The following is a 57,671-nucleotide window of genomic DNA, read 5'->3' as shown; positions in this document are numbered from 1 at the left end:
ACAGTTCGGAGACCGCCGCCAGCGCTCTGCCGAACCGCCAACATCGTGTAGAGCAGGCCGACCGAGACGGAGCCAAACGCGGCAAATAGCATCCACCAACTGAACTGGATCCCAATCGCTCCTGTCTCGGTCACCGAGTCGCCTCAGAGTTCGCTCAGGCCGACAATGGAGTACCTGGCCATGGCGGCTCCGCTGTCGGTTCGCACAATAAGGCCGACGCGCTGCAGTTCGATCAACTCGGAGTCGACGTCCCGCGGGTCGCGATGCAGTCGACCGGCAATCTGCCCGAGGGTAAGGCCGTCTGCCAGAAGCAGTACGTGCAGCGTTGACGCGAATTCCCGTCGGCTATGCCTCAGACCGCGACCAAGTCGGACGACCTCGCTCTTCAGAACCCGCAGTTCGTCGGCGAGGTCGTCTTGATCGAGATCATTCCGGCTGTCGGTGAGATCACCGTCGATGAGATCGTCGAGGAGGCCGGGCGTCTCGTTGAAGTCATCAATCGACGGGAGTCCGTACCCGGGATAGACGTCGTCGACATCTTCGAGACGGATGGTTCGTGGAGTCATTGCACGTCCTTGGAATGGGATCGTCGGGTCGTTCACATGTACAGGTCGATGTGGTGCTCGAGGCGGGACTGAAACTGGGAGGCGATAAGCATTGTTCGAACCTTCATCCCGAGCGCACCGCCGAAATCGCGTGCGCGGACTGATGTCATGAGCAGTCCGTGTGCAAACTCGTCACGTAGGTCAACGATGTCTCGGATGTGACTGCGCCACCCTTCGGTAAAGATGCTGTGAAGGTCTGCCGCTAGGTCGCCTTCGAATCGGACGTAGCTCTCAGACAAGACACGGAGCATGAGGCCAAGGGTCCATTTATCGGGACCGCTGCCGGTGAATCTGTCCAGAGCGTCCGGTGAGTTGATTCCCAGGTTGAGATTCGAACTCCTGATCTGATCAAGCCACCGTGGGCCGAGGTGGGCGGCCAGGAATCGTGGGAGGAAGTATCGAAGGTCGTCCTCGATACTGGTGAGGAACGAGAGCGCGCGATTTAGATCTTTGCGGCTTTTGGCGATGCAGGCAGTCAGTGTTTCGCTCATCCGCTCGAGATCTGATCCGCTGGCGCGTGAGTAGATCTCACCGGCGAGATTGGAAAGCGCGGTCATCTGCCGGCGGTCCATCGAACCGATTTCTCTTCTGAGAAGCTCGGCGCGGGCAGAGTCCTGCTCCAACGACAGCAGTGTCTCCAATGCGCGCCCGAGTTCCCCTTCGACTCCATCGAGGGTCTCCTGCATCATCGCCTTTCCGAAGTCAGCGACGGGAAGGCTCCAAGGGTCGAAGTGGAGGCTCTTAGACACCACGCGAAGAGAGTTCACGATCTCGAGCAAGGAGTCGTAGTTGGGCGCGATGGCTTTCATAATCAGGTCGACGAATCCGGTGCCGCTGTAGATAGAGATGCCTTGCAGGTTCTCGGCCTGAGCGGTCCGTCGCAGTTCGCGGACTGTGTAGTCGAGTGGCGGTGTCTCAGGGAGTTGAGACTTGAGGAAGAGATAGAACTTGACTCCAACAGAAGGTTGGATTAGGTGGGCAAGGCCGCGCGAGAGCAGGAGTTCGACCACACCCTGATCGACCGGAGCCCCTGGTTTCAGGCGTTCGGCTTCGGCCGCGGCGCGGATGTGGTCGATCTGCGCTGATATCTCTGCCGCAGACGGTGCTCCGGTTGCGGTCAATCCGTAATGAACGTCGCTTGCCGTGAACTCCCGAATGGTTACCACCTGGATGGCTGACGCTTTGAGTCCACGGGCAAAACGTTGGCGACTCTGATTCGTCCCCCAGAACCGGAAGAGAACGTCGTACGGCCCGAAGAGCGCATGTGCAGTAGCGGAGGTGATGCCAAGCGACAGGGCTAGCCGCCGCAGGTCGTCGCTAAGTGTTCCGGTGGGATCTGCACGACGGCCAGTGATCAGGTAGAGGTAGCAACGTTCACCAAAATGCTCGTGGACCGCTGGATCCCACAGCATCCGAGTGGCCGAAACGCTCGAAGATGCCCAGTAGATTGGAGTTCTGGCGTCGTCATCCAACGCACGACTCCTTCGGTTTCGTTGACATCGAGCCCGAAAACAGGCGAAAGTCCGGCGATCTTGCCGCGAGATTCCTCAGGACCACGTTGACGCGATCGCTGGGAACCCGGGTCACAGGTGCCGCGCAACAGATTGTGGGCCACACGTCGCTGCCTCGACCGTTCACGATGACCTCTCAATCCGGAGCGACGGAGCACTGCCCCGCAGACAAACGTAGTTAAGCAGGGGCAGGCCCGCGACGCGATCAATCTGTCAGAAATTGTCCATACAGCGGGTGCGCGTTCGGGCAACGGCGACCCAACTCGACAAAGCCACCGGGTCAAGGCGCCCGCAGTCGCGGCGGGCGGCAAGTTCCGTCAAGACCTGCAGAATCGCCGCCTGTCCCAGCTTGCTCGCGAGAAGACGGGCGGTCGATTCAGAAACGAGCAGGGCCTGGGCCAGCACCTGAGCAGTGCACAACTCGAGTTGCTGACTCCTCCCCGTGGCTTCACCAAGAAGTCTCCGGTGCTCGTCATGATCCATGCCCCGAAGGCTGGTGCGCCCTGCGAGCAGGAGACTTGGCCGAGTTGTTGGTCAACCAGGAGTTACGAGTCACGTTCCTCGAAGTACCGGTCCATCTCGACCGCTGTAGAACCGCTTTGCCAGTTCGCTGCGAATGCCATCGCTTCTTGCAAGATGTCATCTCGCACCAACCGCTCGCTGACGAGCGAACGGATCTTGGAATCGTGTTCGGAGTCTTCCGACCAAAGGTTGGGACGGTCGACGAGAAGTAGGCCACGCGGGCACTCGATCACTGACACGAAGTCCTGTGATCTTTCGAGCGCTGGGCGATCTGTCAATCGTTCCAGGGTCTCGTCAGAAACGAACGTCACCGATCCAACGCCGCGAAGCCAACGAGGTGCCAGTCGAAGGCCTGCTCCGAAACAGTCGGGTTCTAGATCGTCCTCCCACGGCGTTGCACCCCTGTATCCGGCGAGTGCCTGAGGCGACACTTCGGCGTAGTGGACATGCGGATCGTTCGACGCTGTGCGCACCAAATCGATCAGGTGACCTGTGATATCAACCTGGTCGGCCGCGGACAGTTCGGCGACGAAAGTTACATCGAGGCCGAGACTGATCCAGTCGGGAGGATCGAGGAGCGCCCAACAATCCGCTTCATAAACGAATGGAAGATTCGGAGCAGCACCGCGCGCCTGACCCGACCAACTGAGGCTGCCATCAAGCCCGAGAGCCAACAGCTTGGCGATCTCGGCCTGCTGCGTGCCTTGGTTCCGGTCTGCCGTAACCACCTCATCCCGCGTTGGATCCCAGCGAGACAGGGTCATCTTCGGCACTGCGATTCCCGACGACTCGATCTGTTCGAGTGTCCGATCGCATGCATCGACCCACCCATCGACCAATTCTGGCGACGAGGGCTTTCGACCCGAAACGAGAATCCCACATCGCGCGACCGGAAAGTGTTCGTCGATGGTCTCCCACGGCGGCGGTAGCTGCTCATTCACGTTGCCATCATTCTCCATCGGAAGAGAGCAGGTTCTCACCGCCGAGGTCAAGACACGCACGCTTCATTCGGTGCGGAGATGCACGACGTGCGGTTGCTAGCCCACTGCCTCGACGTCAACATCCACGATCTGATCGGCCAGGCCTTCGCTAACTGCCCATCGGTCTCGGGTCGGTCGCGAGGACAAGGTCCCGAAGCTTGTTGTCCTTGAACGCTCTGCGGGCCGCATCGGCTATCAGCACCAAGGTATTGGCGCCGAAGGGCCCGGTCGGCTAACACCACCCATTGTTCTTGCCCGACGGCCTGATTTGGAATCGCGCTGACGCCAGGACTCTGGATTGAGACCAAGCGCCGTTCCTCGCTGCCCTCAGGATCCGCCGTCGGAACTCAACTGGTCGAGTATGTCGAGGTCACCCTCGCTGCTGACAACGACCAGCCATGCTCGATCCTGGTCAAGGAAGTAATGATGCTCAGGCACCTCAAGTAGCGCTTTGACGATCGCCCCGACGTTCTCGCTAGATAGCCGGACTCCGTAAGGCGACAGGCCGTCGCCCACATGGTCGACGCCAGCTCCTGCCGCCACCCGGCGACCGATTTCTCGCGCCGCCTCGTCGGCAAGTTCGACCTCATCGACGAAGTGGCTGTGGGAGTGCATCCCCCGCACCGAGGACCAGTCGACTTTCGAACCGAGGACTGGCAGGGATGTCCCTAGCCAGTCAAATACGTGGTCCATGTCGATGCGCTCCAAGTCGGCGAGCGGCGCCGTTCCATACACCTCCGTCTCCCAGAAGTTTTCAGACATCGTTAGCACCCGAAGTTTCCCTGAATCTTGGAGACAGTCTTCGAAGTCGCATTGAAAGTGAAGTGCGGTCCCTTCTCTTTACCGTTGAACACGTTGATGTGCGCACCACTTCTTTCGTCAAACTCCACTCGGAAACCGACCTTGCCATCGGCTGTCTGCATGCCGATCGGCCTGCCACGAGTATCTCCGAACCTGCCGAAGGTCGGCCGCTCCGCCCGGAAGCCACGCTCCTCGAGCCACGTCATTGCCTCCCGCATCGCTTGGTTGTAGTCATCGTCGTCGTTGTGGACCAACACTGGCTCAGCACCAGCGAAGTAAGTGTGCAGGTCCTCGATGGTGAGGTTGTATGCCGTGAGGTCCTGTTCGGTGACCAACGTCGCGATGACTCTGTTCTTAGCACCGTCGGGCCCGATCAGCACGTCGCCCGACTCCAAGTCGATCGCTTCGACCCATGTGTGGTCGCTCTCCACCCAGAACGGGTGATGATCAGTTGCATCAATAGCGGTGCCGTCAGCGAGTCGAACCCTGACCATGAGGTGTGGCCCCGAATGCCGGATCAAGTCGACTACCTTCCGCGGGCCGTTCTCGCCGGTCTCGGGCTCGACCGCAAATACGAAGTCACCGAGTTCGACGTCCTTGATCAACTTCTTGCTGCCATCTGCCATCAGAACCGGTGTATCCGCGGTGAACGAGTTGCTTGGGACGTCGCATGCCGACTTCGCGACACGACGGCTTCGAAGGATCCGCGCCAGGACTCCGCCGCTTCCCGCCAGCACCACCGAAACCCCCGCGGCGATGCAATCGCTTCGGTCTCCGGACTCGATGCAACCCCTGAATGGAGCGGTCGGGTCTAGGACCTTTCCCAGTGTCTTTAGGTTGTCTGGAATGCACTTCAGTGTGCACGTCGAGAGCCCGAGGCACTCCTTGCCTCCACCGTCGTTGATGCACGATTCTTCGGCCAGGATTGTGTCGAACTGGCCTAGCGCGTCCCAGTCCTCCGCCTTAAGCGCACGGATGTAGTCGTCGTAGAACTGCTCTTCGTCGAAGGCGCTGCCGAGAGTGGAGTTGATCTGGCGTTCGATTCCTGGCCCTAGCAGTTCGGCGAGCTCGAGACCGGTGGGCGGTGCAACCATGCTGTCGGCCCGCTTTGCAGCCTTCGTTTTCTTGATCTTGGTAAATCTGCCCTTGGCGTCGACCTTGGCTGTGCAGGTTCCTTCCCTAACGCAGGTCGGTGCGTGTCCGTCGGGGTCGAGCAGGTTGATGGGGTTGCCGTTGACGTAGGAGTAGGTGTTCATCGTCAACGGGTCCGTGCCCACACCCAGGTCGGTGCCCGAATCGGAGACTCGGTAGGAGTCCGGTGCCGTGAACGCACCGGTGGTCGGGCTGTAGGTGCGCGCCCCGAGCTGGTAGTTCCCGGTCGAGCCGTCACGGGTCTGGCCTCGGTACCAAGAGGCGTTACCTGTTGCTTCGGCGGCGCCACCGGTGTTGTGGCACACGCCGTTGGCGTCCCCACCTGAAGCTGCGTCTACAGGAGACCCGAACGGGTCGAACCTCGCTGAACAGGCCAGGTTGTAGCCGGTGGTGGTGACGGTGGTGATGTTTCCGTTGCCGTCGTGGTCGAGGTAGGCCTTGCCGGCACCGGTGGATCCGGACTGTTCGTAGGCCATCGGCGTCGACGATGCGTCGAACTGGTAGAGAACCTTGGGCCCGTTGAGGTCTCCGTTGACGGCATCGGTCTGGCCGACCATCTCGGTGCCGAGGCCGTCATAGACGCTTCGGGTCGTCCGGTTCGCACCTGCCTTCGATGAGCCAGTCACCTTGATGGCTCGTTGGCGGTCCATTCCGTCGTAGGTGTATTCAGTGGTTCGGCCATTGGTTCCGCAAGCAGCAGTGTTGTTGGCGATCTGCTTGTCGATGCGGTCGAACGCGTCATAGACGTAGGTGCTGCAACCGTCGTTGATCAACAGTCCGGCGCGGTTGTACTCGTAGCTGTAGTCGCTGGCGGTGCCGGGCGCGTCGACAGTGGCGATCGAGTTGTCCTGGTTGTAGGTGGTGTTGGTCGTCGTGGTCGTTCCCGACACGTTGACGGCAACGGACTTGCGGTTGCTGTTCTTGTCCCAGCCGTAGGTGGTCGCCTGCTGGGTGCCGCCGGTCGGGGCGTAGGTCCAACCGGTGACTTGCTGGCCCGGCGAGTAGGAGTAGTCGTTGGTGTAGTTCCCGTCGCTGCCCGTGACGGTCTGCTTGGTGATGTTGCGGTTGGAGTTGTACTGGTAGCGGTACTCCCCCATCACGGTGGCGTTGACAGTGGTCTTGGCGCCAGCGAGGGCGTCGTTGGGGTGCCAGGACCATTCGGCGATGTGTGCTCCGGTTTGGGCCGTCAGGATGCGACCGGCGTCGTCCCAGGTGTAGTCGGTGGCGGCGTCGAGGACGTCGGAGTTCACTCCACCTGGCAGACCGGCGTGGTTGTACCGGTAGGACGTGGTTGCGGTTGCGTCACTGGTGGCTCCGGATACTCCGGTCTTGTCGGTACGGACGGTGACGGCACCGGATCCGTTGTAGGCGTACGTGTTGGTGTTGCCCTTGCTGTCGAGACCTGCACCGGTTTCCGTGACCCGTCGGGTCATGCCGTCGAGGTAGTAGCCGGCTTCGATGGTGATCCCGCTGGTGGGGTCGATGATCTTGGCGGGTCCGCCGTGTTGGGAGTAGGTGGTGGTGATCGAGGTGGTCGGTCCTTCGAGGGGGTCGCGGTCGCGTCCGACTTGTGAGGTCGGTCGTCCGTTGGCTCCGTAGGTGAGTTTGACGACACCTGCGGTGAGGAAGTTGCTGTTGCCCGGGGCACAGTCGGTGTAGGTGGCCGATGAACAACGAGCTGTTTCTGTGGCGACCTTCATTCCGGCAGGGGAGTACGCGTAGCGGGCGGACCGGTAGCTCGTGTCGGTGATCGGGGTATGGGTGGCTGCGAGCAGGTTGTCGTAGGTGAACTCGTTGCGAACGGGGCGCTTGTTGTTGAGGACCGCCTCGGGCTGCCAGGTCTGGATCGCGTTTCCAACGAGGTCGTAGCCATATTTGGTGACAGCCGTGGTCTGACCGGTCCCGGTGCCGGGTCCAGGTGCGGTGATTTGGGCGATCAGGTTGTCGGTGGTCCAGGTCTGGAGGGTCACGTCGAGGGCGATGCTCGGGTTGCTGCGCTTGAGGAGGTTTCCTCCGGCGTCGTACTCGAAGTCGCTGATCTCGGTGACTGTGCCGGCCGGGCCGCTTCCGTCGGGGTCGTAGGCCTGTTCGGCTGTCTGCCGTACGAGGCCGTCCGCGGTATAGGCGGTCTGGGTAATGTTGTTGTTGGCGTCCTGGTTCCAGGTCTCGCGTCCCACACCGTCGTAGCGGGAGGTCGAGACCGTGACTCGACCGGTGGAGTTCGGGTCCGGTCCAGTGATCGTCGCCGTCAGCGCGTCGCCGGTGTAGGCGTACTCGAGGTAGCCGTTGTCGGTTCCGTTGGAGGTCGGGAGCCAGGCGCGTTGGAGGTTGCCGATCGGGTCATAGGTGGTGCGCGTGATGCAGACTCCGACCTGACTGCCATAGTTGGCGGGCAGGAGCGAGTAGTTGGCCCGATAGGTGGCTTGCGTGCCGGTCGCATTGTTGGCGGGTCCGGCAGCTTGGTCGACCACGCGGCCGGTGGCGCATTGTGAGGTCTGCTGGTTTGCCGATCCTCCGCCATCGTTGCCGGAGCCGATCGAGGTGGTGGCGCTGCCTGAGGCGTTGTCATAGCGGGGGTTGTAGGACGCCACGGGTAGGCCGTCGAGGTTGTAATCAACTCGTCGGGCGGTGTCGTTGTTCGGGGCGGTGAGCGACGCTGCGTTACCGAAGGCCTGCGGCGGAAGGGTCGCCACGATCTGTCCGTCGGCGTCGTAGACGCTGCGGCTTCGGGTGTTGGCCAGGCCGTTGGGGTCAGGCACGGCAAACTCGCCGGCATCGATCGTCGGGTCGGCCTGCAGGGTCTGTGCCCCTTCAACGGTATCGACGGGACGGTTCGCTGCGTCGTAGGAGATCGAGGTGATCATCGCGGCGCGGGTGCGATCTGCGCCGGAGGGTTCGTTGGTCACTGCGTCTGCGTCGAGGCGGACGTAACCTGCAGAGCCGTTGCCGCCTTGCCTGTTGGTAGGTCCGGCGCCACCGGTGCCGCCCGTGACGTCGAGGGCGGTCGTGGCAGCGAGGTCGATGTCGGGTGCTGCGAGCCAGATCCCGCCACCGGCACCTCCGCCACCGCCACCGGAGTTCGCGGCTCCGGCGCCACCGTCGGCTCCGGAAGCATCGATCTGCCCGCTGATGACGATCTTGTTGGCGGTGATCCGTACGAATCCGCCGCCGTTGCCGCCGGGGCCGGCGGTGCCGAGGAGGTTCTTACCTCCGCCGCCGCCTCCGCCGCCGGAGCCGCGAAGGTAGTCGGTGCCGACGGTGGCGAAGTCGGGGCTTCCCGTGGCCTTGCCGGGAAGACCGGGTCCGCTTCCGGCAGTTCCCGGTTGACCTCCGTCGGTCTTGTGACCACCGCCGCCACCGCCGGACGGGTCAAGGCCAAGGAGCCCACCGGCACCGCCCTTGCCGCCGTTGCCCGGGTTGGGGTTCGCCGCGTCGGAGCCGTTGCCGTTGTTGGCGCCCGTACCGGCGGCACCGCCTTGGTATCCCTTTCCGGCCATAGTGACGACGCAGGTCGAGCAGACGGTGACGGTGCCGGTCGCGTGCAGCATGAGGCCGTTCGCGACAGCGGAGGTCGCGTAGGCGCCGTTCTGCAGTGTGACGTTGCGGTATTGGGCGCCGTCGGGGATCTGGAAGGGGTTGCCTGCGCCGTGCGCGGTTCCGTCGGTGGAGTTTGCTGCTGTGGTGCCGTCGATGACCAGATGTCCGTCAGCTCCGGAACCGGTGTTGATCGATCCCGGTGCCCGAACCGCGGTGATGTTGCCGGCCGGGTCGTAGGACCATCGGGACGTGTACGACCTGGTCGCGGTGCGGGGCACGGTCTTGGTCAGCCGGCGTCCTTGAAGGTCGAACGTGCTGGTGGTCTCGTGGCCGTTCGCGTCGGTCATCGAGATGACGTTGCGGTCGGCGTCGTACTGGTAGGCGGTGACGAGCGCCTCGGGTTGACCGGAGCCGGCGCGGTATCGGGTCTCGGACTTGACGTTGCCTGCGGTGTCGTAGGCGAGGTGGGTGGAGTGGACTCCGCTGCTGGTGCAGGTGGTCGTGTTGTCTGGTTCAGAGGAGGAGAACTGCCGGGGCGGGCAGGTGTCGATGACACGGCCGTCTCGGTCGTAGTTCCATCGGGTCGCCAGTGTTGTGGCACCGGCGTGGTTGCGCGGGGTGTCGATGCGGAGTCTGCGGCCTGCGGCGTCGAAGTACAGCGTGGTGACTTGGCTGTTCGCGTCCGTGCCGGTGACTTGGCGGCTGATGCCGTCGTAGGTCGCGGTGGTGATGCAGATCTTGTGGCCGCTTTGTCCGCTGGTCCAATCAGCGGTCGTCGCCGTACCGGTGCAACTGGCTGGTGAATCGGCAGCAATGCCGCGGGTGACCTGGGCGGAGACCTGTCGGTTCAGGGCGTCGAACGTTGCCCGGGATGCGACGCCGCGCGCGTCGACGCTCTTGATGGGGTTCCCGAACGGGTCATAGGTGGTGCGGGCGGTGTTGCTTGGGGCGCGGTGTTGCGCGCCGCTCGCCCAGACGGGTCGACCGGCTGCGTCGTACCCGGTCATGCGGTCGAAGGCTGAGGTGTTGATGTCGTGTCCGCGTCCGGCGCGGACCCGGCGTGGCTGCCCAAGCCTGTCGCGTGTAGTGGTCGACAGGTTGCCTGTCGCGTCTCGGGATCCTTGCGGTCCCCACAGGGCGGTCTTGTAGGGCGAGATGTTGATGCCCGCGAGTGTTGGGGTGGTGGTCGACGTCGGGTTGGTGCCGTTGGCCAGTTGATGGTTCGCGGTGCCGCCCCAGACCTTGATGCGTCCGGCCTGGTCGGCGGTAGCGATGGTGGCCCATCCGCCTGCGATGGCGACTTGGCCGGTCAGGTCGGGGACCTGGGTCGGGGTCGTCATGGTGGCCGCGGTCGAGCCGCCGCCGGATTGGCCGACGTTGTTGAGTCCCCACACGCGGACCGTTCCATCGGCCATGAGTGCGGTCGCACCGTAGGCGGCGCCGACGACTTGCCGGACGGGTCCGGCGCTGGTTCCGGGGCCGAGGGTCGTGATCTTGACGGGGCTGGTGCGCTGGGTGGTGGTGCCGTCGCCCAGGTCGCTATACCCGTTGTTGCCGAAGGCCCAGACCGTGCCATCGCGACCGACCGCATAGGAGGATGCGAATCCGCCGGAAAGTTGACGGATGCCGGCGTTGTCGAGGGCAGCGGCCTGGGTAGGCGTCGTGCGGTTGCTGGTGTCGCCGAGTCCGAGCTGGCCGGCGTTGTTGGCACCCCAGGCCCAGGTCTTGCCGTCGGTGGTGACAGCGAGGGTGTGCGTGTAGCCCGCTGCCATGGTCGAGACTTTCTCGAGCACCTTGACCGGCGTGTAGACGGCGGCGGTGGTGCCGTTGCCGATTTGTCCGGCATTGTTCGTTCCCCATGCCCAAAGGCCGCCGTCAGCGTCGAGCGCGAGCCCGTGGCAGCCACCTGCGGCAACCGAGATGATGTTGTCCGGGAGTCCGCTCGCCGGGTAGGGGCGTGAGGTCCCCTGTCCCGCGGCCCAGACCTTTCCGCTGCCGGTGAGGTAGAGGGTGAACGCACAGCCGGAGAAGGCGCCCGTGGAGGACTGCGCGACCTGGACGACGTTAGTCATCGGGTCAGCACGGACGGCGGTGGAATGCGGTGTGGTCGTGCTGTCGCCGAGCTCACCGGAAGCGTTGGTTCCAGCGCCAGTGACGGTGCCGTCAGGGCTGATGGCGATCAACGCGGTGTTGGAGACGCTGATGGCGTCAGAGGTAATGGGGTTGGCGGAGACGGTGTCGGTGAACGCGTTCGAGGGTGGTGCATTGGCATCAGCCCAACCCGCGGTTAGTTCCTTGCCGTGGCTGGCGTTACGGTCCCAAGTACGAGCGATGTTCCCAGCTGCGTCGTAGGCATAGACGACCTTCTCCCCCGCGGGGTCGATGACGGCCTTGAGCCAGCCCCCGGCCGATACGGAGCCGGACAGGTCACACGCTTTACGGTCATCACCCGAACAGGTTGTGACAACTGGATAGTAGCGGTATTCGGTGCCCGGCTTCAGGTCGCCGGTCGAGGAGCCGGAGTTGGCTTTCGGACTGCGCATCAGGCTGCGCTGCCCGCGATTGTTGTACTCGTAGGTGGTGCACGTCGACGCATACGAACCCGAAGGTGTCGGAGCGAGCGTGCTTCCGGCGGGCAGGTTGCTGGTCGGTGACGTGCACACGCCCCTCGCGACGCCGGCAGCGGCGGGGGTATCGACCTCACACACCAATCCGGTGTTGCCTCTGGGCGCTGAGCCACAGACAGAGTCGCCAGCCGTCTTGTTGGTTGAAGCCAGAACACCGTCGGCGGGAATATCGCGCCGGATGCTGGTCAGGTACTCACCCCAAGCGTTGCTGTTGGCGGCGGCGTTGCCTCGCGGGGAGAGCTCCTGGACCTCGTCGACGACCGCGTAGAGGGTGTCGGCCTTGATCCGGGTCGCGCCGCGGGCAGCCGTGTGGTGTGCCTGGATGCGGGAAGGGGCAAGAGCGGTGTTGTAAATCGCGAGCTCGTCGAGGCTCGATGTCCCGGACGATGCGCCGAAGAACCCGATCGGGCTAGCACCAGCGAATGCGCCAGCGAGGGTGTTCGAGTAAACGGTTGTGGGCGCCTGTTGGCCGTCGATCCAGATCTCGATGCCGGCAGCGTTGCCGGATCCGGTGTAGCGGTACACGACGTGGTGCCACTCGTTGTCCGAGACCGATGTGGTCGAGTAGACGACTGCACCCTTGTTGGTGGCCGAGTCAGAGTACAGACCAACAAATGGCAGGCCGCCGTTGAGTCGTCCGACGGTGGCGTAGGCCGTGCCGCTCCCCCATTGCAGGGCGTACTCGAGTCCGGTGCTAGCCGTCTTCATCCAGGTCTCGACGGTGAAGTCGGAATCCGTGGCTGTCGTGCCTTGGGCGAAGCCGGTGAGTGGATAGACGGAGGCGCTCCAGGCCGAGGTGGATTCGCCGAGGGCCGTGTTTCCGTGGACGACCCCGGGCTGGCCGAGCGCTGCGGTCGAGCCGTAGACGCCGTTGTTGGTGCCGGTTTCGCTGGCCATGGCCGTGCCGGACGGCTCGTTGAGTCGCCAGTACGACAGGGGGGCGTCCTGCATGACCGACTGGCGGTAGGTGCCGCCGGCTGCCGTCGCCTTGACGACTCCGTTTCCGCGGACATGGTTGTTGAAGAACCGCTGGTTCTTGTTCGCGTCAAAGTATTGCTCGTGGCTGCCCCAGGTGGTGATGGCGGAGTTGGCGTCCGTCCAAGCCTGGCTGGCGTCGAGGAGGACGCGTTGGCGGAGTCGTTGACCGAAGTCGCCGTACAGATAGTCGACTGCTTGATCGTGTACGGGCGTACCTGAGACAGTCCCGGTCCCGACGGCGCCGGGAGTGAACGCAGCGCTGGAGGGCACAGCACGGCGAATGACCTGACACAGGTTGTGGTTCATTGCGAGGGTCGGTTGTGCACAGGACGCGACGCCTCCGGAGTCGCCCATGCCGTCCCACAGGTAGCCGGCTTGGGAGGAGTAGATGCCGAGGTTGTCGGTGCCACCCGTTGTTCCTTCAGCGATCTGTCCGACGCGGCCCCATCGGTCGATGTTGCTGTACCTGATGCGGTGGCACGACGTGCCGCAGGAGGTGAGCGTGTTGGGTGCTGCCATGTCGGCGGTTGCCAGGTAGATGCCGGCGTTCTGATCTCCGACGGGATCAGACCAGGTGTACTTCGTTGCCAGTCCGCTCGTAAGGCCGTCGCTGGCGTTCGCACGGCGATCCTTGACCATTTCGATGCGGTCGGGTCCCATGGGCGCCTCGACGTAGGAGAACGTGGTTTTCTCGCCGTTTGCGTTCGTCACGGAGCACAACTGACCTGCTGTTACCGGTCCGCCGACTGAGCAAGGGTTGTTTGCTGTCGCGTACGTGTAGGCCGCGGTGGGTACCGCGCGGTCGTCGCTCGAGAGCGGGTTGCCAGGCTCCCACACCTGCAAGAGCAGCGGGAGCGTCAGACTCGGGGAGACAATGTAGGACGTGACTCGTCCGGCGGTGTCGGTGACCTTGACGTGCCGATTGCTCCCCGCACCACCTGCGTTGTAGTTGATGGTGATCTTCGGGCAGGCCGCTCCGGAAGCGCAGGACGAGGACCGGATCTCGGTCGGTCCGTACTGGACGCCGGGCGTGTAGGTGAGTTGCTCGCCAGCCGGGTCGGTGACCCTAACGAGGTTCCCGAGCAGGTCGAAGTCGTAGCGCACACGGTCGGGGCGAACCAGGGACCAGCCGATCGACAGGAGCTTGTTCTCTTCAGTCGCAGCCGCACAACCGCTGGCGCCCGTGCCGATGTAGCGGAACAGGAACATGTTCGATCCCGGAGGACCGGTGTAGGCCTGATCGATGCAGAGTTTGCCGTAGATCAGCCCCTCCTCGATCGACGTGAGGGTGAACGGGAGCGTTGCGGGGTTCAACAGATCGAGGATCGGGCCGGCGTCGGGGCTGTTCAGGTCGATAGGCAAGCTCAGTCCGCCCACGGACGCTCCAAGGGACCGGAGCTTGAAGACATGCCTGGTGCCGTCACGATCGACGTACGGCATCGACAATGGTTGGAGGACGGTCTGCAGATTGGGCAGGCTCAGGCCGAAGAGTCCGAACCCTCCGGCTGTCTCGCCTGTGTCTCCGATATCGAACTGCCAACCGGCACCAATCGGACCTCCACCTGACATGTGGTCCTGAGAGTTGTAGACGCGACCGAGTCCCATGGCGAGGCGACCAGGCATCTGCACCGGATCCGTGTCGTACTGCTTGACGACGAGGTTGCCGTTGGCAACGTTCACACTCGCGGACCCGCCACCATCTAGATCGGTGGTGTCGAATGTCCACCAATCCTCCAGGCCGAGCCCCCCACCGCACACCGTGACTTGGGTGGAGACCTCTGCGGTCGCGCCGAGTAGCGACGAAGCGACTGCTGGGATATCGATGAGTTCGCAGCCTTTCTGCGAACCAGCGACACTGGCGATGAACTCGCCCACAGTTGTGCCGCCCGCCGGGATTCCGATGTTTGCGATCGTGGCCGTCAGATCCTGGACACCACCGCACAGCGCGGCCAAGCCGCCTTGGCATCCCGACACCTCAGCTGTGCCCCACTTGATCTGGGTCCCTGCTGCGAGCAGGGTGCTCTGCAGTGCAGAGGTGATCGATATCTGGTCGGAGGCAGTTATTGCTTGTCCGGGATTGGCTGCGGTCACCCTGACCCGGATCGAGTCCCCCACCCAAAGGGTGTCGTCTTCGCGTTCCTCGTCGGTCCCGAGTTCAGCTTCAATACCGAGGATCGGCACGTTCGTGTCGTAGGTCCAAGTCTCACTGAAATTGTCCCAGTCGTCCTGTCCCCCGAAGAGCACCATGTGTCCGTCATTGTCGGCCGCCATCGCCATCGCTGCTCGGCCCGATGGGGACGCGCTACCAACGGCTTGCGCCCAGTCGTTGCCCGTCCACGCCCACGTGTCATTGCGGAACAGCGAGGTCGGGGTGTAGTCGATGCCTCCGAACATGACGACAGCCCCAGGATTCGAGGAGTTGACTCCCAAAGAGGCGTCGTACGCCATCCCTTGACCTCCTCGAGCGGGCGGATTGTGCCCAGGAGCCTCATGTGTCCAAGTGGAAGCGCCGGACTGGAGAGTCCACGTGTCGGACAGCACCGCGCAGGTCGGGGAACAGGTTCCGGTGCCGCCACCGAACAGGATCATTTCGCCCGTCGATGCCGAGTAAGCCATGCCCGAGTCGTAGCGTCCCGGAGGCGCACCGGGGGCACTGCTTGCCTGAATCCTCGTCCATGCGTTGTTCTTCAACATCCACGTGTCGCTGTAGGCGCCGAGCGCGTTGACACCGCCGAAGACGATCATCCCGGCGCGAGAGTTGTCATAGGCCATCGTCGCCCCGGCACGGGCAATCGGCTTAGTGCCCGTGGGGCTCTGCAACGCCCAGGTTGTGCCATTCCACGTCCACACCTCGTCACTCACGTCGGCACCGGAGGAGGTCTGCCCACCGAACATCACAACGCGTTCAAGGACGGGATCCCAGGCCATGGCCGCCCGCGATCGCGCACTGGGGCTGGTCGTCGGGGTTGCCTTCGTCCAGTTGACCCCGTTCCACAGCCAGGTCTCATTGCTAAACGTCGTCGCGCCAGTTCGACCTCCAAAGAGCACGTATTGGTTGCGCTTGACGTCGTAGACCATCGACATGGATCGCCGCTTACTCGGACTGGTGGCCGGCAACGCATGGATCCAGTTCGGCGCCAAGTACTCGCCTGCCGGCGCAAGAGCGCCCTGCGAGAGGTCGATGGCGGCTGGCACCGGTGCGGATCGCACCGTCGACATTGCCGGCTTGGCGCGAGGAGCCGCTCCTTCACCCGACAACCCGTCCGAATCGTCCTCGGACTCCTCCGAAGTTCCTTCCGAGGGCCCATCTGCGGGCGGGCCGCTTTCATCGTCGCTCGGTACCGGGACGTCGGTGGGCGGATTGCCGGACGGGTCGGTTGACGGGCTCCCGGACGGGTCCTCGGATGGGTCGACCTCTTCGGGAGCTGGCTTCGGAGCGGGGACGGCGGTGGTCCCCTCGGCCACCGTCAGGGGCTCTGCGTTAACCAGGTCATCGGATTGCGACGTCTCGGCGTACGCGCAGACCTCGTCGCCTTTGCCTCCCGCGGCAGTGAGGTCCGGAAGTCCGCTGACGGGTGCCAACTTGTCCGCGCCGGAATCCTTGTCGCATTCCTTCTTGGGCTTGACAGCCGGCTTTTCGGGCGTCGTCTCCTTAGGAGGTTTCGGTTCGTCCAGCTCGACGCCCTTGGCTCCCTTTGGTCGGGTCATGGGGTCGAGCGGATCGACTGCAGTGTCGACGCGCTTCCCGGCGATGTCGAACGGAACGTAAGGGTCCTTGCGTTCGCTGGTCACGGCGACGACCGCGACCACCGAAGCGAGGAGGGCGAGGGCAATGAAGGCGGCGAGCGCCATGCCCCGTGACTTGGTCCGTCGACGCTTGCCGGCGTTGCGAAGTGACCCAGCGATACCAGAGAACATGCCCGCCTCCGAACCAAAGACCCGACTTTGTGTGGCGTGCGCCGAGATCGAGTCCGAACACCATGTCTCTAAATAACTAGATCTGTCTAGGGTCAATACTGGAAATGTCGACGCTGTTGACATTTCGCGTCTCGGTGCCAACGATGGCGTTACCCGGCCAGATCTCGAGGGAGTAGCCGTGAATCCACGTCAGCATCACCGGCATCTCGTAGCAGCGGGCCTCTTCGGATTCACCCTGCTTGTGCTCGCAGGCTGCTCAGGAGCAGATCCAGCTGACGTCGCGAAGGTGGCCGATCAATACACGGGATCGACCAACCCATTGGCGGTGCCCGTCACCGAGGACCAGGCGCGATGCCGCGCTGAGGCATATCTGGAATCAGACCTTTCAGACAGCGCACTCGACGACGTCCGCGCGGGCCGACAACCAGTCGCACGGACCAAAGAAGACGCGAAGGTGCTGACCGCACTGGCCGACGAGCTGGCCGCCTGCGTCTAAGGCAACTGGCGCCGGCGCCGCTGTCAGAAACGATCTAGCAGGATCCGAAGGAGCGAGCGATGGGCGACGCTGGGGAGCGGCATCGCCGTACGCATGCACGAACAATCGTCGTCGGGCGATCGGTTGCGTTCGCTCTCGTCGGTTCGTTTGCACTCACCGCCACTGCAATTGCGGCCAGTTCCGTGGCGCTTACCGGCGGAGGATCGGAGGCGTCAACACCACCTTCGGATCCACCGTCCGCATCGAGCCCTGCACCAGTCGAATTGCCCGCCGCAGTGCCCATTGAGGTTCTCCAGAGCGCGGTGAGCTTCCCGGTCGAGAGGCGTGCCTCTCGACACGTTGCTCGTATTCAGGACTCACCGGTGATCCCCGGTCCCGCACTCGCCGCCTACCAACGATCGGAGGCGATCATGGCGGAGGCCGACGCTGACTGCGACGTTGAGTGGACGACAGTCGCCGCGATCGGCGTTGTCGTCAGCAATCACGGTCGACGATGGCTGACCCGTCTCAATGGCGCTGGACAGGCGAGGCCGAGGATCATCGGTCCGGCGCTGGTCGACAGGGGCTCCCGGTTGGTCGCAGACAGCGACGGCGGCGTACTCGACGGCGACCTGATCAACGATCGAGTCGTGGGACCCATGCATCTGGCACCGACACTCTGGAGCATGGTTACCGTCGACGCCGACAATGACGGCGTCCGGAACGCCCAGGACATCGACGATGCCGCATTGGCAACAGCGATTCTTCTCTGCAGTTTTGGCACCAACCTCAAGGATCCGTCACAGCGCACCAACGCGATTGAGCGGCTCAACCCTCATCCGGGGTTCGTTGAACTTGTCGCCCAAGCCAACGCGGCCTACCAACGACACGCAGAGCTGAACGGCGCCTCGAACCATCCGAGCGCCGTGCCCATCAACGTCAACACCAATCCCGAGCGAACCGGACAGGCCACAACGCACCACCATTGGCAACCATTCTCCGACTCTTGGTTGATGAGCCCGTTCACCGCCGAGCCCACACCTGCACCAACCGACTTGCCCTCGCTACCTCCGCGACAATGCGATGAACCCACCGCCTCGACAAAGTCGGCCAGTCCCACCGACGCAGAGACAGGGCCTTCTGAGTCGGCGACTCCGAGCGCTGCCATGCCGACCGCGGCTGTGCCGGCAGAGACCCCGAGCCCGTCCATCGGCAGTCCATCGGGCAATACGACCGCAACTCCAACTGCGAGCCCTTGCAGTACCCCAGACTGACATCAGGAGAACTGACATCGCGTTCAACAACTGACTTGCGAGGTACAACTGACCAGATGGAACCCGAGACCACTGCGAATCTCATCGCACTGGGAGCACTCTGCCTCTCGGTCGCAACGACCATGAGGGGCGAGGTTGCCGCCCGGCGTAGCGCCAAGCGAACCGCCGAAGCCGACACCGCCGCCTCAAAGTCCGCTGCTGCAGCGGAGCGATCGGCTGCTGCCCTCGAGACGATGGCCAACCAGTGGGCCGAGTCCATGTCTCGCCAGGAGAAGCTTGATCAACGGCAATGGAGCCGGGGAGGCTCACGACCGGGGCCTGGGTACGAGACCCGAGGGAGCGGCCCCTGGGCTGGTCCGATGCCAAGCGGCGAACCGAGCCCACCCGTGGTGCACTGGACGGTCGACAAGACGAGCGGCCGCCGACACATTCTCAAGAACCTCGGCCGGGCCACGGCCTACAACGTTGAGCTGCATTCCGACAACGCCGTGAGGTTCGACGGCCCTGAGACACCGAAGACCATACGGATGGGCGAGGCCGTCGAGTTCCTCGCGATCGGGTCAATGCAGACCGGCACACCTGAGCTCGTGGTCTCGTGGCGAACCACCCCCGACGGCAAGCGGCAAGAGTGGCGGCGTCCCCTGCCGTAGTGTCTACGGCAGTGGACTCTGCCAAGTTCAGCCGTTTTGATAAATGCGGGCTGGGTGGTCTTACTACCTCCAATGACGCTCGAGTCCGCGCCTTATGCGATGGCGCCTGCAGGATGACCCGCTCCCGATCGCATCGCTCCGGTCTCCCAGGCTGGTCCCGCTGCGGCACCGCTGCACTGATCCGCAGCCGGGCAACCGCTGCGCTACAGGCGCAACTTCACGATCGAGGACCGCCGCGAGGTACTTCTGGTGGGCCCAGCCGGCATCACAAGCATGATCCCAACGGTGCGCCTGCTTCGATGACCCGCAGTGCCTTCAACGCCGATGAGAAGTCAGATGCTCGGGTACTCGTTCGCGTCGCTTCTTCGCCTTGCTAATGCTGCTCGCCACTAGGCCACCTCCACCCCGTCGGCAGCACCTTCGCTGACGCCACCGTTGGTCAGGCCAACCCCAGCCCTTACCTCACCGCTCGCGGACCAATGCAGATCGAGAGATTCCACCGCACCTCAAGGTGTGGCTGGGCATACGTCCGGGTTCTACAGTGCACAGGCCGAGCGCCGCGCAGCCCTCCCGGACTGGCTCCGTCTTCTACAGTCGACACCGAGTCCACTCCGTCTAGGCGCAAGCCACCGCTCAACCGGTTGACCAACGCGCCCGGCATCCCAACTAGCGGCGGAGTGCATCGGATGGTTGGATCCGGGCCGCCTTCAATGCCGCCGGGATACCGCCAAGAACCCCCACCAACACTCCACATCCAAGTGCGACGATCCCAAGTCGGGGATCAAACACAGGCTGCCAGCCCCTTACAACGGTCACACCGATGATGGCTGCGCAGCCTACGAACAGTCCGCTGACGCCTCCGAGAACTCCTACCGTGGCCGCCTCGGATGTGGAGAGGATGAGGATCTGCCGCCTCCCTGCGCCGAGCGCCCGTCGTAGCCCAATCTCGCCGATGCGCTCCACGACCGACAGCATGAGTGCATTCGCGACTCCTAGAATCGACATTAGGGCCGTTAGCGCTGACAGAGCGAGCAACGCGCTCCTCACACTGTCCTCAATGTCCTCGCGGAGAGCAACGGGATCTGGCGGGATCTCCACCTCTAACGACTCGGGGGCCTGAGGAAGGAGAACCAGTCTGGCTTGGTCACCTACCTGTCGGGCGGCACCGGCCTGGGTGCGAACGAAGATCTGTGCTGCAGAGATTTCACCGAATCCATCAATGTCGGTGAAGGACATGCTGATCCGACCCGCCAGTTGTGGGTTTCGTCCTCCGTCGTCAACGATGCCGACCACTTGGAAGTCGATTCCGCGAACCATGACCACGGGAGCCAAGCTCAGCGGTCCGAGATCAAGTTGGTCCGCCAAGATTGAGCCGAGCACAACTGTCCGGGGCGTTAGAGAAGTCACGCCCGGCGCCCAGCGAACCGAGGCTCCTGCAGCGTCCAGTAGTGAGGGTGAAATGGCTTGGACGATGCTGTCGGCTGCACCACTCCCGTTGCGGAGCACTCCGGTATCAAGTTCGAGAACTACTCCGGCCGACTCGACGCCGGCCAAGTCCTCAAGTTCATTTTCGAACTGCGAGGCTTGCGCGATGCTCAAGCTCGCCAGCGTGCCGCTGGGATATGTGGCGGAGACGGATCGATTGAGGCGTGCGTCGAACGTAGAGCCAACCTGTGCTCTGGCACTGGCTGACAAGCCCAGTGTGATGACTACTAGCGCCACGGCGAGAGTCACGGCTGCAACCAGACCAGCCGTGCGTCCCGGACGTGAGAGTTGGCCGCGAACGGCATCACGTACGAGGTCAAAGACGCGGGCCCGACCCGGTATGGGGTGGCCAGTCCGCAGATGCGTCGTAGGGCGGTCTCCGGAATGCAGGGCAGCAAGAGAGCGATCGGCGACGACCTTGCCGTCGCGCAATTGAATAGTTCTTGGCACTGTTGCGGCGAGGTGGTCGTCGTGAGTGACCATGACCACCGTTGTCCCGGCGGCGTGCGCGCTCTTCAGGTTGGCGACGACCTGTTCGCTGGCAGCCGAGTCCAAGTTGCCTGTCGGCTCGTCAGCGATCAGGATTGCCGGCCGCCCAATCATGGCTCGTGCAATCGCAACTCGCTGGCGTTCTCCTCCTGACATCGTTTCGCAGCGGGCGAACATGCGGTGTTCAAGTCCGACGGCGGCCAATGCCTCTCGAGCCCGTTGTCGCCTTTCGTCCCGGCGAACTCCCGTATACAGAAGACCGGTCTCGACGTTTTCCAGTGCCGTTCGCCGCGCCATGAGATGGAAGCTTTGAAAGACGAACCCAAAGCTGGTCGCCCGTGACCTGGCACGTTGTCGTTCGGCAATAGGAGCAGGACGACCCTCGAACCAGTAGGACCCGTTGGTCGCGATGTCCAGAAGGGCGATGACGTTCAGTAGCGTCGACTTCCCGCTCCCTGATGGGCCGACGATCGCAACGAATTCGCCTTGGCGAATTTCAAGATCGACACCGCGGAGCACCTCGACCGTGGGCGGGCCGGGGAAGCTCTTTCCAAGATCTCGCAGCACGATTTGGGCTGATCCAGACCTCGCCTCTTCGGTCGGCGCGGTGCTGGAGCTACTTGATAAGGACATCGTCGCCGGCGCTCAGTTCGGTGTGGTCGACGCTCAGGGCACTCACCCCGGTTTGCTCGCCGATCACCGTCACTTGCACCTGTCGGAGCTCGCTCCCGGTTCGGACGATCACGCTGGTTTGTCCGGATGCGTCTCGCGCAACCGCGCGACTTGGAACCAGCAGCGCATCCGAGGCAACTCGGGACAAAGTGAACTGTGCAACGGCCGCCTCTCCTGCAAGCCGATCCGGCAGTTTCCGCGTCGTTGAGACAATGACGACTGAAAGTCCATCCGATCCGTTGCGGATCGACTCGACAGTGCCGCGTACTGGCCGGCTACCGACCCCAGCCGTTACCGAGGCAGCCATACGCTTCTCAAGCCTGGCAGCAACGGGTCCGTCTACGTGCACAACCACTCGCAGCTCGCCCGTGCTGAGTTTCGCCAAGGGTTCTCCGGCTACAGGATGGGAACCGACCTTGGGTACCGAAACAATCCGACCAGGAAGCCGGTCATTGACGACCATCTCCGACAAGGGAATCGTCTTGGCCTGAACGGCGTAGCCATGCGCTGCGTACAGCCGCTCCAGTGCTCGGAGGGTGGTCGCACCGAAGTCCCCGTCATCGGACAGGGAATAGCCTGCAGACTGCAACCCTTCTTGGAGTTGGCGAACGTCTGGCCCCTTGTCGCCTAGGCGTAGGTCTCGGTAGAACGCGAACCTTCCTGAGAAGACCAGGAGTGGCCGTCCGTTGATCTCAGTCACGATGCTGCCGCTACTCATCGGCTGAAATCGCCGCGTCGGGGCGTTGGTTACGACAGCATTCGCGGGAACAGTCGCGAGCGTCAGTTCGTCGGTCTTGGTGAACTCCACCTTGCCGGACCCACTAGCCAAATCCTCTAGGGGGCCCCGGTTTACCTTCTCGAAGACTTGGCCCGGTTTCGGTGGTTTCGCCCTGGCCTCTCGTTGTGCCGGCGACTCAAACTGTCGCGCTAGCACCCAACCGGCGACAAGGAGCAGGACCATGGCCAACATGACGACGCCGACGCGCAGCGCCCGGCCGCCCCGATGCGAACGCGACTGCTCACTCACTAGGAACCAGTGCCTCCAGCTTCGCGGATAGCATCGGAACCCTTCTCCTCAACCTCTTGGGCATACTCCAGCGCCTTGTCTAGGTCGCCTTGGTGGTCGCGGATCGCTTCGAGTTCAAACCGCACTTCTTCGCGATAGAGGGTCCGAGTGAAACGAGATTCGTCCCTGCATTTCGCGTCGGCGACTGCCTCCTTTACCTCAAGTGCCGAGATCGGAACTTTGTAGGCCTTCATCCGATCGGATGTCCCAAAGCGGACCCTTTGCGAGTCAGTCGGCATTGATCCTTCGACAGGAGACTCCGGCAAATCTGGAACTCCTAGCGGAAGCATGCATTCACGCCACTTGGCTGACGGCTCGACGAGTGCGTTTGACTCCTTCGCCTGCTCATACGCCTGGCCTCCGAACCCTTGCGCCAAGCTCAGCAACGGGTTGGACGTATCAAGTTCGCGCCCTGCCTTCAGCGAGCACTGCTCGACCTTGGCTTCTTGACCCGGGGCACCGTGCGAGACTGCGTTGGAGGTCTGGCCAGGCTTGTCGGCCCGATAGCCGTACTTCTGGGCATTCTCGAGGTTGAAGAGGTAGCGCAGTCGACTGCTGTACGCGGCAGGTACCGTCCGACGCGGGTCGATCAGGGTGAACTTAAGCCCGAGCTCCTGCATGCAGGTCGCGATAGAAGCGTTGACCGCGTATTCCAAGGTGACAGGGTCGGGAATGTAGGCGTCGAGCGGCAGCGACCAAGTGTCAATGTTCTCCTCGAACTTCGGAAGGGAACCGTCGTTCGCCGGAGCGTTGTCCCCACATGCCGAGACAAGACACGCAATTGCTGCGACCGCAGCCAAAGTTGATCTACGCACTAGGAGCCTCCTGGCCTTGTGCTACCGCCGGTGTCAACGTCCGAGAGTCTGTCTGGCACCGCGGTCGGGAGCCTAGCGAGCGCCCCCGATGACCTTCGGCGCGCATCACTCCTGGCGTCCGTCCACTGCGGTTCGCCAGGAGTGAGGCACATCGCGGGCGAACCCAGTCCGTCAGGCCTTGCACTCGTCGAGGTAGCTGCCGAATGCCACCGCGCTGAGCTCGTCGTTGAAGTTCTGAGGGCCGGGGCTCCCGTTGTTGAAGTTGGTATCGGTGCTGTTTGGCGGCTTCTGGAACCAATAACCGGTGCAGTCGGGGTCCATGTAGAAGTAGGCGGTTCGCGTGTTGTCGTTGTTGTGTGCCGAACTTGACTTGTCGTTCACCGTCAGCGACGTGCCGCTGTAGTAGTGCTGGCTGAGGCGGGGCGCCCACATCTGGAACTGGAAGCGATTGGCCTGCACTCCGTTGGTCATGAAGTCGTAGTCCTCCCACAGGCAGGCACGATTGTCGGTGCATGTGGTGGCACTGGCTGCGTCGGCGGTCAGGCCGACCATCACCAGGCCCATACTCGCTACAGCCGTCGCTCCGACAAGGCCCGCAAGTTTCTTGGCAACACGCTTTTCTGAGGTCATGGGCAGACTGTACGAACGCGGACATGTGGCGTCAAGCAAAATCTGCCTTGATCTGTCTAAATACGTCCTCCAGGCAAGCGCCTGGACTCCCTGGGCGCGACCCTGAATCGAGGTGCTTTGCGTCGGAATGTTCGCGCTCCGAGCAACACGCAAGAGTCGGGAATCCAACCCGCAGGTTGTCAAATAATGACTACGGGAGTTGTCGCGTCGTGACTTTACCTGGTCGGTCATGGATACTCAGTGAATGGACGTTCGACTGGCCGAACTCAGTCGCTCAATCGATGCGGCCGAACTTGGGCGACGCATTCGTGCAGCGCGCGTAGCGGCCGGCATGACCCAGGCACAGCTCGCCGGAGGTGAAGTGTCAGCTGCCTACATCTCGCGCATCGAGGATGGGCAACGGCGGCCGGCCGCACACCTCTTGGGACGGATGGCGGCACGGATGAACACCACACTCCACCAACTGTTGATGGGGTTTGCCACGACCGAAGCCCGTCAACTCGAACTCCAGGTCGAACATGCGGCTGTCAGCCTTGTCCTAGGCGAAACCGCGGATGCCCTAGCCGAGGCCACCACCGCGGCAGCCCGGCTTGAACGGTTCGGAGATCCAGCGCTTCTTGCTGAGGCCATGCGTATCAAGGCCGAGGCGCAGCGCGCGGTCGGCGACCTCGAGTCGGCTGTCGCAATACTTGAGGCACTCACCGAAGACCTATCACCGGACATGAATACCTTGCGGGCATTGATCACCCTGTGTCGCTGCTATTGCGAGCGAGATCAACTCACCAAAGCCGTAGCGACCGGAGACCTAGCCCAACGGATGGCGGCCAGACTTGGCATCGGCGGACTTGGCGAGACGCTCCAAATTGCAGCGGTTCGCGCCGAGGCTCTCCTAAGGCGCGGAGACCAGGACGCAGCAGCGGTCATTTGCCGCGAGGTACTGGACGGCCTAGTTGGCGACGGTTCCCAGCTGAGCAGTGCAACGTCCTATTGGCGCGCCAGCATCTCCGAGTCCGCTGCCAACGGCGCCACTCCGGCGGCCATCGAACTGGCCAAGGTCGCTCACACCCTGATCGACATCGCCGAACGTCGCACTACAATCGATCACCTCACGAAGCTCTCCACGGCCTGAGACGACGGCATATTTCCCGCCGGAGGCCGTGGGCTGCCGCGGGGATTGCCAGATCAAGGCACAATGGGGCACATGGATCTCACCTTGGCTGAGCTGAGCCGCACCATCGATCCGGCCGAACTTGGGCGACGCCTTCGCACTGCCCGGGTCGCGGCAGGAATGACACAGGCGCAAGTGGCCGCAGACGACATTACTGCCGCATACCTGTCGCGGATCGAGGACGGGCAGCGTCGCCCCGAGGCGGGGCTCCTGGAGCGAATGGCTACCCGGATGGGTGTCACGTTGGAGGACCTGCTTCTGGATGTTTCGCGCGACAAGGTAAACGAACTGCGTCTCGCTCTCGACTACGCCGAGCTGTCCCTTGCGTCGGGTGAAGGAACCGCAGCGCTGCAAGCGGTCGACGTGCTAGTCGCCGATCCGGCACTTGAGAGCGTCCCCAGTTTGTTGCGCGCCGCTCGCCAAGTTCGCGCCGGCGCATTAGAGAACACCGGAGACCTTGATGGAGCGATTCTGCTACTTGAGGACCTGACGGCGAACCCTTCCCCCGACGCGTCATGGCTTAAAGCTCTGATCGCACTGAGCCGCTGCTACCGAGAGAGCGGCGACTTCCCAAGGGCCATCGGAGTCGGGGAACAGGCACGCAAGATGATCGAGGATCTCGGAATCGACGGGCTCACTGAGGCCATCCAACTCACCGTCACCACTGCAGGGGCCTACCACGCTCAGGGTGACACCGACCAAGCAATGCGGGTCTGCATGCGAGCGCTCGAGGCGGCCGAGAAGCACGAGTCACTAGTCGGCAAGGCATCTGCGTACTGGAACGCCAGCATCGTCGAAGCCAGCCGTGGCGCCACCCAGGCCGCGATCGATCTCGCGCGTAAGGCGCTCACCCTTTTCGAGATGGGCGACGACCATCGCAATCTGGCGCGGCTCCGCTCAACGGTTGCAAACCTGCACCTACTCCAGGACCCACCCGAACCCGAGGCCACCTTGGAGATCCTGTCCACCCTCGAGCGAGAAATGAACTGGTCCAGCGCTTCCGCCTGGGACATCTCCTATCTCCACCTGCTGCGCGGACGAGCTCACCTCCTGCTTGGCGACCATGAGGCGGCGGAAGAAGCCGCTGAGAGGGTCATGGAAACCAAGCCGACCGGAGCGCCCACCCACGAGGCACAGAGCCACGTGCTCAAGGGTCGCGTGGCCTTTACCCGTGGCGACCACGACACCGCCCGTCAGCATTTTCAGGCGGGAGTACACGCCCTGACAGCGGCGGGAGCCGACCGCGATGCTGCGCAGTTGTGGTTCGAGCTCGCTGACTTGCTCGCCGACGTTGGCGACCATGAGGGAGCCCTCCAAGCGTTCCGCAGCGCCGGCGCCTCGACCGGGCTGCGCCTCCCCACGCGCGTTGGCACGACGCTCCCGCGGGGATAGCGCACGCAACCCGGCCCGTTGAGGGCATGCAGAAGGGGCGCACGGCGGAACGCCGGGCGCCCCTTCCTCATTCCGACAGAACCGTCCATCGGCGGCCACTTAGGTCCGGACTACGCCAAGCGCCGCCTTCTCCAAGATGGCCCGGTTCATCACTAGCAGCAGTACGGCCAGTTGGCGCGCAGCGAACCTTCGCTGGCATCTGTCTGAGCGCCCACCACGCCCACACCCGTCACCGCAACAAGAACCAGCGCGCCCAGACGAACAGCAACCTTCTTCGCGAACATTTGAAGCCCCTTTTGTGTCAGACACATCCGGACAGATGTGTGTGACACATTTAGGAACTACGAAGGGGTGGCCCGTCTACTGGAACGGCAATTTTGATGTCTAGAGTTGCCAATGAGGTTCGAGGGACGGCTTCTCGCCCTGTCCACATTGCCCCTGAAGGTGGCCCCACCACCGGGCAATGTCTGACATAATCGCGTTGCCTCGAATGCGCGGGCACCGCAAACCAACCCGGGGAGAGTTCCAATGCCCAACTACTGCGTCAACCGCAACGCCCAAACGAACGGCGACCACGAAGTCCATGACCTCGCCGCGGGCATCGCCCAGAGATGCCTTCCGGACGCGTCGAATCAGCTCTCGCTTGGGCTCCACGCCACCTGCCAAAGCGCTGTCTCGGCCGCCAAGGGTTACTACCCACAGAGCAATGGCTGCGCGCATTGTGCGCCCGCTTGCCACACCGGCTGAGTCACCTCGACAGGCGACCCTCAGCCACGCAAGCGCCGCGAGAGCAGGGGACGCCGGCCGCGCAGGATGAGTGGAAGGCCAGGTAGAGAAGTAGATCGGTCTGCTCGACTAGTCATCAGGCGTGCGATCGCCCCATCGACCCATCAGGCACGTGTAGACGGCACTTGAGCTCGACGTTGCGGCGACAATCGATGCAGGCTCACAGACACATGAGATCGTGGCCTCAGGCCGTGGCCCCACAGAGACGGTCGCGGCGAGACGAAGCCGCGCCAACGCCCGTGGTCGCAGGCAATGCGTGCCCCATCACTGCGAGAGCCACGAACAAGGCGGCTTGCGTAGGCTCGCCTACATACAACACAGGGGAGCGTGTTGATGTCGTCCACTAGACCGGGTAGCCGACGTGAGCCGCACTGGCTAGTTCCAGTCTTAGTCGGAACAGTGGCCGCCCTTCTCGTCGGCTGGCTCGGCTGGAACGAATGGCGCTTTCCATGGGTGAATGACCCATCGAGAATCGACCAGGACCCCGCCGCAACCTCCACGCCTGCGCCGCAGACTGAGACCCCGCCCGCAAGCAACACTCCAGGCCCAGTCGAGACGCCCGTCCACCCGCCGACCTCCACCGAAAACAGATCTACGGCGCCCGTACAGGTCTCCTTGCTCAGCGACGGTGCCGTCGACGTTCGGTGGTCGATCGTGGACGATCCCGAACTGCACGGATACTCGATCTACGTGTCGGCAGTGCGTCCGGTGCAGTATGAGTACAGCGTTCCCCGGTATGCCGGCGACCCCGAAGTCATCGAGCGCCTCTACCCCGCCGAGTACCTCAACGGACTGCTCATAGATGCCGGAGATCCACGGCGGATCGAACCAGGGCAAGTCTGGAACATCTGTATTCAAGGCATGAAAGACACACCCCTCAACACCCCGATCGATGACTACATCATCCCCGGCACGAAGGGCTGTAGCGAGGACTTCAGCCTCCCGTAATGTGCGCGTGGATCCCGGGACTCTCCAGTCTCGAACTCTTACGACAACCCCTACTGCGTGACAGGCGGATCAACCCCGGTCAGGGGTCTGTTGGAAGACTGTGTGAGTGGCTCGGCGTGACGCCACGGCTTGAGTCATGGAGTCCACGGAGGACGAAGGGCCGTCGGCTGCAGTACCGGCGGTGCCGGCACCCCGCCAGACCCCAGATCGCGCAGGAGCTGGTGCCGTCTGCCAGTGATCGCGGGATCGCGTTGACCATCAGGGGCGAACTGTTGACCGCGTTAACCAAGCAGGTGCTGCAGTCAGCACTCAAGGCAGAGACAGGCCCATCGCCTCGGTTACGACAAGCACGCCCCAGCCGGGCGCGGGCACGACCCCGAAGACGGTGACGACCGAGTTCGGCAACTCAACAATGATGTGCACCGGGATCGGGCAGGACTTCCGAGCCGCAGATCGTGGGCAAAGCACCAACGCCGACCAACGTGCTTCGATGAAGCGGTGATCTCGCTGTACGGGCAAGGGCATGCTCACCGGCGCGATCGTCGAACAGCTCGGAGATGGTCTACGGCGCCACGATCAGCCGCGACTGGTCTCGACGTGACCGAGAAGGCCACCAAGGAGATGCGTGAATGGCAGATCTGGCCCCCTGAACGCGAGGCGGTTTCAATGGGGCCAGGCGTTCGAGTGGGCCTCGTCAAGAGCAGTTCTCGTCGACGTACTCATGTAGCTCCCTTGAGTCAGACCGTGCATCGGGATCTGACTGCACCGTTTCTGGAGCCAGCAGCTTCTTGATCCGGTTCTCGGCCTGCTTTAGAGCGTCAGGATCTGAGCTTGGGCGAAGCAATGCTCCGTTGGCGAGTGCACACCTGTCGTCGCCGTATGTGTTCAGGCTTGTGGTCAGGGCCGGCCACCAGAGTTTGCCGCCACGTGGCCGGAAGCCTGTGAGTGTGATGGTTCGCTGGATGATGATGGGTGCCGTCGTCGCATCCTCAAGGGTCACGTCGTGGCGGATGACTACTTCGAGGGACAAACGGAGGGTCGGCGCCTGGGCGCCGTCGTCCTGTGTGGCCATCATCGTTGTCGTTTGCCAGCGAACGGCAAGGACATGTGCCGGCTCGACCGGCGGTTGATCAAAGCGGGAGGCGATGACGAACTGCCAGTCCAGTCCAGCGGCGATGTCGTTCATGTTCGCTTTGTAGTTGGCGATTGTGGCGGGGTATTGGCCTTCGAGAACGTAGTTCACAGCCTCGTTGGGGGCCATGGATTGAACGGTCGGCGAGATGCCCCGACGCAGGATGTCGAGCGCTTGGCGAGCAAACTGGATGACGTCGGCTCTGGCGAATCCTCTGGGGGCGTCGGTTGGCAACCCATCCAGCGTCAGCACTGCCGACACCTGGTCTGTCGCGCGACTGATTTCCTGTCGTGCCTCGGTCAGAGCGTCAATTTCCGGTGTTGAGGTAGCAGAAGTGTCTCGGCGATCACCATCACAAGCTGTGAACCAAAGGAGGACCGCGCCAAGTAGAAGCAGGGCGAGAACAGCACGCTGTCGTCGCACAGGAAGCAGGGAACCGTCGGGACGATGGAGGTCGACGTCAGACCCCGTGGGCTCCCCCGCCTGCTCGGCTTGGTTGGGCATGGAAATCCTTCGACGCGGTCGGGGGTCGGTCGACAACATGGCGACCACTTGAACGCACAGATTAGCGGTATACGTCTAAGTTGTGGACGCCTATGCGTTGCAGGCTCTGGCCTGAAACATCTCAGCCCGATGGGGTTAAGGCATGCCCCGCGCTGCAAACTCCGACGACGATGAGTTCGAACACGCGCGAATCGAGTTCGGCAACCGCATCCGGGCAGTCCGCCAATCCCAGGGGAAGTCCCTTGAGTCTCTTGCCGAAGGCAGCTCGCTGCATTGGTCGTTCGTTTCCCGCGTTGAGCGCGGTCACGGAAACGTCACCTTCAAGAGCCTGCTTCGACTCGCAGAGGCGCTCGGAGTAGACCCGGGCGACCTCGTCTCCGGGCTGGACATCAAACACTGAGCACTCCCAACCGGGGCTCCGTCGACGTGGCGCTTCCAGCGCGGCGAGGCGATGCCCGGCGGACAGTTGCCGCTGCTCGACCCGATTCGACTGCTCGACCGGGCAGACGTCAACGTTGGATCAGGTCGCTGTGCTCGAAGCGGCGGATCGGCTCGCCGGTTGCTCGGGCGACGACCCTCGACACCCACCAGGGCGCCGAGCAGCCGGACTCGGATGCTGCGGGCCCATCGCCGTAAGTTTCACGAACGAAGCGGCTCGCATGGGCTGGCTTCTATCCACGTGCGCACGAGATCGGAACCCACACCAGTCGGGGTCACCAGCTCCACAACCTCGGCACCACTCACTGGTCACCCCAACCGAGCGACTCTCGCGCGGGCAGAATTCTGTTATTGAGCCTGCCATGACGGTCGTGGGTACACCCGTCATCCTCCGACGCTCGTACCCCACACGGGGCGCACGTTCTTGGGTCAGAGATGCTCCTGCAGCCACTCGTTCCCGCTTGCCCCAAGACCGCGCCAAGCCCCCACGCCACTGGACATCACAACAAGCACCCGGTCGTTGGAGTCAGTGTGCGCTTTGATTGCGTCGCGGAGTTGACGCGCGGTCATCGAGGTGACCACCACCCACGTGCTGCCGAGGCCGTGCCACCAGTCTTCGAGAGACTGCAGATACTCGATCAGCTCTGAGTAATCCTTGCCAGGCGCCTTGAGGTCGTAACTGACCACGTAGGTACTACTCATGGGCTTCCTTTTGGGGGCCGAAAGGGTTCCAAATGAAGGCACTGCTTGCCTCTGGCCGGTTCCGCGGCCAGTGGACGCGCTACATGCGCCTCAGAAGCGCGGCAACGACAACAAGTTGTTCGTCCAAGAGCCGTCTGCATGGGTGCGGAGGTACGGCTGCCCCTGCGTCGGACGCACCACGCCGACGTTCACCTTGTTCGCGGCACTCCCGACGTACGCCACACCACCGTCATCGACCCACTTGACCATCGTGGGCTTATCTGACGAGCCAACCGAGCCATCGCTATCACTACGCCATTTGTAGTCAGTGATGTGCTCGTGAGTCGACCCGCCCGACGACAACCTCACGTGAGTGATCTCGATTGCCACTGCCTGCTCCTCGCTGTTTGTGCCCAAGAGGTGGTGCCGCCGTTCGGCCACACGGCTCTGCGGGGTCTACTGGTCCGTCCTGGAGACCCATGCATCGAGCGGCAAACGCCGCGCTTTCCACGTCTACCGCGCCCCCACTGCGCGTGGCTCGGCATGCGCGGTGCACAGGGAGGGATATTCTGACATACAGCGCCCTCTCTATGGGCAACTCGTTGACTGTCTTTTCATGCCTTCCCTTCCATTGGGTCGCGACTTACTGACGCGCTGGGCCGGCCTGCGGCAGGCTTCGCTCCAGGACGCCGTCCCAGAAGTGCGCACCGCGAATTCGAATGCCTAGGGCCCGCCCCCGGTGCGTCCCAATAGGTCCTCCGTACGCGTTGACGCCGAACCCGATTGAGGAACCCCGCTGCAGGATGCGCTAATGCCGACTCGTTGGCCCGTCAGGCAGGCTCGTTGAGGTCGGCCTTCCCGTCTGCAACCTGTGCGGGCCGCCCACAGCAACGAGTGCACGGCGTGGCGACGTCGCGACCACCTGACGGTTGTGCCCGGATCCCTCTCTACAACACGCGACGCGGCCATTTCCGGATCACCGCAATTGCGCCGATACCTCTCGTGACCAAGACACACCCAGAATCCGCGAGAGGAACTCACCCAATGGCACCCGCAACCCGAAGCGCCGAGACGCACCGCAACGAACGTGACCGAATGTCCTTCTACAACCTCGGCCGCGAGTACGCCCGGGACGCGACCGAAGCACACGCCGACGCCGCTGCCGGCAACATCGAAGCCGCCCGAAACGAGTGGGCGCAAGCAGACAGCCGGTTGGGTCCTCTCGGTGAACTCGACGATCCCGAGCAGCTACGCGACTTCATTGCGGGCGTCGCCAGGGAGGACGAAGACAGGCTCGTTCACCTCCTGGAGCAGAGCGTTCAGTGGCTCGAAACTGCCGTGGCCTCCGAGAGCGAACGCGACAACCTCTCCCACGCGTACCTGTTGCTAGGGCGGCTTCACGGCCTGTTGGCCAACGCGGCGCCTCGACCGCAGGCCACCCCTCTCTGGAGGCAGATCTACAAGGAAGGAGGCGACTTCCAACTACTGAGGCCAGACCTCCTTCCCACACAGGAACGCGCCTACCTCAGAGGGATCACAGAGGCTGTCCACTACTTGCCTGAAAGCGAATGACTTCCGCCCGATTCCCAATCCGTCCGCGCCACTGTCGGCAGAAGCGGCGGTTCAGGTCCGACACAACGTTGTGGGCACGCTGTTGTGTCGGACCTCGTTCCTAGCGTCTGGAGGCATGGTGACCCCGCCCCGTCTGCCGCTCCTCTCCCTGGTCAACCACGAATCGAAAGCCGTGCACGACATCTCTGCGCCTGGCGGACGATGAAGATGTCACCGGTACGTGAGGACGTCACCTCAGCAACACCGAGGCCAGCCCTTCCTGCGATGCGAAGGTATTGGAGCGAGGCAGACCTGACGAAGGTCGGCTTCTCTACGGCAGAGGCCGAACGAATCGCTCCTGTCCTGCCAAGCGTGACCGTCAGGGCGTTTCGGCATGCGATGGGACACGCGTGGTATCTCTACGACGACTCGGGCCCAGCAGCCGTAGTCCTGTACGCGACTTATCGTCTGCCCCGGGACGTAGCGAGGAGGTTGGCGCGGTCAGGGTGTGATCTCGTGGAGTTGGTTGGGATCATCGACACGTTCGTCGAAACGCTCTTCGAGGATGGTGTCGTTCCGTATTGGCCGACCAGTGACACGGACGTCCTGCTGGAATGGACTGAGGACCAGCGCATTGCGAGCGATCGCGTGGTCGCATACCTCCGCGCAGGAGTCGACCGCGAAGAGGCCGCCGCGTTCGAGGCTGACGAGACCGCCCGACCAAGCACCGCACAACTCGACGTCCTTGCCGCTCTTCGCTGTCCAGCGCTGACCGGCGCTAACCGGCGCTAACCGGCGCTAACCGGCGCTAACCGGCGCTGAGCAGAGCCCCAATGACCTGGCGCCCCTCGCAGCCCCTTGTCATTTCGGGGTGGTGGTAACTACCATCACTCCATGATCGACGTCGCGGCAGCGAAACCCTTGGGTCATTGGGCCATGGGCACCCTCACTCTGCACTTCGCCGAAGGCGCCGTCGTCGAGCAGAAGATGCACCTCGACGAAGCGCGGGACGTCGAAGCAATCTTGTCCAGCACGCGCGAGGGCGATGGACTGCACTGGGACGCACTCGCGTGGTTCCAGTTCGAGAGCTCCAAGGTGGTCTTCTCCTCGTTTAAGGTCTCCGAGGACGGCGGATGGCCGATGGACCCAGATGAACGGCGCGCCGTCGCCAAGGTGGGTCACCCACACGGAGTGTTGCGGTCGCTGTTCGACCTCTGGTCAGACCAGGGCGTGCCCGAGCCGGAATACAGTCTGTTGGCCCTATACCAGTTGCACAGCGCCGCCGCCGACGGAATGGACCGCTTACGATGGGATGCGCTTGCGCGCAGAACAGTGGGCAATGAGGGCACGAAGGCGCTCATTGCCGTGATGGCGGACGCCGGAGCAGCCGAGGGCGACGGGTTGCCCGCGACCGAGGACCTCGACGTTGACGACCGCGCCGAACCCGAACCCGCACCAGACGCCGAGGAGGTACGGTCCGACGTCACGAACGAAGACAGAGAACCAACCATCGGCGACACGTCCGAGGGTCCGGCGCACCAACCATGACCCCGTCACTGGAGACGCTGAAGATGCACCCCGCGGTCAGGTGAGGCCAATGGAGGCGGCGCGAGGCTGTCGCTCAGGTCGCGCTACTTGGGATGCAACTTTCGGGCGACGCCACCGGGCCAAAGGTCGGCGCTCAACCCGCATTCAAGGCGCGCAAGCGTTCGCAGATCGGGCCATGTCGTTCCATTGAGAATGGCTGAGACCGTTGTGTAGTCGACCCCAGTAAGTCGGGCGACCTCCCGCGAGGAACGCCCATCCATGACCTCCTGCAGGTTGAGCGCCAGCGCTCGAGCAGTCTCGACAGCAGGATCGTCGGACGCACGCCGGGGCCAATCGTCGACGACAAACGACGGAACGAGTCGGGCGGGCCGGGGCACGCGGAAACTGTACGACTCAATGTCCTGGCCACGGCTTACAACGAGATCTGACAAGACAATCCGTGTCCAATATTTTCTTTGCGGTGATTGTTACCACCAAAACAGCACCCTTGCCGAGCTGCAGCGCCAGATCACGCAACCCGCAGACCCACCCGGGCCCCGCCGCACAACTTGTGTGTTTGTCACTTCGCACTACCTAGAAGAGGCGATCGGACTCCGGCGAAACTCGGTCGTCAGACTCAGGACCACTCCGACGACTGATCCGAGCCTCGATCAGCGGAATGAAGTCGGCCTCGCGTTCAATCGCGATGCAAGACATTCCCTCTGCAATACATGCCTCAACGGTCGTGCCCGACCCCGCGAATGGATCGAGAACCATCCCACCGAGCGGCGTGACCAGCCGAACGAGTTCCCGCATCAGCGCCAGTGGCTTCACCGTCGGATGCTTCACGCCGTCCACTACGACTCGTTCGTTGTTTCCTGGCTTGGCATGCCAGAAGAATCGCGACGGCCCACCTAGATCCGCCTGGTCGAGTACTCGTGCTTGAGGCTCGTCGAGGAAGACGTTGGTTGGCCACCGCCCGCCGGCGAGCCGGGTGCCGTCCACATTGATCGCGCCGGTTCCGTAGGCGAGGACGTTCTTGGCGACGGTGCTCGTGAGCGGCGCCCTGGCGAGAACGATCGGCTCGAAGGCGGGCTTGAGCGCTGTGCCCCAACCCGTCCATGCGCTGGCGCCAGCGCCGCTCGATGGCTCTGTCTGGGCAAGGTCTGCAACTCCCTTGGCGACGTTCAGTGACTTGGGGAACCCGGTTCCGTAGAGCCATGCGAGCGAGTCGCGGATCTCGAAACCGACGGTCTCTGCTGCGCAAGCGAGACGGTGCCACGTCCTGGTACCGCCAAAGGCGACCAGGTACCCGCCGGGCTTGAGCACGCGAAGGCATTCATGGAGCCAGAGTTCGCACCATCGCTCGAAGTGGACGGGATCATTGTCGGCGTAGCCACGCGAGTGCGTCTCCCGTGCGTGCCAGTTCATCGACTGCTGTCCAAGCATGGCCGCATCTGCATAGTTCTTCCATTGGTCGTCGCGCGACGCCACTTCGCCACTCGAGGCACCGCTATTCAATTCGTCGCGTGCCCGGGTCGCGGACCCGCGAGGGGGCCGGATTGCATAGGGAGGGTCGGTGACGATCGCGGCGACGGAGTGCGCCGGCATGGCCTGCATCGCGTAGTAGGCGTCGGCGTTGAGGATGCTGATGGTCGAGGTGATTCCGGACAGTTGGTTCTTCTGGGTCGCGGTCATGCGGCCGGTATCGGCGTGATTTTCGAACGACCGGGGATCCAATCGCGGTCAGAAGGGACCAGCTCCTACTGGTCCCATTCGGGGTCCCACACCGAACGAACGTGGGAACGATCGCCAGAAGCGTTGCGCACGTGTACCAACCTCGCGGCCGGCCTTTGGGCGGGCGCTTCCAGTCGTGCGCCTCCAGTCGCGCCTTCCGATCAGCGCACCGGCAAATGCTGTGGAATCAGTTTGTCGCTGAAGGTCGTGCACCCCGCGTCGCCTCTGCGCAGACCACGTTCCACATCGCCCCGGCAGCATCACTTCCGGCTGGGTCGTGGTCGATCACGGACCCAACTTCTCGGCCGAAACTCACGTAATAGCGTCGGATCTGTCCGCGAGGACCGACAGGACGGTCCCGGTCTTCTTCGGGTGCGTTCGACATCATCAGTTCGTAGTGACCGAGGAGAGATTCTGCGAGATCAAGGACAGCAGGACACGCTTGCTCAAATTCCTCGTAGATCTCAGCGACTGCATCCAGGTAGTTGTCAGCGCGGTGATGGTCAGGATCTCGTCGAGCCACCTCGACCGTCACCGCGCACCATGCAAGACCGCGGACCAGTTGTGCAGCCAACGCGAGGTTCTGGTCTGGGTCCAAAACATGCCCGGACTGGCACGTCGGTAGCTCCTGCATGTGCTTCTCCTAGATCGGTTCTCGACCCAGGTATCGGCAGAACTCGGACGCTTCTACACCGGGAAGTACGGCGAAGTCGGACTAAGCCGATCCCGGGCCCGGACGTCCCGGTGGCTTCTGCCGAGTGATCTACGAGTCCAGCCGTGCCCGTGGTGTTATCACCGCAATGCGGCTAGGACCTGAAGGGCGCCGACGATGTCTTCGCCGTTTGCACGACGTTCTTCGAGCCCGAGTGCCTCGTGCGGGGCGAATCCTGCTTGAAGGTAGAGGAGTGTGAGGTCAGGTGGCATTCCAAGTTCGAGCCAGTGGTCAGCCGTGTGGATAAGGTCTCCGCGCGGAGAACGAAGCGGTCCCCCCGCAACGCCGTTGACCAAGACACCGACGTGAAGTTCGATTGCCAGTTGCAGTGTCCAACCATTCGATGCCATGGAAGCGGCCGCGTCCGCTTGGTAGCCGTGGTTCCGCCATTGGATCGCGTGGCGGACGGCAAAGCCGTGGTCGCGGTACCCCGCCGCCGCATCGGCCAGGTTCGGTGGATCGATGCTCTCTCGAACACGTGCCCAGCGAGCGGCATCTGCAAGGTTGAACCCCGCGTCCATGAGGACGGTGACGCGGAGGTTCAAGAGTGCGCGAGTGAGGCGAAGGTAGTTGGAGGCGTTCATTCGAGTCTTGGCTTCCGTGGCGGCTCCCGCCCTCGGGTCTGCACGGGGTCTGGCCTTGGTTCTGGATGTGCACGCGACCGTAGACCCTGGGTCCGAGGGAAAGTACGAGATGTGCGGCGAACAGCCTCGGAGCGTCGCGACGTGGTCCAAAGGCGGGCCTGCAGTTCGCGGTTCGGGGGTCCGACTGGCTGCCTACGTCGCGGACATCAAGGTGTTCGAGATTGTCGCCTTGAGGCCGATGCGGACATCGCTTGCTTGATCAGTTGAAGGCGGTCGCCGAGCGAGAGAGTTGCCTTTGGGTCGGCGGTCGGCTCGGTGGCTAGAGGCGCTCGTTCGGCCCGTGCGCGTCGGAGAAGGTCTGCCTCTCCCTGCTCACTGCCAAGCGTGGCGTACGCGATGGTCCACAAAGTCAACGACGCAGTGGCCATCTGGAGAAGACCGAAGGCGATCACGACGATCAAGAGCGTGGGTTCCGGGACCGTCGATACCTGTTTGGACAGTAGGTCCCACATGACGGTAGCCACGAATAGGGCCACCGCAAGAGCGCAGGCCTTCGGGAGAAGGTGGGCGACCCTTATCAGCGAGGTTGGGTCATCGGTGCCCGCCCGCGGCCATGCGGCCGCCGGCGGTCCATCTTCGTCGCCAAGTGCGCGGAGTCGCGTCGAGTTGAGCCAGCATCGTCGAGCGCTGCGAAGGTTGGCCCATCGCGTTGCCATAGTGGTTTCGAACTGTGGCTCAGGGGTCGACGGATCAAACAAGGAACCACGGCGCCCTTCGCGCTCGTCGATCACGCTCTTCAACGCGAGGAACGGAACGCAGCACGCCACGAACGCGGCACCTGCCGCCAGCTCCAAACTCACCCACCCCAACAACTGCGACCACTCTGGGTTCAGACTCCCGATCTGGGCAGCTAGCGCTTGCGGCACGACGATCGCCATCCCGGTGATGGCCGTGCACAAGGGCAATGCGAACAGCGGCGCTACCAGCTCGGCTGGAGCTCGTTCGTTTAGTTGCGGCGTTCCGGCGGTCAAGCGCACCCAGATAACTCGAGGTGCCATGCAGATCAACACGATCACCAAGATCATGAAAATGGTGGTTTGCACTGACACGAGCGTTTGCTGATTGCTGGGAGCGGAGTAGAGCGCGACAAAGGTCGTGACTCCCAGCCCCGCGACAACGGTCACAGCGGACACGAGGGCCAGCATCCAACTTCGCATAGTCGATCGTTTCAGCCGCTTGGGTAGCACGCCGGCCGTTTCAACTCGTGGTTCGAAGGCCGCCAGGGGATTCGAGTCCCGTCGTCGTCCGTCGGGCTGAGCTTAAAGGCGCGAAGTCCTTTAAGCGGCAGCACCTCGCCTAACCTCGGCCGTTCGATTGTTGTGGCAACCGTGACAGACGCTATTGCCGATCCCTCGGGATGGCTGGTTCTCTGATGCGCCTCTCAGCGTCCCGGTAGTAGCCGCCGATCACTCGGTCAGCCATCTCCCGGCACGTGCTTTTGTTTTCGTAGCCCTGCCCGCCATCGGTGGCGATGACGTCACCGCCAACAAACAGTTGCCAACCCCAGGTTCCGTCTGAGCGTTGATAGATCACGCGCTTCACCCTGCTCGCCACCGACCGCCCCCTCTCTTGTCCACTCAGCCTAGGTCAGACCACCGACAACGAGGGTTGCTGAGCGGTGCTTCGGGGGGTGACCACTGGCATCTGTGGCCCCAGCTAGACGGTGGCGCTCAAGCGATCCTCACACAGGCACGTATGCGTATACCGTGTGTCAACCAACAGGAGGTGCGATGACGGTCGACGATCCGATCCCCTACGTAATGGTGAGCGTTGATCGCTGGCAAGATTGCCGACACTCGACGGTGAACGGTCAATCTGTCGTCACGGGCGTCTGCCAGCGGTGCCTACATCCCACGTCTCGTCGATTCGGACGTGCGCTGGTTGCCGGTGCCTCGGCAAGCAGGACAACGCCAGTATCTAAGACTGAGGTGATCTTGTGCGATTGCCAGCAACCTCATCCCGGTCGACCAGATGAACCGGCTACTCGTGGTTGCGGCGCAATGTGGTGGGGATCGCGAGGAGACACATGACGTCCGAGCCGCCCACGCTGCCAGCCTTGACTTCCGATGACCGGTACTGGGCAGAAAGGGCCGCTGCAAGTGAGCGTCACAGCCTTGCGGACATTCGCGCCGCGGCCGAGCGGTGGCGGGGTGGTCTGCTCACTATGACAGGTGTGGTTGCCACTGCTCTCGCGGTCGGTACGCCATTCGTTGGCAGCGTTGTCCACTCAGGGGAAGCGCGCGCTGTCATCGGCGGGGCCATGGGGGGCGCTGTTGTTTGCCTTGGGCTTGCCTCCTGGGCAGCGATGTCGGCCGCCTTCGGGTACCCGTCCGAGATTGATGATGATGGAGCGTCGCTCCGCGACTGGGAACTCACCCAAGCGCGTACCGCCAAAGGCTGGTTGACATGCGCCCGATGGGCGACGGCATTTGGATTTGTACTCTTGCTGCTGGCAGGGATGGTCGGCTTCTTCGGATCCTCGGACAGGACGACATTCTCGTCCGTGAGGCTGAAGAACGGATCGGAGCTCTGCGGGACTCTTTCGTTCCGGGAAGGGGGTTCGGTTGCCGTGATCACGGCAGAAGATGGTTCCGTGACGTCGGTGCGCCTGTCGCGAGTTCGAGGCATCGACTTGAGCTCCCATTGCGACGATTGACCTCATGTGTCAGCGAGTCTCGACTCTTAGTATATGAGCCCCTGGTGTCGACTCCGAGAACCGTTGGTTTCAACCACGGAGCCTTTAGGTGACTGCGTGCTTGGTTCCGAGACACGTGGGACCACCTTTGAAGTCATCGACAGGATTACTGCGGGGATGTCTGTTGCTGTCGACGTTCGGGACATTCCGGGACGACTGCCCTTGGGTAGTGGGACCTAACGAGACGGAACTAGAGGACCTCGCGAGGTGGTTCGCGCATCCAGTCATCGATCTTGACGTCCGGGAACTCTGGAGCGGTCGGACAGATGTAGCTGCCTTGAATGAAATCGTCAGCGTTGAGTTCGCGTTCAGGGTCACTGACCTGAACGTTGAAGAACACCAGTTGTGCGACGCGTTCGCCCGGATAAAGGGTGAGGGGGACCGTGCCGAGGTTCACCAGCTCGAGCGTGAGACATCCGCGGTACAGCGGATGGACTTGGACCGCTGTGGCGGTTATGAGCCCGAGCCGGCCATAGGACGAGCGCGTGATGACTTGCGCTCCGACGTCGATCGGCAAAGCGATGTACTCCAGAGCTGAGGCAAGTACGACTTCGCCTGGGTGTAGCACGAACGGGCTATTGAATGGGCGTTCGATGAAGCGCTGGACCGCTCTGGGGTTGTTGCCGCGTCGGGCGTTGAATGTCGAGATTCCGGTGCGCTGGAAGACGATGAAGCGGTTGCCCAGTCGGAGATCGATACTTGCGGCGGTTCCGGGTTCAATGATGCGAGGCGTAACGATGATTCGGCGCCAGTAGTCGCGACAATCGAGTCGGCGCTGGATTTCCTCGTGGCCCAGGATCGCCCCCGGCATTGCCGTGGCGAGCGGTGTCGACGTAGGTGTGCTCGTTGGATTCGTAGCAAGTTGCGGATACTTCGTAAGCAACTGAATGGTCTCGATGGACTTGAGCAGCAGTCGGTCGACTGGAATTTTCCGGTGGACGCCGTTCGGGTTGGTCGCTGAGTCGTCATCGTGTTCTCGTTGCGTGACGGCGAGCCATCCGGCGTTCATGACGTCGACGTCGTCCAGCTCGAGCAATGGACCGGGCGGCGCCACTTCGTCGCCGCCCTGTGTCGTCGTTGCAGTGAAGGCGTCGGCGGCGGCATGAAACGGGGGTAGACCGAACTTGATCTGTTGTAGCGCCAACCCGATGGATTGCTTACGGTTGTCATCGGTTACGTCGCATTGTTCATCGGGCCACGTGTCGACGAACTCATAGATCTTGGTCCTGTTGTCGCGGATGTAACGAAACATCTCGCCGGCCCAGTCCTCGAGTTCGGGAATGGGATCCCAGCCATGCTCGGCGTCTCCGGCCTTGCGCCAAGGGGAGACGATGGGGTCGAACTCGACAGGCACTTCACCGAGGTAGTCGAGCATGATCTCGGTTCGGAAGTACCCTGGCGGGTGGCTGATGGTCAGTGGAGCCCAACTGCCGACAGCGGTGAGGAAGTTGGCCATGGCGGCGATGGCTGCGGGCCCGAAACGTCGGACCATGACCAGGTCACAGACGATTTCTTCGACCCAGTCATTCGCGATGGCTACGCGGGCGGCGACCGGTGATGCGGGAGTGTCTGCCTTTTCCGACGCAGGTTCGCCGAGGCCGGGAGGCTGAGGGATGAGGAGTTGTTGGACGCGTCTTTCCTTTTCGATGATTTGTTCGAGACGGTCCAGGTCAAGTCTGTCGAGAATCTTGATGCGGTTCAGAAGGTAGATCTGCTGTTCACCCGACAGTTCCACGCCGCCGACCTGGTGGCTCGAACTCTCATTTTGCTCCGTCTGATTTCGCTCGTCCGTGGCCAACTTAAGGTGGGCAAGTTCGTGACCGAGAACGATCGGCCAGTAGCGCGGCGCGCCGGCCTCATGAAAGGGCGTACGGAATACCGCGACTGGGGGTGGAGGATCGGGACGCTCCTCGTCCTCATCGATCCGAATCTCTGGTTGGATCGCTTCTTGGAAGAAGATGTCCTGACGGGCGTCGTCGACGACCTTGTCGAGCTGGTCTGGATCGCCAGCGGTGATTAGTCCGTAGTGGTCTCTGATTCCGAGACTCCGGATGCCTGACTGCAGCGCCGTGTCGAGTGCGGTGGGAATGTCAGCGCTGTGTGGCGACGTGAACCAGCGTTCGATGTTCTTGGTTGCCTCAATCAGGTTGGCTGCAATGGCCCTTAGGTTGAGGAGCAGAACATCGCTTCGCGTAGCGCGTTCGAAGCGACGGTTGATGACCTTGCGGACTGCATCGGGATACTGCAGCAACTCGTTGAGGAGTTCTTGAGCGACCGTCGTTCGTTCGTCGGTCTCGCCGGTTCCCGAGTTCGGTATCGAAGAAGGAGAAGGCGGCTCACCATCGGCCCCGAGATATCGTCCGGCGAGTTCAGCAAGTTCATCTTCAAGGCTGTTGAGTCGATCGGAGAGCGCGCGCTTGAACTCGACTGCCTGAGGGTGGCGAACTTGCTTCTTGTCGCCGGCGTCGGAGGTTCCCATAAGGGGTAATCCTGTGCCATCAGTAGCTGAGCGCGGCGCCGTTTCCGGAACTCTCAACCAACATGGCTACACGGCCGAACAACGGATCCCACTTAGATGCGGCGTCCTGGTCGCCCGCCTCGATCGCTTCAAGGGCCTCGACTACGGCCGCGATGCCATCGCTACGCGGCGACTCTCGCAGCGCAACAAACTCGAGTTGGTCCGAGGCAAGCCAGAGCAGATCCACGAGGGTGTCAGTCCCCCTAAGAGCAGTCGTCGGAGCCGGCGCGGCTGCTCGCTGCACCACATAGTTCAGCATGTCGCGTTGACCGTTAAGCAGGATCTTGGCACCGTCAAGGACTGCACGATCTTCCTCGTCTGGCTTGTGTCCATCGGCGACACGAGCGACCGTTTCCCACAACAGCGCCACGAGGGACTGCAGGGCTCGCTCTTCCCTACTGCGCGTGAAACTGACACCACTGCGGCTGTGCGACTGCACAATCCTCACGACGTCATCCCTTCCCAGTCATATTTATGTTCGGCACGCCATACGGCTTGCTGTAGCAGAAACCGTCACGAGTTGCGATGGCCCCGGGTGTCTTAGTCAGTCTCGACCGTTCAGGTAGATCGCGTCTAGAGGAATCTCTGCCGCCATCGTCGCGCACAGCCGACAGTCGGCGCATGAGAACAAGCGTGTTCAGGCCCATGGCGTCCTGGCCTTCCTGTGTCGGAGCAGGCGTTGTTGGCGAACTCGATTCTGTTCTTCGATGGTACGCGTTCGTGCACACACTGGGGCCGATATTTATCGGCGTTTCATGCACACTTCATGGTGGTTCCGCGGACGTCTTCTGAGCTGTTTACGCGTGAGGTTCCTGCTTGCAACCGACCCAACTGCGGCGCGGGATCTACCGCATACAAGCCTGTCAAGGCGCGAGTAGCGAGCACGGTTCTCGAGGCGGAGTACCCTGTTTCGTTGGTGATTCATAGCCGATTGGTCGAGAGGGTGTGTTGTGTCCGACAACGTCCGCCGCTTGCGCCAGCGCTCCTCTCTCGTCCCGGCGTCGTCATCGGTAGCGATCTTCTGCAAGCGGCCGTCTTGCTCAAACCTCGTTCAACGCTCACCCACAGGTCGTCCTTCCGACTTCTGCGACGGCGACTGCCAACTGGCCTACCAACGCGAGCGCAGCGAGGTCCGTAGACACCTCAAGGAGGCACACCGCCTGGCCGCTCAGTACGAGATCGGACCTGGCGGTGAAAGCCGCGCACGTATGAAGAGCACCGACAATCTTGGTTCTGCCAATATCACCAAGGACGTGCCTGCGACGGTGACACGAAGTGAGCAGCCGCCACCTCCGCGGCACTCGGGGAGCGCACCAAGCAACAGAGCAAGTGACCGGGATCTACTCGAGGCGCTTCTCGCGGCGACACACCTAGCGATCGCATCGATCAACTTGAGCAGCGATGAACCGGAACAGTTAGCAACAGCTGTTCACAGATTGACTGCCGCTCAAGCGGCTACCTATGAAGCACTGGTCGCAGGAGATCCGCCGCCTAGGGTCCCGTGACCCAACCGGATCAGCCTCGGACACCAGTCGGCCTATTGACATCGCGCGGCAGGGCTACGCATATGCCGATTCGTGATCACCTGGCGGGCTGAAACGCCCCGCGGTCACAGAGGACCCTTGCCGCGCTCCGATCGGTGGCACGCCGTCGCCCGCCGGGGCGCGGTTTACCAAATATCAACACGAACCACGACACGTCGGGGCACAGGTCGGATCCTCGTGGGTAAGGATGAACCACATGGCGATGAACGGCAGTGACTCAGGGTCGGGCTTGGACGCGGTGATGAACGCACACCCACAACTCAACGCGTTCGGAATCGGTGCCTTCGATTCGCGGAAGAAGTCACCGGAGGAGCGTCGTGCCTACCTCGCTGACGGACGTGCCGCACTGAAGCGGCGTGAGGCGATGGTGATGAAGGTGACCGCCTGGCTTCGGGCCAACATCTCGCCGATCAAAACGCCCTCCGTTGGCAGCTACCGGATGAAGCACGTGGCAGAGAGAGCGCTGGCGGAGTACGTGTCCAATGGCGAACTGATCGCGGCTGCGCTCATTGCCGGATATCCAGTGAAGTACTCGGAGGGGCCCAACGCGAACCTCGGGATGAGCAAGCGTGACGTCGATAGCGTGGACGCAAGGCGCTCGAGCTAGCCGATACAGGTCCTTCCGGCTGCATGTGAGCCACAGGCTGCGCAGTTTGCAAGATCCGCTGAGGCGGGTGTACGACTAGCCACGTCCGGTTGGCTGCCAGCGTTGAGGACGTCGGACTCGCACATTGAACGCAGCTCACAATCCTTAGCTTTGAAGGCGGACCTGTTGAGTCGGCAAGGGTCGGTCGCTTGCCGGGTTCCTTACTGCTCGGGCGCTACTGCCCGAGTGGAGTGAACGTCCCAGCAAGGCTTACGCATAGCGAGTTGCCACGGGAATAGTCGAGCCACCGAACGCGACGCATCTGATGCACAGCGACGCCTGGTGAGATCCCTATGTCCGCGGCCACGCGTCGGATCTCATGGTCGTACGAGAGGCCCCGGAAGGACTCGATGCCCTCGGGGCCGAAGAGCACTGCTCTGGCGAACTGATTTGCCGCCTTCTCTGCGTCTGAGTTTCGCTTCTTCTCGGTCGAGTACTCAAGGTGCATCTCGCCACGGGGATCGTTCAAGACGTGTCCGAGTTCGTGGAAGAACGTCCAGATTACGAACCCGTCTTTGTCCCAGCGGCCCGTTTGTTGGATCACGGGAACCCTCTTGTCGATCCAACGAGTCATGCCAAGAAGCGGGAAGCTTTTGGGGGGCTCAACAACCATGAACACGACTCCAACGTCGGCCAGAATGCTGGCGAGGTCGTTGAGCATCTGGTTGTCAGGCTCGGCTGCACGGGTCCGGAGTTCTGGCAGCCGTGCACGAAGGTTGTCCGGATCAAAGTCGAAGCGGCGTCCGCGCTCGTACTCCTCCGTGAGTTCGCCGGCTCGTAGCCAGGTGCTGAGGAGCGTTCGGTGAATGTTGGCCTTGGCTTCCTTGAGTGCCGCCAAGGCGTAGTCGCCTTGGGTGGCGGAGTCGTGACGATGTAGATACGCATCCCAGGTTCCACACTGATGGAAAGCCAAGAAGTCAGACACCAACTGACCGGGTTTAGAAAGCGTCGCTTTGGTCGCACCGAGCTTCCGAAGGTAAGCCGCAGCATTCGGGTCAATCTGATCGCCATGCGCGCTGAGGGCCTGCTCGTCAGCGATGCGGGCGCGGTCCGCGCGATATGCAGCCTCGTATCGCAACCAAACCTTCGCGGGGATTCCAACGACACGTTCCAGCCTCATTGCTGTTTCGTTGGTGACAGGCGCGCGGCCGTTGATGATCTCGTTGACCTGCTTGCGGCTGGCGCCAAGCATGTCGGCAACCTGCTGTTGGGACAGACCCTGCTCTTCAATCCATTCGTCGAGGTACGCGCCTGGCGGTACTGCGTAATCCGTGGTGGTCATGGTCTCTCCTTCCTAGGCGCTCGACGGGCTAGTTACCGTGGTAGTCGGTGATCTCGATGACGGTCACGGTCACAGCCTCCCAAGTCTCACCGTCTCCCTCGGGGCGGATCACCAGTCGGTAGTTGCCACTCAACTTGCCGGCCCAATGCCCTGGTCGATCGGCAGTGAGTTCGTGCCAGTAGCCAAGTGGGTCATCGTCCTTCAAGTCGCCGACGGTGTCGGCGTTTTCCAGTGCCTTGATCCGAAGTTTGAGCTTGGCGGCGATGTCCGCCCTCTTGCGCTGCATCTCGCGTTCGACGGTGCACACCTTCTCGAGCTTGCGGTCCTCGTACTGCACTCTCAAGGTTGTTACCGATCTCGTTACAGTGTAGCGCGTTTTCGGGTGTATGATTCCATCCTGAGGGTCACTCTGAGCGGCCCTCACGAGTGCGGGATCGGACCATCGAGATCCCTCGCACACTAGTTCGAATGGTAACTGGCGCTCAGGGTCCCCGAGTGCTAGAACTAATGATGGCCGAGATGGCAGCGCTCGACACGCGATGCCGCTGAATCAGCCCAAAACTTCATACCAAAACAGAAGGCCTCGGTCAGACGAGGTCTGAACGAGGCCCACTGGTGTTGCGTAGAGAACATCACCATAGACCTTTTCTGCCAGATCCGAGAAGCCTTCGCGACCTCTGGTGGGTTCAGTCCGTCTCTGCATCCCAGTCGCCTTCGACAACACTTCGTCGAAAGCAGGAACGCTCAATGCATGAGCACGTGACACATCGGACGCTGTCCGACTACGCCCTAAACCGCGTGAACCTTCCATCGGAGACAGCCAAGGCGCGACGTGTGCAGGTCAACCACCTGCGTACCCGCCTCGAGACCTACATCGCGCAACACCCCGACTACGACCTCGTCAAGATGCGCGCGTCGGGAAGCGTGGCAAAGCACACTGCGATCCGAAGCAGCTCGGACGCCGACGTGGCCGCCTACGTTCGCGCGGGCGCTGTCGGCGGTGTCAGCGCAAACGAATCCCAGCTGCTGACGTGGCTGCGTGACCGTTGCATCGAGGTGTACGGAGCGACGAAGGAGTCGAGCGACTTTGAGATCTCCCAGCACGCGGTCGCGATCACGATGCGCGACAGCGGGTTGAAGATCGACGTGGCCCCAGTCCTCTACGAGGGCGAGGGCAACGATCGCGGTTACCTGGTGACGCAGAGCGGCGACCGGGTGCTGACCTCCGTGACGCTGCACCTGGACTTCCTCAACAAGCGGAAGGCCCTCGCCGGCAGCAACTACAAGGAGTTCATCCGTTTGGTGAAGCAGTTCATCAGCCGCGCGAAGCAGGAGAGCCTCGTGGCGGGGGTAGACCTCCGCTTCAAGAGCTTCATGGCCGAGTTGATCGTGGCCCACCTCTGGGACCACGGCTGGAACAGCGAACCGTTCGCCCTCGACGACTACCCCCGAGCGTTCGAGCAGTTCCTCGGGTTCATCGCCAAGACCGAACTGCGCACCCCGATCGTGTTCTCCGACTACTACACGGCGAGCGACGTCGCGAAGTCGTACGACCCGATCCAAATCTGGGACCCTGTGAACCCGGCGAACAACGTCGCCAAGGGTTACACCGACCTCGACCGTCAGCGACTGGTGCAGCGTTGTACGGAGGCACTCGACCAGGTGACATGGGCGAGCATGGCGATGAACAAGGGCGACGCAGTGGATGCGTGGCGAACCCTGTTCGGCCCGACCTTTTCGGGGGCGTGACGATGACTACCTCGATGTCTCGATCGACGACGCTGACCATCACCGACACGCGTCAGATCGCGAGCAAGATGGGCGCGGATCTGCGGAACATGAACACGAGGACCGGATACCCAGCCCTCGATCAAATCCCTCTGTTCGTCGAAGAGGTCGCGCAGTACTTGAAGGCGGGCTACCTCAAGGAGGTCAAGTTCGGATTCCGGAACGGCGACGTGTGGAAGTACTACCTCCGCTACCAGGCTCTCGCAGGAGGCCATCTGACCGACGGCGCACCTGGGGGTCTACCGAATATGGACGTCAGCAACCTGACGTTCTACTCGTACTTGATCACCAACTCGACCTACTCGAGCTTGGCTCAGGCCGATCGTGACTCGTTCGAGCGGGACCTTCCGGTCCAGCGGGCTGGGGCGGCGGAGCCGTCCTCCTACGGCGGGATCACTACCGGTGGCCACTCCTACGCCCGCAACGGCGTCGGTCTGGGCCGCGAGATCTACCGCACTCACTAGCCCTCGGGCAGCCACACGGTCGTCGCCGAAACATTTGTGTCTCCACGACGCGAAACGCCATCGGCGCCCAACATCCCCACCGACCCCAGACCACGCTTGCGCGTTCTCACAGGCACGCGAGCGATAGACCGCCACGAACCTAAGGAACAGTCACATGGGCACCAGCGACCTCTTCCATGAAGTCATCACATTGCCGGAGCCAGTCCGAAGCGCCCGCTACAAGCGACTCGTGGGACTGGACGACCACAAGTCGCGCCTCCGAAAGGAAGCCGCGGTCCTTGCCGATCCCAGCAAGATTGACGCCTGGGCACAGCAGCACCACAACCTCAACTTCAGCGGCAACGTCGCGCTCACCCTGCTGAAGGACCGCGCTCCGCTCTTGCTCTTCGCGGGCGATGTCGGGTCGGGCAAGTCCGCGCTCGCCGAGAGTTTCGGATGTGACCTCGCCGAGCAACTCGGGGTCGACGTGACTCTTTACCGGTTGAAGTTGACCACGCGCGGCGAGGGACATGTCGGCGAGATGACCAACCTCATCGGCAAGGCATTCAACGAGGTCACGAGCGAGGCCAAGATGGGCCGCTCGGCCGACGGCCGGCTCCTCGGGATCACCGTCCTCGTCGTAGACGAGGCGGACGCGTTGGTCCAATCGCGCGAGGCCACGCAGATGCACCACGAGGACCGAGCCGGGGTTGACGCCTTCCTGCAGGGCATCGACGACTTCGCTGGCACCGGCCTCCCGCTGCTCGTCGTGATGTGCACCAACCGGCTTGCGGCGCTCGATCCGGCAGTCCGACGACGCGCAGCCGCGGTCTTCTCGTTTCGTCGACCAAACGACGCCCAGCGGAAGCAGGTGCTGTCCGACGCTCTGGAGGGGTACGGGATTTCCCCAGAGTCCCTCGACAAGCTCGTGTTGGCGACCGGCCCCCAAGGCGCCAAGCGTCCCGGTTTCACCTTCTCCGACCTCACCCAGCGCCTCGTTCCAACCGCGATCCTGGCGGCATACCCCGATCAGGCGCTGAGCGCCGATCTGATCCTCAACGTGGCATCCGACATGGACCCCACGCCCGAGTTCAACGACGCCGCCGCATCGTGACCGCGCTCCGTCCCCGCGCCGCCGTATTGCGGGGTGACGACTACCAACACATCATCGGGCTCTACGAAGCGCTGCAGGTCCTCACTGACCCCGAGCTTGAGTCGGTTCACATCGAAGACGCCGCCGGTGGCGCGTTCGATGACATCGTCGTTCGTCCCACCGTGGAATCTGGACGGCCGACGCGATGGATCCAAGTGAAAGCCGGTGTTTACAACAACGTCGTCATCGACAGCCGATGGCTCACAACAACCCGAACCCCGCGCGGAAAGAGCCCACTCAAGCAATTCCACGAGACATGGCGGACACTTTCGACTGGAGGCGCACCCTACGAGTTGGAACTGCTGTCGAACAAGAACTTCGACCACTCCGATCCCTTGCTCTCGATGATCGACAAGGACTCTGGTCGCGTCTCCCTGGCCGCCCTCGAAGAACTCGGAACAAAGGCGAAGGCGAGGATGCAGCTGGCCGAATGGGCAGAGCACCTGAAGGCACCCGTCGAGGAAGTCCGCGAGTTCGTCGCCTGTGTCCGCTTCCGCAACAGTGAAGCGCCAACGTCCTGGGCCGAACGGTGCGGAACTGTCATGAAGCTTGCGGGTCTGCGCGGTGACGCGGCTGCGGTCAGCCAAGCACAAGCCATGGTGAGGAACTGGGTCAAGACCGGCGTGCGGGAACGCACGAGGTCCGAGATTCTCTCCGAAATGACCGACCTGGGCCTCGTCGCGCGCGGCGGACAACTCCTGCTGACCGTGAATGCCATCGACCACGTGAAGACCACACATCGGCCGAACGCCAGCATTGACATAGTCGACCTCTACGAGGGTGACGATCCATTCTCGCGTCGACAACTTGCCGATCCCGCAGACTGGGACCTGCGAGTGCAAACCCTGTTGTCCGACGCCAAGGCCGAACTGTCGGCATTCGACTGCCGTCATCTGCGCATCGTTGCCGCCATGCGTCTACCCATGCACTTTGCCGTCGGACGCACGTTCCCCAAGGTTGCGGGCTGGGTTCTGTCAGTCGACCAGAACGGCACCGAATGGACAACGAACGCACAGCCAACTGACGCGAACCTCGACGTCAGGCACACCGAACTGGACCTCGGGCCAGACCTCGCGGTGGTCATTGAACTCGCAACACCGGCCACGGACGACGTCCGGAAACACGTCGAACAGGCAGGGATACCCATCAAGCAGATCACGACCTTGTCGGTGCCTGAAGGCGCGGTCGGCAGTACCGTTCCGGGTCCAGCGTGGGCTGTCAACTGGGTCGGACAGGCGCGGAACGCCGTACGCGAGACAGTCCGCGAATCCGATACCCGACACATCCATCTGTTCATCGCGGCACCCGCCGGCATCGCTCTGATGCTGGGGCACGAGTGGAACCTGCTGCCGACAACGACCATCTACGAGCACGTCGGATGGGGCTACGCGCCCGTGGGCCAAGCTTCCGGCTACTGACCATGCCCCCTCCTCACAGGCTTGTTGACGCCCCCATCTGGTTACTAGGCAGCGTTCCAGGTGTCTCTCGCAACGAGCGCTCCTGGGCCGCGTCCCCCTGCGCTGCAGGGACCTAGCGCATGGCAGCCGTCGACGCGCTGCTGGCGCACACCGAGTTCCGCGAGGCGTTCCGACCCGGTCCAGGCCGCCCTCATCTTGAAGGCATGGCGCAGGCATTCATCGAGGACGCAGCGCCCACGAACATCGGGCCACCCGACGTCTTAATGGAGCGATGGCAGCGAGCCACCGAGATGGCCGAGACCTTCTACGTCGACCCGCAGATGCGTGACGTCGTGACAGCCGCTGCCGGGTCACTACCAACTGAGGAACTCCTCGCCGAAGACTTGCCGTCCTCACACGGATTCGTTCTCATCCCCGGCGGTGTGGGTCAGGTCGATACGTTCGGACGGCTCATCGTCATCAACGCTGTTCTCTGGATGACCTCCGGCGGACAGGTCAACATGCTGATGCTGACCGATAAGTACGACCCCAACGACTACTACAACAACGAGCAGGGCGTGACCATCCCCGCGAGCCTGCCTCGATTCATGCCGTCCGCACTCCTTGCTGCCAGCATCGGAAAGCCGCTACCAAAGAAACAGACCTTCGCTTCAGCGCTGCCGACGAACATCCATGCGGAGCAGCGCGAGGAACCCGACGGGTCTGTGCGCCTCCACATTCTCCGACAGGACGGCTCGCAAGCACACGAGGACGATGTACCCGACCTCGACTTCGGGTTCCACCCCGACCCCGTCACACGGTGGCTGGTCGCAATGTGGAGGCTCATGCAGCAGTCCATCGTCACCGTCGACCACGAGGAACCCACCCGACAAGTTCGGCGACAGTTGCAGCGTCGCAACCAAGAAGCACGGAAGGTGTCGGTCATCGCCCTGCGACGCAAGACCTACCCCGGCGCCGGAGTCCGAGACGTGGAGTGGACCCATCGGTGGATTCGTCGCGGACACTGGCGACAGCAGCCATACAAAGAAAACGATGATTGGGTGAAGCGAGCCATCTGGATTCACCCAACCATCTGCGGTCCCGTGGACAAGCCGCTCCTCGTCCGCGACCGCGTGTACAGCCTCAAGCAATAGTCCCACCGGCTCCAAACCAAGCCAAGCGACGAGACCCAAACGAACTGCGCCCATCTTCGGGTCCACACCAAATAGGCGGCATGCAGCGCCACCGTCAAAGCCACCAGATCCACATCGAGCGATGAAAGTATGGAGAAGCCATGATCGATATCACTGAGTTCGAGCAGCAGCTGCGCATCGAGGTCGCCGAGGCTGAGGCGAACGCCCAGCGCGCCTTCGCCTCCTTCCGAGAAACCGACGCGCACCCAAACAGCAGCGATTACCAGATGACCAAGTCGAACGCCCTGATGTCCGGGGGCGTCTACACCGGCCTCACGAAGGCACTGAGCCTCATCACCGGCGACCAAGAGTTCGAGCGCGCGAATGCCGCCGTACTGTCCTGGCTAAGGCCTTCCGCCTAAACGGAGCTGCCTCAGCCACGCGCTGGTCGAGTCGTCCCACGCCACGGACTGCTCAACGCCACATGCGGTCACGATCGCTCCCCGTCGCCGACGTCTGCTGCTGTCCTGTACGCGTATTCAGATTCCACCAACGAACTTGTGTCGTCGCCGCTGACACTTTCGTACCGTGCTCACCAGCCAACAGCTGTTCTCGGTTGCGGAGAATGGCTGCATCAACCACCAAAGACTGCGTGAAGTGGTGATTCAACTGCGAACTGCGCAAAGTAGCGCCACTCGCAGCACGGGTCAGTGCGCCATGTCGACGAAGCGGCTGTAGTGACCCTGGAAGGCCACGGTGACATCGCGAGTGGCGCCGTTACGGTGCTTGGCAACGATCAGGTCGGCCTCGCCGGGGCGGGTCGACTCCTTCTCGTAGACGTCCTCGCGGTGCAGCAGGATCACCATGTCCGCATCTTGTTCAATGCTGTTGTGGAGGGCGATGCCTTCGGCGACGAAGTTGTGGACGCCCAGCACGGTGGCGTCGTACACCGGCTTCTCACCGACGGCCTCGATCGACTTGATCGAGTCCCAGTAGACGTCATTGGTGGCCAGGACCTCGAGGTCCGCAGAGTCCAGCACTGTCGCGACCTTGGCCAGGCGCTCCCGGCTCGGCGAGTGCTTCCACATGGTGGAGCCGGAGAACTGGGTCTCCATCGCGGCCGCGAAGTCGCGGTGGGTGATGCCCTGGTCGCTGAGGATCGACCGCACGTCGTCCCACACCTCCACCGGGATCGTGTCGGTGTTGGTGTTGGGCTGCACCTCGCGAATCAGTTCGCCGATGCGAGTAGCCGTCACGCCACGGGCGCCGTGGACGCCGATCTCGTCGATGAACCGCAGCTGGTTCGCGACGCCGTAGATGTGGAGATGGAAACCGTCGCGGTAGCCCTCCTTGCGCACCCGCTTGACCCGGGTGAACACGTTGTAGCGGCCGAGCAGGCGAGCAAGGTCGTCGACGAGTCGACGGCTGGTCGACGCGTAGAAAAGCCGCCCGAGACGACGCTTCTCGTCCCAGTGGACGCATCCGTCGGTGGCCCAGAGGTGCCGGATGAACAGACCGACCTGTTCCTTCGGCAATGAGAACACCCAGTCCGGCACGAACTTCTCGTGGCTGCGAAGCCCGAACAGGCCGTCCTCGTCGAGCCAGGCGGCGATCGGGTTCCGTCGCCCACGGGCGAGCCGGTACGGCGCCGGAAGACGAAGTGTGGTCACGCGCGCGGCGGCGTACTCGTCGCGGATCGCCGTGATCCCGAATCGGCGGCTCGCGGCCTCGGCCACAGCGGTGAGGTTCGCTTCATCCTGGCTCGCGTAGCGGATCGGCTGCCGCTTGACGAAGGATCCGTCTCCCAGCATGTGCGCCAGCACGACCACTTCGTCGGCGTCCCTCGGCGTGATCTCCAGCGGAGGCGGCACGTGCCGGATCACGCCAACGCGGCTGCCTTCGGGCAACTCAGCCAGCGGCATCCAGCCGTTGTAGGTCAGGAACGGGTGGTTGCCTGTGGCCTGCACTCGTCGACCGGAGGCCAGGGTCACCTCGAAGACCTGCTTCGTGCCGCTCGGAAACGCGTGGGTCAGAGTCCGCGGCACCAGCTTGAGCCGGTCGTCGAGCGCCCATACGGGGACGTCGGTCGCGCCGGTCTCCATCAGCTCACCGAGGCTGATCTCGGCGTTGGTGTCGGCGCGCATCAGCCGGGTGTCCGAAGTCAGGCAGCCGGACTCACGAAGGTCGCTCATCATCGGCTTCTTGTCAGCGCGCTGCTCGGGACCACGGTTCAGCTGCGAGAGCGCGATGATCGGGACCTCGAGCTCCTTGGCCAGCAGCTTCATCTGCCGCGAGAACTCGGAGACCTCGAGCTGACGGGACTCGACCTTCTTGCCGGAGCTCATCAGTTGCAGGTAGTCGATGACCAGGATGCGGAGGTCGTGCTTCTGCTTGAGCCGCCGCGCCTTGGCGCGGATCTCGGTCATCGTCATGTTCGGGGAGTCGTCGATGAACATCGGCGCCGCTGAGATCTTGGCGACGTGACGGGCCAGGCGGTCCCACTCCTCGGTGCCCATCTTGCCGTTGCGGATGTGGTTCAGCGGGATGCGGGCTTCGGCCGAGAGGAGTCGCATCACGATCTCGGCGCGCGTCATCTCGAGGCTGAAGAACGCGCTGGTCATGTTGTTGTGGATCGAGGCCGCCCGGCAAAAATCGAGAGCCAGCGTTGATTTGCCCATGGCCGGTCGAGCGGCGACAACGATCATCTGGCCGGCGTGCAGGCCGTTGGTCAGGTCGTCGAGGTCGGCGAAGCCGGTCGGGACGCCGTAGATGCCGGACTCACGGTTCTCGATCGCCTCGATCTCGTCGAGGACGCCGTCCATGATGTCGCCGAGCGGCGCGTAGTCCTCGGCCTTGCGGCGGTCGGTGACCTGGTAGACCTCGGCCTGGGCCTCGTTGACGATGCTGTCGACGTCGCCCTCGCCGGCGTAGCTGATCTGGACGATCTTGGTGCCCGCGTTGACCAGGCGGCGCAGGATCGACTTCTCGCGCACGATCTCGGCGTAGAAGCCGGCGTTGGCGGCGATCGGGACGTTGGCGGCCAGGGTGTGGAGGTACGGCGCCCCGCCCACCTTCTGGAGCTCACCTCGCCGTTGCAGTTCGCCGGCGACGGTGACCATGTCGGCCGGTTCGCCGCGGCTGTAGAGGTCGAGGATCGTCTCGTGGATCGACTCGTGCGCCGGGCGGTAGTAGTCGGGGCCGCGGAGGACCTCGACGACGTCGGCGATGGCGTCCTTGGAGATGAGCATCGCGCCGAGCACGGACTGCTCGGCAGCCATGTCCTGCGGCGGCACGCGGCCGCCGGCGGACTGCTGGGGGGCGTCACCGGGCGCGTACGCAGCGGGGCCGTCACCCCATTCCGCGGGTGGCTCGGAGGTCCACGACGGCGCGTCGTCCGTGAGACTCACGGTGCCCTCTCCCTCTGTCGTTGCCCTGCAGTTTGATCGAGCGAACTAGCCAACACGGTACGGACTGGCCCCGACACAAAGGGGGAGCCACGCGCCCTACCCCGGGAGGGGCGTCGTGCACCCGGACTGGCAACCTACGGGTCAGTAGCCGTCGCGCGAAAGCGGCCCGTACACAGGGGCTGGGGATAACCTGCGACCGCCCGTGGACGACACGCGTGGATGGTGTGCACGGGCTGGGGAGGAACCTGTGGAGGGAGAGGGCATGCAGAGGGCAAAGTGGCCGCTGACCTGCGCAAACGTTCTCCCAAGCCTGTGGATGAAGAAAAAGTTCGGTGTGATCCTGTTCACGTTGCCGACATACAGGCGTCACCGGGGGTCCCCCTTGGCGCACCTCCGTCCCACCGGAACCACGAGCGCCTATCCACAAGTGCGCCCAAGTTATCCACCGGTCGCGGCAGCGCGCCCGTGAACCGCCTCGTCCGGCGTCCCGAACACCGCCTGCTCGACCGGGAAATCGCCCGCCTGGCGGTCCCCGCATTCCTGGCCCTGGTGGCCGAGCCACTCTTCCTGCTCGGCGACGCCGCCGTCGTCGGACACCTCGGCACCCGCGAACTCGCCGGCCTCGGCATCGCCGGAACGGTGCTGGCCACCATCGTCGGACTCTGCGTGTTCCTCGCGTACGGCACGACCGCCAGCGTCGCGCGCCAACTCGGTGCCGGACACCGGCGCGCGGCGCTCGCCCAGGGCATCGACGGTCTCTGGCTCGCCGTCGCCATCGGCATCCCGGTCACGCTCGCGACCACCTTGCTGGCCGGTCCGCTCGTCGGCCTGTTCGGCGCGTCCGACGCCGTCAACGACCCCGCGACGACGTACCTCCGGATCGCCGCAGGCGGCATCACACCGCTGCTCCTCGTGCTCGCCACGACCGGGGTGCTCCGCGGCCTGCAGGACACCCGGACCCCGCTGGTCGTCGCCATCGTCGGCAACCTCGCCAACATCGCCCTCAACATCCTCCTCGTGTACGGCGCCGGCCCGGTCCCGCGCCTGGAGATCGCCGGTTCGGCACTCGGGTCGGTGATCGCCCAGGTCGGCATGGCCGTGGCGCTGGTGCTCGTCGTGGTCCGTGCCGCGCGACGGGAGGACGCCGACTTGCGCCCCGACCTGCCCGGGGTCCGCGCGGCAGCCCGGGCCGGCGTACCCCTGCTGGTGCGGACCCTGACCCTGCGCGCCTCGCTGCTCGTCACCACCTACGCCGTGGTGCTGGCGGCCGGCTCGGCCGGCGACGACGCGGTCCCCATCGCCACCCACCAGTTGGCCCTGACCCTGTGGGGCTTCCTCGCGTTCGTGCTCGACGCCATCGCCATCGCAGCGCAAGCCATCACCGGCCGCCACCTGGGCGCGGGCGACGTGGCTGCCGCCCGCGCGGTGACGAACCGCATGGTGGGCTGGGGCGTCGTGAGCGGCGTGGTCACCGGCGTCCTCCTCGCCGCCTCGAGCCCCTGGCTCGGAGCGCTGTTCACCCCCGACCAGGGGGTGCGCGACGCGCTCGTCCCTGTGTTGCTCGTGGCCGCCGCAGCGCAACCGATCGCGGGCGTCGTGTTCGTCCTCGACGGGGTCCTGATCGGCGCCGGCGACGGCCGCTATCTGGCGGTCGCCGGACTCATCGTGCTCTGCGGCTACGCTCCCGTCGTGCTGCTGACGAGTGGACTGGGGGCCGGGCTGCCCTGGCTGTGGGTGGTGTTCGGTGCGCTCTTCATGGGCGGCCGCCTCGCCACCCTGCTGCACCGCGCCGCGGGCGACCGCTGGCTGATCACCGGCGCCGGAGTGCGATGAAGCCGCTCTACTGGATCGCCGCCGGGCTCGCGCTCGTTGTCTTCACCAAGGCGCCTCCCGACCGCTACGACTACTCCGAAGTGCTCGGCAACGCCTTCGTCCTGATCGGCTGGATCAAGCTCGCGCGGGCGCGGCCGGAGATCCCGCTGCGCCTGACGCTCTGGTACCTCGTCGTCCTCGCCTTCGTGCTCTCCATCGTGCTCAGCGCCGCGGACGCCCGCGCCTGGCTCGAGGACGCCGACGCCGCCGTCATCTGGGCAGCCTCACTGCCCGCACTCGGCTTCCAGGCCGCGCTCTGCCACGCCATGACCCGGCAGGCCAGCGCCGGAAAGGCCCGCGGGGGTTGGTGGTGGACGGTCGCCGAGGCCGGCATCCTGATCGCCCTCGTCGCCACCGTGTTGTACGACGGCGCCGACTGGGACTGG

Annotated in this window: 43 protein-coding genes (2 of these 43 only partly in view); 19 read left to right on the top strand and 24 right to left on the bottom strand. The window is 63.2% G+C overall.

The window, feature by feature from the left end:
* From HRC28_RS02810 to HRC28_RS02780, 7 genes are all read right to left on the bottom strand, one after another.
* Nucleotides 1-134: the 5' portion of a hypothetical protein gene (locus tag HRC28_RS02810; RefSeq protein WP_182378681.1), read on the bottom strand. Its footprint begins 658 nt before the window's first position; the window shows 134 of its 792 coding nt (coding positions 1-134); it begins with the start codon at nucleotides 132-134; the stop codon falls past the left edge of the window.
* A gap of 9 nt (nucleotides 135-143) precedes the next feature.
* Nucleotides 144-566, bottom strand: coding sequence for a hypothetical protein (locus HRC28_RS02805; protein WP_182378680.1), 423 nt, complete (start codon nucleotides 564-566; stop codon nucleotides 144-146).
* 32 nt (nucleotides 567-598) lie between these two features.
* Nucleotides 599-2,077: a hypothetical protein gene (locus tag HRC28_RS02800; protein WP_182378679.1), complete on the bottom strand. Its 1,479-nt coding sequence runs from the start codon at nucleotides 2,075-2,077 to the stop codon at nucleotides 599-601.
* Nucleotides 2,078-2,329: 252 nt separating this feature from the next.
* Complete coding sequence (locus HRC28_RS02795) at nucleotides 2,330-2,599, bottom strand: hypothetical protein (protein WP_182378678.1); 270 nt, start codon at nucleotides 2,597-2,599, stop codon at nucleotides 2,330-2,332.
* Nucleotides 2,600-2,661: 62 nt separating this feature from the next.
* A complete protein-coding gene (locus HRC28_RS02790) occupies nucleotides 2,662-3,579 on the bottom strand; it encodes a hypothetical protein (RefSeq protein ID WP_182378677.1) in 918 nt (305 codons plus the stop codon).
* Between the two features lie 366 nt (nucleotides 3,580-3,945).
* Entirely contained in the window at nucleotides 3,946-4,380 is a 435-nt protein-coding gene (locus tag HRC28_RS02785; protein WP_182378676.1) for a hypothetical protein, read from the bottom strand.
* A 2-nt stretch (nucleotides 4,381-4,382) separates the two neighbouring features.
* On the bottom strand, nucleotides 4,383-16,565 hold the full coding sequence (locus HRC28_RS02780) for a polymorphic toxin-type HINT domain-containing protein (protein WP_182378675.1): 12,183 nt from the start codon (nucleotides 16,563-16,565) through the stop codon (nucleotides 4,383-4,385).
* A gap of 244 nt (nucleotides 16,566-16,809) precedes the next feature.
* Here HRC28_RS02780 and HRC28_RS02775 point away from each other — a divergent pair, with 244 nt between their 5' ends.
* The 3 genes from HRC28_RS02775 to HRC28_RS02765 all read left to right on the top strand — a co-directional run bounded on the left by HRC28_RS02775 (nucleotide 16,810) and on the right by HRC28_RS02765 (nucleotide 19,030).
* Nucleotides 16,810-17,127 carry a hypothetical protein gene (locus HRC28_RS02775; RefSeq protein WP_182378674.1) on the top strand — a complete coding sequence of 106 codons (318 nt, stop codon included), beginning with the start codon at nucleotides 16,810-16,812 and terminating at the stop codon, nucleotides 17,125-17,127.
* Between the two features lie 362 nt (nucleotides 17,128-17,489).
* On the top strand, nucleotides 17,490-18,380 hold the full coding sequence (locus HRC28_RS02770) for a hypothetical protein (RefSeq protein WP_182378673.1): 891 nt from the start codon (nucleotides 17,490-17,492) through the stop codon (nucleotides 18,378-18,380).
* A gap of 56 nt (nucleotides 18,381-18,436) precedes the next feature.
* Nucleotides 18,437-19,030 carry a hypothetical protein gene (locus tag HRC28_RS02765; protein WP_182378672.1) on the top strand — a complete coding sequence of 198 codons (594 nt, stop codon included), beginning with the start codon at nucleotides 18,437-18,439 and terminating at the stop codon, nucleotides 19,028-19,030.
* Nucleotides 19,031-19,696: 666 nt separating this feature from the next.
* Here the strand turns inward: HRC28_RS02765 and HRC28_RS25555 are convergent.
* The 4 genes from HRC28_RS25555 to HRC28_RS02745 all read right to left on the bottom strand — a co-directional run bounded on the left by HRC28_RS25555 (nucleotide 19,697) and on the right by HRC28_RS02745 (nucleotide 24,187).
* The gene (locus HRC28_RS25555) at nucleotides 19,697-21,571 is read right to left on the bottom strand and encodes an ABC transporter ATP-binding protein/permease (RefSeq protein WP_182378671.1); all 1,875 of its coding nucleotides are present in this window, start codon (nucleotides 21,569-21,571) and stop codon (nucleotides 19,697-19,699) included.
* 49 nt (nucleotides 21,572-21,620) lie between these two features.
* The gene (locus HRC28_RS02755) at nucleotides 21,621-22,484 is read right to left on the bottom strand and encodes a peptidoglycan-binding domain-containing protein (protein WP_182378670.1); all 864 of its coding nucleotides are present in this window, start codon (nucleotides 22,482-22,484) and stop codon (nucleotides 21,621-21,623) included.
* A gap of 218 nt (nucleotides 22,485-22,702) precedes the next feature.
* Entirely contained in the window at nucleotides 22,703-23,557 is an 855-nt protein-coding gene (locus tag HRC28_RS02750) for a hypothetical protein (protein WP_182378669.1), read from the bottom strand.
* A 171-nt stretch (nucleotides 23,558-23,728) separates the two neighbouring features.
* Nucleotides 23,729-24,187, bottom strand: a complete 459-nt coding sequence (locus HRC28_RS02745) for a peptidase inhibitor family I36 protein (RefSeq protein WP_182378668.1) — start codon at nucleotides 24,185-24,187, stop codon at nucleotides 23,729-23,731.
* 244 nt (nucleotides 24,188-24,431) lie between these two features.
* On the opposite strand from HRC28_RS02745, the gene HRC28_RS02740 reads away from it, so the two are divergent.
* Nucleotides 24,432-25,316 (top strand): helix-turn-helix transcriptional regulator, encoded by an 885-nt coding sequence (locus tag HRC28_RS02740; RefSeq protein WP_182378667.1) that lies wholly within the window; start codon nucleotides 24,432-24,434, stop codon nucleotides 25,314-25,316.
* A gap of 72 nt (nucleotides 25,317-25,388) precedes the next feature.
* Entirely contained in the window at nucleotides 25,389-26,747 is a 1,359-nt protein-coding gene (locus HRC28_RS02735; RefSeq protein WP_182378666.1) for a tetratricopeptide repeat protein, read from the top strand.
* 152 nt (nucleotides 26,748-26,899) lie between these two features.
* Here the strand turns inward: HRC28_RS02735 and HRC28_RS25550 are convergent, their stop codons facing one another.
* On the bottom strand, nucleotides 26,900-27,031 hold the full coding sequence (locus tag HRC28_RS25550) for a hypothetical protein (RefSeq protein ID WP_272902661.1): 132 nt from the start codon (nucleotides 27,029-27,031) through the stop codon (nucleotides 26,900-26,902).
* 901 nt (nucleotides 27,032-27,932) lie between these two features.
* Between HRC28_RS25550 and HRC28_RS02730 the strand changes: the two genes are divergently transcribed.
* On the top strand, nucleotides 27,933-28,481 hold the full coding sequence (locus HRC28_RS02730) for a hypothetical protein (protein WP_182378665.1): 549 nt from the start codon (nucleotides 27,933-27,935) through the stop codon (nucleotides 28,479-28,481).
* A 694-nt stretch (nucleotides 28,482-29,175) separates the two neighbouring features.
* Here the strand turns inward: HRC28_RS02730 and HRC28_RS02725 are convergent.
* From HRC28_RS02725 to HRC28_RS02710, 4 genes are all read right to left on the bottom strand, one after another.
* Nucleotides 29,176-30,117 carry a hypothetical protein gene (locus HRC28_RS02725; RefSeq protein WP_182378664.1) on the bottom strand — a complete coding sequence of 314 codons (942 nt, stop codon included), beginning with the start codon at nucleotides 30,115-30,117 and terminating at the stop codon, nucleotides 29,176-29,178.
* A 121-nt stretch (nucleotides 30,118-30,238) separates the two neighbouring features.
* On the bottom strand, nucleotides 30,239-30,514 hold the full coding sequence (locus tag HRC28_RS25260) for a hypothetical protein (RefSeq protein WP_237111673.1): 276 nt from the start codon (nucleotides 30,512-30,514) through the stop codon (nucleotides 30,239-30,241).
* 470 nt (nucleotides 30,515-30,984) lie between these two features.
* Nucleotides 30,985-31,257: a SinR family protein gene (locus HRC28_RS02715; protein WP_182378662.1), complete on the bottom strand. Its 273-nt coding sequence runs from the start codon at nucleotides 31,255-31,257 to the stop codon at nucleotides 30,985-30,987.
* A gap of 90 nt (nucleotides 31,258-31,347) precedes the next feature.
* Entirely contained in the window at nucleotides 31,348-31,626 is a 279-nt protein-coding gene (locus HRC28_RS02710) for a DUF3892 domain-containing protein (protein WP_182378661.1), read from the bottom strand.
* A 705-nt stretch (nucleotides 31,627-32,331) separates the two neighbouring features.
* Between HRC28_RS02710 and HRC28_RS02705 the strand changes: the two genes are divergently transcribed.
* The 3 genes from HRC28_RS02705 (at nucleotide 32,332) to HRC28_RS02695 (ending at nucleotide 34,335) form a co-directional block, all read left to right on the top strand.
* On the top strand, nucleotides 32,332-32,808 hold the full coding sequence (locus HRC28_RS02705) for a hypothetical protein (protein WP_182378660.1): 477 nt from the start codon (nucleotides 32,332-32,334) through the stop codon (nucleotides 32,806-32,808).
* A gap of 201 nt (nucleotides 32,809-33,009) precedes the next feature.
* Nucleotides 33,010-33,579: a hypothetical protein gene (locus HRC28_RS02700; protein WP_182378659.1), complete on the top strand. Its 570-nt coding sequence runs from the start codon at nucleotides 33,010-33,012 to the stop codon at nucleotides 33,577-33,579.
* A 102-nt stretch (nucleotides 33,580-33,681) separates the two neighbouring features.
* Nucleotides 33,682-34,335 (top strand): hypothetical protein, encoded by a 654-nt coding sequence (locus HRC28_RS02695; RefSeq protein WP_182378658.1) that lies wholly within the window; start codon nucleotides 33,682-33,684, stop codon nucleotides 34,333-34,335.
* 573 nt (nucleotides 34,336-34,908) lie between these two features.
* On the opposite strand, the gene HRC28_RS02685 is transcribed toward HRC28_RS02695, so the two are convergent.
* The 3 genes from HRC28_RS02685 to HRC28_RS02675 all read right to left on the bottom strand — a co-directional run bounded on the left by HRC28_RS02685 (nucleotide 34,909) and on the right by HRC28_RS02675 (nucleotide 38,540).
* Entirely contained in the window at nucleotides 34,909-36,012 is a 1,104-nt protein-coding gene (locus HRC28_RS02685; protein WP_182378656.1) for a site-specific DNA-methyltransferase, read from the bottom strand.
* Nucleotides 36,013-36,843: 831 nt separating this feature from the next.
* Nucleotides 36,844-37,347: a hypothetical protein gene (locus HRC28_RS02680; RefSeq protein ID WP_182378655.1), complete on the bottom strand. Its 504-nt coding sequence runs from the start codon at nucleotides 37,345-37,347 to the stop codon at nucleotides 36,844-36,846.
* Between the two features lie 206 nt (nucleotides 37,348-37,553).
* A complete protein-coding gene (locus HRC28_RS02675) occupies nucleotides 37,554-38,540 on the bottom strand; it encodes a hypothetical protein (RefSeq protein ID WP_182378654.1) in 987 nt (328 codons plus the stop codon).
* Between the two features lie 893 nt (nucleotides 38,541-39,433).
* Between HRC28_RS02675 and HRC28_RS02670 the strand changes: the two genes are divergently transcribed.
* Nucleotides 39,434-40,063, top strand: coding sequence for a hypothetical protein (locus HRC28_RS02670; protein ID WP_182378653.1), 630 nt, complete (start codon nucleotides 39,434-39,436; stop codon nucleotides 40,061-40,063).
* A gap of 229 nt (nucleotides 40,064-40,292) precedes the next feature.
* On the opposite strand, the gene dcd is transcribed toward HRC28_RS02670, so the two are convergent.
* The gene (gene dcd / locus HRC28_RS02665) at nucleotides 40,293-42,581 is read right to left on the bottom strand and encodes a dCTP deaminase (RefSeq protein WP_182378652.1); all 2,289 of its coding nucleotides are present in this window, start codon (nucleotides 42,579-42,581) and stop codon (nucleotides 40,293-40,295) included.
* 19 nt (nucleotides 42,582-42,600) lie between these two features.
* On the bottom strand, nucleotides 42,601-43,068 hold the full coding sequence (locus HRC28_RS02660) for a hypothetical protein (RefSeq protein WP_182378651.1): 468 nt from the start codon (nucleotides 43,066-43,068) through the stop codon (nucleotides 42,601-42,603).
* A 1,292-nt stretch (nucleotides 43,069-44,360) separates the two neighbouring features.
* Here HRC28_RS02660 and HRC28_RS02655 point away from each other — a divergent pair.
* Nucleotides 44,361-44,771, top strand: a complete 411-nt coding sequence (locus HRC28_RS02655) for a hypothetical protein (RefSeq protein WP_182378650.1) — start codon at nucleotides 44,361-44,363, stop codon at nucleotides 44,769-44,771.
* A gap of 214 nt (nucleotides 44,772-44,985) precedes the next feature.
* On the opposite strand, the gene HRC28_RS02650 is transcribed toward HRC28_RS02655, so the two are convergent.
* Nucleotides 44,986-46,092 (bottom strand): HigA family addiction module antitoxin, encoded by a 1,107-nt coding sequence (locus HRC28_RS02650; protein ID WP_182378649.1) that lies wholly within the window; start codon nucleotides 46,090-46,092, stop codon nucleotides 44,986-44,988.
* A 28-nt stretch (nucleotides 46,093-46,120) separates the two neighbouring features.
* A complete protein-coding gene (locus HRC28_RS02645) occupies nucleotides 46,121-46,429 on the bottom strand; it encodes a type II toxin-antitoxin system RelE/ParE family toxin (protein ID WP_202033203.1) in 309 nt (102 codons plus the stop codon).
* 410 nt (nucleotides 46,430-46,839) lie between these two features.
* Here HRC28_RS02645 and HRC28_RS02640 point away from each other — a divergent pair, with 410 nt between their 5' ends.
* The 6 genes from HRC28_RS02640 (at nucleotide 46,840) to HRC28_RS02615 (ending at nucleotide 52,428) form a co-directional block, all read left to right on the top strand.
* Complete coding sequence (locus HRC28_RS02640; protein WP_182378648.1) at nucleotides 46,840-47,841, top strand: CBASS oligonucleotide cyclase; 1,002 nt, start codon at nucleotides 46,840-46,842, stop codon at nucleotides 47,839-47,841.
* A gap of 14 nt (nucleotides 47,842-47,855) precedes the next feature.
* Complete coding sequence (locus HRC28_RS02635) at nucleotides 47,856-48,344, top strand: hypothetical protein (protein ID WP_182378647.1); 489 nt, start codon at nucleotides 47,856-47,858, stop codon at nucleotides 48,342-48,344.
* A 154-nt stretch (nucleotides 48,345-48,498) separates the two neighbouring features.
* Complete coding sequence (locus HRC28_RS02630; protein ID WP_182378646.1) at nucleotides 48,499-49,437, top strand: ATP-binding protein; 939 nt, start codon at nucleotides 48,499-48,501, stop codon at nucleotides 49,435-49,437.
* Nucleotides 49,434-50,894, top strand: coding sequence for an SAVED domain-containing protein (locus HRC28_RS02625; protein ID WP_182378645.1), 1,461 nt, complete (start codon nucleotides 49,434-49,436; stop codon nucleotides 50,892-50,894). Before HRC28_RS02630 ends, HRC28_RS02625 begins: the two co-directional genes overlap by 4 nt.
* Before the next feature lie 119 nt (nucleotides 50,895-51,013).
* Nucleotides 51,014-52,027, top strand: coding sequence for a hypothetical protein (locus tag HRC28_RS02620; protein WP_182378644.1), 1,014 nt, complete (start codon nucleotides 51,014-51,016; stop codon nucleotides 52,025-52,027).
* A gap of 140 nt (nucleotides 52,028-52,167) precedes the next feature.
* On the top strand, nucleotides 52,168-52,428 hold the full coding sequence (locus tag HRC28_RS02615; protein WP_182378643.1) for a hypothetical protein: 261 nt from the start codon (nucleotides 52,168-52,170) through the stop codon (nucleotides 52,426-52,428).
* Between the two features lie 285 nt (nucleotides 52,429-52,713).
* On the opposite strand, the gene HRC28_RS02610 is transcribed toward HRC28_RS02615, so the two are convergent.
* Entirely contained in the window at nucleotides 52,714-55,284 is a 2,571-nt protein-coding gene (locus HRC28_RS02610) for a replicative DNA helicase (RefSeq protein WP_202033346.1), read from the bottom strand.
* 594 nt (nucleotides 55,285-55,878) lie between these two features.
* On the opposite strand from HRC28_RS02610, the gene HRC28_RS02605 reads away from it, so the two are divergent.
* Complete coding sequence (locus HRC28_RS02605) at nucleotides 55,879-57,246, top strand: MATE family efflux transporter (RefSeq protein ID WP_237111672.1); 1,368 nt, start codon at nucleotides 55,879-55,881, stop codon at nucleotides 57,244-57,246.
* Nucleotides 57,243-57,671: the 5' portion of a hypothetical protein gene (locus tag HRC28_RS02600; RefSeq protein ID WP_182378640.1), read on the top strand. 132 nt of this gene lie beyond the right edge of the window; 429 of the gene's 561 nt are visible here — the first part of the coding sequence; its start codon is at nucleotides 57,243-57,245; the stop codon falls past the right edge of the window. The genes HRC28_RS02605 and HRC28_RS02600 overlap by 4 nt, the downstream gene beginning before the upstream one ends.

The organism is Nocardioides sp. WS12, from assembly GCF_014108865.1.
GTDB lineage: Bacteria > Actinomycetota > Actinomycetes > Propionibacteriales > Nocardioidaceae > Nocardioides.
This window is presented reverse-complemented; position numbering and strand designations above follow the sequence as displayed.

Bases quoted from the DNA above. Each gene is read 5' to 3' on its own strand.
- HRC28_RS02745 (WP_182378668.1), bottom strand. From the start codon at position 24,187: ATGACCTCAGAAAAGCGTGTTGCCAAGAAACTTGCGGGCCTTGTCGGA.
- HRC28_RS02695 (WP_182378658.1), top strand. From the start codon at position 33,682: ATGATCGACGTCGCGGCAGCGAAACCCTTGGGTCATTGGGCCATGGGC.
- HRC28_RS02680 (WP_182378655.1), bottom strand. From the start codon at position 37,347: ATGAACGCCTCCAACTACCTTCGCCTCACTCGCGCACTCTTGAACCTC.
- HRC28_RS02635 (WP_182378647.1), top strand. From the start codon at position 47,856: ATGTCTCGATCGACGACGCTGACCATCACCGACACGCGTCAGATCGCG.
- HRC28_RS02765 (WP_182378672.1), top strand. From the start codon at position 18,437: ATGGAACCCGAGACCACTGCGAATCTCATCGCACTGGGAGCACTCTGC.
- HRC28_RS02725 (WP_182378664.1), bottom strand. From the start codon at position 30,117: ATGCCCAACCAAGCCGAGCAGGCGGGGGAGCCCACGGGGTCTGACGTC.
- HRC28_RS02670 (WP_182378653.1), top strand. From the start codon at position 39,434: ATGACGTCCGAGCCGCCCACGCTGCCAGCCTTGACTTCCGATGACCGG.
- dcd (WP_182378652.1), bottom strand. From the start codon at position 42,581: ATGGGAACCTCCGACGCCGGCGACAAGAAGCAAGTTCGCCACCCTCAG.
- HRC28_RS02630 (WP_182378646.1), top strand. From the start codon at position 48,499: ATGGGCACCAGCGACCTCTTCCATGAAGTCATCACATTGCCGGAGCCA.
- HRC28_RS02655 (WP_182378650.1), top strand. From the start codon at position 44,361: ATGGCGATGAACGGCAGTGACTCAGGGTCGGGCTTGGACGCGGTGATG.
- HRC28_RS02640 (WP_182378648.1), top strand. From the start codon at position 46,840: ATGCATGAGCACGTGACACATCGGACGCTGTCCGACTACGCCCTAAAC.
- HRC28_RS02715 (WP_182378662.1), bottom strand. From the start codon at position 31,257: ATGAGTAGTACCTACGTGGTCAGTTACGACCTCAAGGCGCCTGGCAAG.
- HRC28_RS02795 (WP_182378678.1), bottom strand. From the start codon at position 2,599: ATGGATCATGACGAGCACCGGAGACTTCTTGGTGAAGCCACGGGGAGG.
- HRC28_RS02685 (WP_182378656.1), bottom strand. From the start codon at position 36,012: ATGACCGCGACCCAGAAGAACCAACTGTCCGGAATCACCTCGACCATC.
- HRC28_RS02620 (WP_182378644.1), top strand. From the start codon at position 51,014: ATGGCAGCCGTCGACGCGCTGCTGGCGCACACCGAGTTCCGCGAGGCG.
- HRC28_RS25550 (WP_272902661.1), bottom strand. From the start codon at position 27,031: ATGTTCGCGAAGAAGGTTGCTGTTCGTCTGGGCGCGCTGGTTCTTGTT.
- HRC28_RS02740 (WP_182378667.1), top strand. From the start codon at position 24,432: ATGGACGTTCGACTGGCCGAACTCAGTCGCTCAATCGATGCGGCCGAA.
- HRC28_RS02615 (WP_182378643.1), top strand. From the start codon at position 52,168: ATGATCGATATCACTGAGTTCGAGCAGCAGCTGCGCATCGAGGTCGCC.
- HRC28_RS02785 (WP_182378676.1), bottom strand. From the start codon at position 4,380: ATGTCTGAAAACTTCTGGGAGACGGAGGTGTATGGAACGGCGCCGCTC.
- HRC28_RS02805 (WP_182378680.1), bottom strand. From the start codon at position 566: ATGACTCCACGAACCATCCGTCTCGAAGATGTCGACGACGTCTATCCC.
- HRC28_RS02780 (WP_182378675.1), bottom strand. From the start codon at position 16,565: ATGGCGCTCGCCGCCTTCATTGCCCTCGCCCTCCTCGCTTCGGTGGTC.
- HRC28_RS02700 (WP_182378659.1), top strand. From the start codon at position 33,010: ATGAAGATGTCACCGGTACGTGAGGACGTCACCTCAGCAACACCGAGG.
- HRC28_RS02650 (WP_182378649.1), bottom strand. From the start codon at position 46,092: ATGACCACCACGGATTACGCAGTACCGCCAGGCGCGTACCTCGACGAA.
- HRC28_RS02705 (WP_182378660.1), top strand. From the start codon at position 32,332: ATGTCCTTCTACAACCTCGGCCGCGAGTACGCCCGGGACGCGACCGAA.
- HRC28_RS02610 (WP_202033346.1), bottom strand. From the start codon at position 55,284: ATGGCTGCCGAGCAGTCCGTGCTCGGCGCGATGCTCATCTCCAAGGAC.
- HRC28_RS02735 (WP_182378666.1), top strand. From the start codon at position 25,389: ATGGATCTCACCTTGGCTGAGCTGAGCCGCACCATCGATCCGGCCGAA.